The sequence below is a fragment of the Pleurocapsa sp. CCALA 161 genome (assembly GCF_003003995.1).
In the GTDB taxonomy this organism is placed as follows: domain Bacteria; phylum Cyanobacteriota; class Cyanobacteriia; order Cyanobacteriales; family Xenococcaceae; genus Waterburya.
Map to the genome: position 1 here is coordinate 1 of NZ_PVWF01000021.1, position 54333 is coordinate 54333.

Genomic DNA, 54333 nt, shown 5'->3' on the forward strand with positions numbered 1-54333 from the left:
GAAACAGAAACCTAAGTCGTGAGTCTTAGGAATCCCCCACTATATCGGTACTCCGATTAGTGGCGGGAGGATGTCAAATTAAGTAGTATTTAAGCAATTGTATGGCTAGTTGACGTTAGATCGACTGCAGTTGTTTAAGTTATGTTTTTTGTGTGTTTCACGTTTTCCTGGAACTATGCTGTTGAGGAAGGATGATTTTATTAAGTTAAACTTTTAACCTTAACAACTCATTAACAGATTATTTTCCTTTGGCGATCGCTTTGTTTGCTACTATATCAGGCTAATCTAATTATTAAGTTCGATTGAACAGCTAAATGTTTTGAGATGGGGACTTGGGGAGTAATTATTCGCACTTGACTCAGATTGATTTGAGCAATATTCCATCTACAGTGAGATTTATCTCTGGTTATCTATCTGCATAATAGAGGCGTTGCCAAAAAGACTTAGTTAACTTAGTTTTATGAACGACCAAAAACAGCAAAGGCGGTATTCGGGTATTTATGATGCTCCTAGCAAGATCAGTGTAATAGGAGTTTGAGAACTATTTCATGCTTGAATTTATTGTTAATAGTATAAATTCTCTCGGTTACGTAGGAATTGCTGTCTTGATGGCGCTGGAAAATCTAGTACCGCCTATTCCTTCGGAACTGATTATGCCTTTAGCTGGATTTGTTGTAACTCAGGGAAAGCTAAACTTGATTACCGTAATTATTGCAGGAACTATCGGTTCAGTAGCAGGAGCAACTCCCTGGTATTTCTTGGGTAGATATTGGGGGTTAAAACGGACAAAAGCGATCGCCGATAAATATGGCAAATGGTTGGCTGTCTCAGGCGCAGATGTAGAAAAAGCTAAAAAATGGTTCGACAGCAGAGGCTATGTAGCTACGGCTATTGGTCGTCTTGTACCAGGCATCAGAACTTACATATCCATTCCCGCAGGAATTAGCAAGATGGCTTTGTTGCCTTTTTTGGTTTATTCAACGGCAGGATCAATTATTTGGGTTAGCTTGCTGACTTATGCTGGCTACATCCTGGGGGAAAACTATAAATTAGTAGAAACTTATCTGAAGCCCATAAGTATCTTGGTTATCATTGCCGTAATATCTTTAGTTATTTATTGGGTGGTCAACAGAAAAAAGCACCGTATTTATAAATAATTAACTGTGGCGCTATTTAGATGGTTCAATGAGCCTAGCAAACTATGATGACGAATCAATATTTGATCGCCGTTTTACCAGGAGAAGGAATTGGGATAGAAGTAGTACAGGCAACACTGACTATTTTGCATCAGGTAGCGGTCAAACATGATTTCCAACTGCAAGTAGATTATGGCGAAATTGGACAGACAGCCTTTGATCAATACGGCTCATACTTTCCTGAAATAACAGCGCAAATATGCAGCAAAGCCGATGGTATTCTTTTTGGTGCAGTAAGTACAGGCGGGTTATTAGAACTCAGGAAGAAATTTGATTTCTTTGTCAATTTACGTCCAGTCAAAACATTTCCCAGCTTAATTAATAATTCTAGTTTAAAAAAAAATTACTTATCTGGAGTAGATATTTTATTTGTCAGAGAATTAGTTAGCGGGATTTATTTTGGCGCATCGGGTAGAGGAGAAGATGAACAGGGTCACTATGGCTATCACACCATGCAGTATCATGATTGGCAAATTAAACGTATTGCTCAAGTTGCTTTAGATGGAGCCTTGAAACGACGAGGTTTACTTACCGTCGCCCATAAGGAAAATGCCTTACCTCATTTACCTTGGACAAAGTTAGTCCTAGAAGTTGCTCAAGCATATCCTGATGTTACTGTTGAACCAATGTTAGTCGATAATTTGGCGATGCAGTTAGTAATTAACCCGCAGCACTTTGATGTAATTTTAGCGGGTAACTTGTTTGGGGATATCCTCAGCGATCTTGGTGGTGCTTTAGTCGGCTCGATTGGTTTATTAGGCTCTGCTAGTCTAAATGAGGTAGGATTTGGTCTTTATGAGCCAATCCACGGCACTGCACCCGATATTGCTGGCAAAAACCAGGCAAATCCTTTAGGTACTCTAGCTAGCGCAATGATGATGTTAGAGCAATGGGGAGAGGGCGATGCAGTCAAGAGTTTACAACAAGCCTGGGATAATATTCTGGCTCAAGGTTATCGCACCCATGATTTATATTTTCAAAACCAAGAAACTTTGGTTACAACTCAAGAATTAGTAGAATTGTTTCTAAATAATTTAAGATGATTTTTGTCTAAGCTGCACTATCTTAACTTCCACCATCCCAACTGTATACTGTTCTCTCAAATATGCGATCGCTCGATCTGATTCACAATAATTCAATTTCAAAAGCAGTAAAGGTACTCAAGAGTTGAGTTACTTACCAGTTCGAGTTTTGATTATGGCGATCGCCGAGATTATAAGCAACTGCGTAATCGATCCTTATTTGGCTTACTTGTTTGAGAAATACCACTATCACAAAAAAGCGATCGCTTTTTTGATCCTCTACAGTTTTCTTTTGTCTTAAGCATCTTAATTAGAGATAAAGATCTATATTAATCTTGAGTGTCCATACTCATCAAACAGTTTATACTCCCTAACGGTACGCTTAATCTATGTCTCATCCTCTCTACGTAGCTTTTGTCTGGCATCAACATCAACCTTTATATAAGTCGAGAGAAGCAGACTCGGATGCTTGGGGACAGTATCGTTTACCTTGGGTAAGATTACACGGAACAAAAGATTATTTAGATCTAGTTTTGATGTTGGAGCGCTATCCCAAACTACATCAGACAGTTAATCTTGTGCCTTCTTTAATGTTGCAACTGGAAGACTATGCTGAAGGAGAGGCGATCGATCCTTATTTGGCTTTGGCTTTAACTCCCGAAGCGCAATTAAAGGTCAAAGATAAACAATATATTATTCAGCACTTTTTTGATGGTTATTTTCATACTTTAGTTGAACCCCATCCGCGTTATGCTCAACTGTATCACCAGCGCCAGGACAAAGGAGCTGCTTGGTGTTTAGAGAATTGGACAGAGCAAGACTATAGCGATTTGTTAGCTTGGCATAATTTAGCCTGGATCGATCCGCTGTTTTGGGATGATGCAGAGATTGCTAGCTGGCTCAAACAGGGTAAAGATTTCACCTTATGCGATCGCCAAAGAATTTATTCTAAGCAGCGAGAAATTATTAAGCGCATTATTCCTCAGCATAAAAAAATGCAGGATGCTGGGCAGTTAGAGATTATGACCACACCCTACACTCATCCCATCTTGCCTTTATTAGCCGACACCAATGCAGGGCGAGTGGCAGTACCCAATCTGTCTTTGCCTCAGACACGTTTTCAGTGGACAGAAGATATCCCTCGTCATTTGAGTATTGCCTGGGAAATGTATCTCGATCGCTTTGAACAAGAACCCTTTGGTTTATGGCCGTCTGAGCAATCCGTTAGCCCCATAATTTTGCCCTATATCAGCCAGCAGGGTTTTAAATGGATTTGTTCCGATGAAGCAGTCTTAGGTCATAGTATCCAGCGTTTTTTCCATCGTGATGAGGCGGGTAACGTGTTTGAACCTGAATTACTTTATCGTCCCTATCGCTTAGAAACAGAACATGGAGATTTGGCGATCGTCTTCCGCGATCACCGACTATCGGATCTCATTGGCTTTACCTATAGCGGGATGAATCCCCGTCATGCTGCTGCGGATCTGATCGGACATTTAGAAGCGATCGCCCGTTCGCTAAAATCTCATCAGGATCACCCCGATACCGCACTACAGAAACCCTGGCTGGTAACTATTGCCCTAGATGGCGAAAACTGCTGGGAATATTATCCCCGTGACGGTATTCCCTTTTTGGAGGCTTTATATGAAAGATTGAGCCGTGATGAAGATATCAAACTTGTAACAGTTAAAGAATTTATCCAACAGTTTCCAGCTACAGAAACAATTCCTTCCCAGCAGCTACACAGTGGTTCATGGGTAGACGGTAGCTTTACGACTTGGATTGGCGATCCTGTTAAAAACCGTGCTTGGGATCTCTTAACCGCAGCTAGAGAAACCTTAGCTAGACACCCAGAAGCAACAGAAGAAACAAACCCAGAAGCATGGGAAGCATTATATGCTGCTGAAGGTTCAGACTGGTTTTGGTGGTTTGGCGAAGGGCATTCTTCTAATCAAGATGAAATGTTTGACCAGCTATTCCGCGAACATATTGCTGCTATCTATCATGCCCTCAATGAGCCTGTACCCAAAGAAGTTTATCAACCTGTAGACAAACATGAAGTAAAAGGCGATCGCTCTCCCCAAAGCTTTATTCATCCGATGATTAACGGTGTGGGTGATGAACAAGACTGGGATCATGCAGGTAGAATCGAAGTTGGTGGCGCAAGGGGAACAATGCACCGTAGCAGTGTCGTTCAACGGCTATATTATGGCTTGGATCACCGCAATTTTTATCTGCGTCTAGATTTTAAGGCAGGGGTTAAGCCAGGAAAAGATATTCCAGGAGAGTTACATCTACTTTGGTACTATCCAGGAGTCACAAATCATAATAGTCCTGCGCCGATTGCTAGTTTACCTGACGAAGCGCCGTTAAACTATCATTTCCACCATCATCTAGGCATTAACTTAATTACTGAATCAGTGTGGTTACAAGAGTCTCATAGCCATGGTCAATGGCAGATTCGCGCCTGTCGTGCTGAGGCAGTTTTCAATCAATGTCTAGAAATTGCCGTTCCTTGGGCCGATTTGCACATAGAACCCGATTATCCCCTAGAAATACTCGCGATATTTGCCGATCATGGTGAATTTCAGAGTTTTGTTCCCGAAAATAAGTTGATTCACCTTCAAGCACCTTAATTCAATGAGCAACCTCGACAGTTCCTTTAAGCGGGGTTTCTCCGCCAACGGACTATCTCACAATGAGCAATGACTATCTGCTTTGTGGAATTTTGTGTAATTTTCTAGCCTTTGTTGCCATTGAACGGAAAAATTAGAGGGTAAATAGATATAAATCTAAAATTAAATGCCAGAGAGAAAACGGATTGGTATTTTAACCAGTGGTGGTGACTGTGCGGGATTGAATGCGGTGATTCGAGCGGTAACTCATTGTGCTGTAGATAGTTACGGTTGGGAAGTATTAGGAATTTGTAAGGCGACTCATGGCTTGATGTCTCGTCCTCCTGAAGCAATCCCTTTGGATATTACTCAGGTCGATCGCCTCTTGACGATGGGAGGGACAATTTTAGGTACTACCAATAAAGGAGATCCCTTTGCTTTTCCGATGTCTAATGGTGAATTACGCGATCGCTCGCAAGAAATTATTGCCGGATATCAACAGCTAGACTTAGATGCGCTGATTGGGATTGGCGGAGATGGTAGTTTAGCTATCCTGCGCAAGCTGGCACAGCAAGGAGGAATTAACCTAGTGGGTATTCCTAAAACCATTGATAATGACGTGGGTATTACCGAACGCTCGATTGGATTTGATACGGCAGTAAATATTGCTACAGAAGCGATCGATCGCCTCCATTTTACTGCTGCTAGTCATAGCCGAGTAATGATCCTGGAAGTCATGGGTAGAGATGCAGGACATATCGCCCTGAATGCGGGAATTGCAGGGGGAGCAAATATGATTATGATTCCTGAAATTCCCTATAAAATCGAAAACATCTGTGACCATATTAAAAAAAGACAGGCTAGAGGACAGGATTATTCGATCGCCGTTGTCTCTGAAGCTGTTTGCACTGAAGCAGGAGAGGTACTAGAACAGGGTCATTTTGCCGATTGTCGCCTAGGGGGCATTGGTCAGTATTTAGCAGAGCAAATTACCCAAAAAAGCGGTGCAGAAACTAGAGTGACAGTATTAGGTCATACTCAACGGGGGGGGATATCTTCGCCTTTAGATCGCATTCTGGCATCGGCATTTGGCGTAGCGGCAGTAGAATTAATTGCTCAAGAAAAATACGATCACATGGTGGCATGGCATGACCGACAGGTTACAAGCGTACCTATTGCTGATGCCATTAAAGATTATCGAGCGGTAAATCCTGAAGATACTTTAGTCAAAACTGCTAGAGGTTTGGGTATTTGTCTGGGAGATTAATTAATCGGGTTGAAACATTTTTCGCTTGAAAACTTATTAACTGATATTCTCAAGCGATCTCAATGCTTGCACTAAAATTTAAATTAGAGAAGATTTGGTAAGTAAGTAAGTAAGTAAGTAAGCAGGTGGAATTAAATATAAAACCAAAGACAAAATAGATTTTGATGGCAATTAGTTAGCTATCTCTATTCCCCAACTCTCTAACTTCCCAATTCCCCCCCCTTACCATCTTCTAATTGATTTGACCCACCTACTTATGCTGTGCGATCGCTTTCATGAATAATCCGAACAACAAACAAATAGCTACCTTTGGTGCAGGATGTTTCTGGAAAACGGAAAATGAATTTATCAACGTGTCGGGAGTCATCAAAACTTCAGTGGGATACATGGGCGGAGATTTTCCTCATCCTTCTTATCTGGATGTAGTAGCAAGAATTACTGGTCATGCAGAAGTGGCACAAGTTGAATATGATACTACTGTGATTGGGTACGAAGAATTGTTGCAGATCTTTTGGCAAATGCACGATCCCACAAGCCTTAATCGTCAGGGTGCAGACAGAGGAGAACAATATCGCTCAGTAATTTTCTATCATACTTCTGAGCAAGAGCAAATTGCTCGTAGGTCAAAACAACAGCTACAGCAGTCAAAAATTTTTGCTCAAGATATTGTCACGGAGATCAAACCAGCTAAAGAATACTATCTTGCTACAGAGGATCACCAACAATATTTTCAACTCCGCCACAAAAAATAAATTGAATTGCGTAAGTTCTATACCATTATTTGACAGTAGCTCGATGTTGAGTAAATCATAAATATCTAATCTTCCTCTTCGGGCATCGAGAAATCGCCCGATCGCTCTGAGGGAATTGCAGCAATAATGGCATCAATCACCTTGGAAATAGGGATAACTTCCAAACCAAGATCGTCGGGTAAACTTTGACCTTTGGGGACGATCGCTTTTTTGAACCCCAATTTAGCAGCTTCTTTCAGCCGTAATTCCATTTGTGAAACTAGCCGCACCTGTCCTCCCAAGCCGACTTCACCAATTAAAACAGTGCGAGGATCGACGACGCGATCGCGGAAACTAGCGACAATGGCGATCGCCACTCCCAAATCCGCAGCGGGTTCCCCCACGCCTAAACCGCCGACGGAAGCGACATAAGCATCGAGTTTAGAAAGGGGTACACCAACTCTTTTTTCTAAGACTGCCAGAATTTGCTGGAGACGATTGTAGTCAATGCCTGTAGTTGAGCGACGAGGAGAAGTATAGCTAGTGGGACTAACCAAAGCCTGAATTTCGACCACAATGGGACGAGTTCCCTCACAGGCAACCACCACAGAAGTCCCAGGTGAAGCTTCATCGCGATTACCTAAAAACAGCTCAGAAGGGTTATCAACCTCGACTAAACCTCCCTCTGCCATCTCAAAGATACCAATTTCATGAGTTGCCCCAAAGCGATTTTTGACCGAACGTAAAAGACGATGGGAAGCATAGCGATCGCCTTCAAAATAAAGTACTGTATCTACTAAGTGTTCTAAGACTCTCGGCCCAGCGATCGCTCCTTCTTTAGTAACATGACCGACAATTAACAGGGTAATGTTTTCTCTTTTGCCTACCTGCATCAATGCCGAAGTACACTCTCGCACCTGCGCCACCGAACCAGGGGAAGAAGTTAGAGCAGCAAAGTGTAAAGTTTGGATACTATCAATTACTGCCACTTGGGGTTTTAAAGATTCCAGTTCTCGTAAGATCTCTTCCAAATCCGTCTCTGGCATAACATAGAGATTATTATCTTTTTTCTGACTAACTTTGCCATTGTCCTTGCCGTTGGCTGCTGCGGTTTTAGTATCTGCCACATCCAGACGAGAAGCTCTTAACTTAACCTGTTGTCCTGATTCTTCAGCAGAAACATAAAGAATACGCGGGAGCGTATAGGACAGCTTATTTGCCACCTGTAACAGAAGGGTTGATTTCCCAATCCCAGGATCTCCACCAATTAACACTAAAGAACCAGGAACTATACCTCCACCCAAGACGCGATCGAATTCTCCATAACCCGAAGGAAATCTTTCCTGAACGTCGTTGTTAATTTCCGAAAATTTCAAAGATACTCTAGGTTTAGCTGCTCCCGACACTTTATTGTTAGAGCGAGTCCCCGACTGCCATCCTCCACGACTAGTTCCCGCCCCAGAAGATATATCTATGGGTTCTTCAGAAATCGTGCCAAACTCGTTACATTCCTTACATAAGCCAAACCATTGGCTATATTCGGCTGCACAATTATTGCAAATATATATCTGTTTAACTTTAACCATTTCATTAAGAAAAATTGGAGATTTGAAGAAATAAGAAGATAAGTAATACACTTTTATGAAGAATACAAGATCAATCCTAAGAAAGTTTAAAAGCCTCAAAGATAAATTAAATCTGAAAAAACTCCTGAATTGTGAGAATAGTTCGGGAAATCGCCGTAGAATAGAGCATTAGACCCACTATGAATATGCTAATTAAGCAGATTATTCTTTGAGGCAGTAAAAATTAAACTTAAATATCAGTAATCTTACTTAAAAAAGGAGAAGGTTGTAACTTGGAAACTAATAAAGAAAAAATTTTAGTGGTAGATGATGAGGCTAGTATCCGTCGCATTTTAGAAACTCGTCTGTCTATGATTGGCTATGACGTGGTAACGGCTGCTGATGGTGAAGAAGCTTTAGAAACTTTTCGAACTGCCGAACCAAGTTTAGTAGTTTTAGATGTCATGATGCCTAAGTTAGACGGTTATGGTGTATGTCAAGAATTACGCAAAGAATCCGATATTCCTATCATTATGTTAACGGCTTTGGGCGACGTTGCCGATCGCATCACTGGTTTAGAATTAGGTGCTGACGATTACGTAGTTAAGCCCTTTTCGCCCAAGGAATTAGAAGCAAGAATTCGCTCCGTGCTGCGCCGAGTTGAAAAAAATGGCGCGCCTGGGATTCCTAGTTCAGGAGTAATTCACGTTGGTTCCATTAAGATTGATACAAATAAACGCCAAGTATATAAAGGTGATGAGCGTATCCGTCTAACAGGCATGGAATTTAGCCTGTTAGAGTTATTAGTTAGTCGTTCTGGAGAACCATTTTCCCGTTCGGAGATTTTACAAGAAGTTTGGGGCTATACTCCTGAGCGTCATGTCGACACCCGCGTGGTAGATGTCCATATTTCTCGCTTACGTGCCAAGCTGGAAGACGATCCGAGTAATCCTGAATTGATCTTGACTGCTAGAGGTACAGGTTACTTGTTTCAACGTATTCTAGAAGCAGGAGAAGAATAAGCTAAGTCAAGAGAATATTCAGACTCTATCTCTTTGATTTTATTTTAACTAAGAGCTAAGAGCTAACAGCTAACAGCTAACAGCCTTAAAAATGAATAAATACGATGCCAATCGCATATTACGATTGCTACCTTTTTTTGCTGGGGGATTAGGCGGTTTCTTGCTATTAATAAATCGCCTTTTGACAGCACAGATTACTGATTCTCAGGCTCGTTCAGATGCTCTAGGGGTAATTGAAGGAGCGGTACTAATTTTAGTTGGTTTGCTCTGGCAACAGATTCAAGGGCGGACTCCCGATACAGTAGATCTTATTGGTGAAACGGGTTTGGAATTAGATGAATCACTATCTGAATCAGCTCAAACCGAGTTAGCTTGGGCTTCTCATTTATTGCTAACTAATACTGTAACGCGATCGCTCTTGGTCTACTATGATGGCAAGACTATCTTACGTAGGGGTGTCTTTGGTAAAAACTCTCAAGTAAAGCCTGGCGCTATTTTAGAACGAGCTATAGCTAAAGGCAAACCAGTATATCTGGTAAACCTCAGTCTTTATCCTGGTAAATTGGAGTTCGATTATTTACCAGAAAATACCCAAGGTGTTATCTGTCAACCCATTGGTACACAAGGAGCATTAATACTAGGTGCAAATGCTCCCCGTAGCTACACCAAAAAAGATGAACAGTGGATTGCAGGTATTGCTGATAAATTAGCGGTGACTCTAAATATTATTGATTGATACTTAACTTAATATTTTTAGGCAAATAACCAACAAATAATAAAATGTTGTGGGGTAAACTACAAAAATTCGGAGATGATCGAGAATATTACTTTAAGGTTAGATCAATTAGGTTAGCAATTGCTCCACCGAATCAAAGATTACGGTGCGGGGCTTCTGCCAGAGAAGCTAATAGCTAATTTGAGTTTAAAGCTTCGTCTTGGTATAGCTAAAAACCTCAAGCTAGAAGCTTAAAGCTTGTGACTACACTCTAAAGCGATCGCGAATCAGAATTATGAACGATGTTATCTTCCCCAACTCAGAATTAGATTCTTACTTCCATCCTGAGCGAGATATAGAGTTACTAAAACAGTTTGGATTCATTCCTGGCTTAAAAGATTTTTTAGTAATTCGTCAGGTACATGCTCTGGAACACGCAACAGTTTGGATGTTGAGCGATACCGTCAACTCTAAAAGGACAAAATTATCCACTAGCTATCTTTCTGCCGACAATGAGACTATCGGTGGGTTGTCTACAGAAAAAGGATTTTATTTATATGGTGAAATCAACCCGTTTAAATTGAGAAAGGCAGTTAATCTAGCTTTGATTCGTTTACAGCAGGGAGAATGGAATCTGGCGCTCCATCCCCGTTGCGGGACAAATTCATCTGTGGCAGCGATGCTTACAGCAGGAATGGCAGTTACGGCACATTTTGCTTTACCGCGATCGCCTGTTCATCAAATAATGGGGATGGGATTTGCGGCGATCGCGGCAAACTATCTGGCTCCCGATCTTGGGATCTATGTCCAGAAATATATCACCACTGCCATACCTTTTAACCTCAAGCTGCATAAAATTACTCAAATTACCGATAAATCGGGAAAACTGGGCTATTTCGTCAAGTTAAACTGGATTGATCAGAATTAACCTCGATCTACTTTACTTTGGTGAAATTGGAACTTCGTATTTTTGGCAATCTAATCTAAGCGATCGTTAAACGACGGATGCAAAATCTAAATCTCAGCAACTTGAGATATTTGAACTTAAAAATAAAAAAGATCGTTTCCTTTGAACAGATTTTTAATCATTAATAGGGTATGTTCTTTATATGTCTGGTAGATTGTGATGTCGCACTAAATTTACACCGTCATAACTATAATAAAATGAAAAATTTTTTAACCGAGTTGTTTAAGAATATTGTTCAACAATATTGGATAGAAGTTACTACAGCTAAACCGAATTGTGTTTATTATTTTGGCCCTTTTTCTACTTACAAAGAAGCTAAGTTGGCTGAACCAGGTTTTATAGAAGATTTAGAGAGCGAAAACGCTCAAGGTATTAAAGCTGAGGTTAAACGCTGTCAGCCACAGGAATTGACTATTTCTGACCAACTAAACGATAATTCCGATGTTGCCTGCGCATAAACCCCGTCTGCATAATCTTGATTATCTACTATTACCTCTTTATTTATGCCCACGTCCACTAGAGTTGGCTTTGACCAAAACTTTGCTCAAAAAACTCGACAAACAGCTTTCTTTTGGTATTTAAATGCCGATTTAAAGGATAAATAAGGCATAAATTGATCGCTGGTGGTTGATAATCTGGTAAAACAATCGCCAGGGTCTTTAGTGCCAATTCTTGTTCAATAATAAACAGAGGTAGTAAAGCTATACCTAAACCTTGTACCGCTGCATCTTTTAATATTTCACCATTATTTGAACAAAGTACTCCTTTGACTGTTACCTGATGTTTTTCATTACCATAATTTAATTGCCACTGGTTTCCTGTAACTATCTGCCCGTAATGTAAACAAGAACGTTCTGATAATTGATTAGGAGAATCAGGAACACCATATTTTGCCAGATAATCTGGGGAGGCACATAAAACTCTAGAAACAGGCGCGATCGCCTGAAACACTAAACTAGGAGATGTTTCTGGTTGAGCGATTCTAATGGTTAAATCATAACCTTCGGCAATAGGATCAATAAAGCGATCATCTAGGGTTAACTGTACCTGTAATTTGGGATATTGAGCGATAAATTTGGCGATCGCCTTGCCAAGATATAACGTGCCAAAAGACATCGGTGCATTGATTTTAAGCGTTCCTTGGGGTTCAGTCTGTAGTTCTGATACTGCCATTTCCGCTGCTTCCACTTCCGCCAAGATATTTAGACATCGTTCGTAAAAAGCTAATCCTGTGGGTGTTAGGTTAACCTGGCGAGTACTTCTTTGCAGCAACTGTACTTTTAATTCATTTTCTAAATTGATTACTAACTTGTTAACTGTCGATCGCGATACTCCCATCTTTCTCGCAGCAGCAGCAAATCCTCCTGACTGCACTACTTGAGTAAAGGCTTTCATGCTGGCAAACTTATCCATAAATTGTAGAAAATATAGAGACAATATGTCTATATAATATCGCATTGTCTTTATTTTAAATCTAATTCATAATAAATATATCGAAGCAATTAAGGAGGTAAAACCAAATGATTACAATTCGTCCTCAAAATCAAAGAGGTGTTGCTAACTTCAGTTGGCTAGATAGCAGACATACTTTTTCGTTTGGCAATTATTACGATCCACAACATATGGGTTTTGCCAGTTTACGAGTAATCAATGAAGACAAGGTAATTCCAGGAAAAGGTTTTGGTACTCATGGACATCAAGATATGGAAATTATTACCTGTGTTTTATCGGGGGAATTAGAACATCGAGACAGTATGGGAAATGGTTCAGTAATTCGTCCAGGAGATGTTCAAAGGATGTCTGCGGGTACGGGAGTTAGACACAGTGAATTTAATGCTTCTGATACCAATCCCGTTCATTTACTCCAAATTTGGATTATGCCAGAAAAACGGGGATTAGAGCCTAGCTATGAAGAGAAAAACTTTAGCTCACAGATCAAACAGGGTAAATTAACACTGATAGGCTCACAGGATGGTAGAGATAACTCCGTCACTATTCATCAAGACGTAAATCTTTATCTGGGTTTATTAACTAAAAGCGATTGCCCTAAAGGACTCGCTTCGCATCGCGCTCCGCGCACCAGTCGCCTGAGCTATTCAATTAAAAATAATCGAGGAATATGGCTACAGGTGGCTAGAGGAGAAGTAAAGCTCAACGAGCAGTTACTGCAAGCAGGAGATGGTGCGGCCATAACTAACGAAACTGAAATTGCGATCGCTGGTAATAGTTCAGATAGTGAGTTCTTGCTGTTTGATCTGGCAATGAACAATGAACAATGAAATAAACAGTGAGATAATTTAAAAAATTCTCACTAAGAAAAATGGCGTTGCATAATTGAGCTTGGAGCTTAGAACAGCAACGCCAAAAAATCTACTGAGGAATTGGAACACCCTGGTTTTGTGCTGGTAATTGCTCTGGGTTAAATTGCTCGATATTGGCAATAACCCTTTGCATCTGAGGATTATTGAGAAACTGACGAGTATCTTCAATTAGCTGTTCTCCCCAGAGATTTTCTTGGAGAAACTTAATATCAGCATAACGACCATCAAGTTTTAAAGCTGCTTTGCCCAACTTGATTGCCTCATTAACCTTTCCTTCAGAAAACAATGCCACTGCTAAAGCTAATCTGGGTTCTGCCTGTTTTCCGTCTACCTTGATTACCGATTGCCATTTAGCAATTGCTTTGTCGTAATCGCCTTTTTCATATTCTACTAGTCCTACGTTATTCAATGCTGGCCAAAAAGTCGCCTCCATCTGGAAAGCTTCTTCATAAGCAGCGATCGCGTCATCAAACTTAGCTAACTTCAGATAAGTGTTGCCTAAGCTAAACAGAGCATCAGGAGATTCATTTTTAATTTCTAATCCAGCCTCAAACTTTTCTTGTGCTGTTTCATAATCTCCTTTTTGAAAATAGGCTTCCCCCAATCTAAACAAAATTCCTTCTTGTTCAGGAGCTAGACTTTGAGCTTTTTCTAGTGTTTTAATCCCTTGAGCGATTTTTTCTTGCTGGACGTAGAGACTGCCAAGAATAAACCAAACATCAGAATTTGCTGGAGCGAGTTGAGTGGCTAATTCTGCTCTAGGTAAGGCTAAGTCATATTGTTGGAAGCGAATCAACTGCACCGCATCTTGAAGTAGTTGTAATCCTTGTAGTTCAAGTTTTTCCGAATCTAATTTAGGGATATAAGGCAATACAGCTTGCCCTCTTGCAGGCAAAGATAAACTAGATATACTAGCGCAAGCTATCAGAGAAATTAACCAGTTTTTAGACACAACACCGTCTCTACTTTGAATTTTAAATAATTAATACTCACAAGTTACTGCATTGTCTTACTTAACGGCAAATTTTCAGACGGATTTATAGTTTTATTTAGCTGAATTTAGGATGTTACTTCTCAAATCAGGTTCAATTGTCACATTATTAGTATCAACTTCCTTCACCCCATCCACTTGTTTAGCAATATTTTTCATCCGTCTGAGCAGAGCAGCATCAGCAATAGTGCCAAATAAGATAATCGCATCATCTTTTTGGGCAACATAAACTGAAGAAACTCGATTCAAATTAGAATCTTGCTTATAAGCTTTGGCAACTCTTTGAGCAAGTCCATTGAGACTAAACTCTCCATATAAACCGATTCTTGACAGGGGAATAACGGTTGATTGTAAATTTTTTTGCAAATTATTGGTTTTTGCCTGAAGATTATTGGTTTTGCGATCCAGTCTCCAGAGAAAAAATCCTAGTAAGGGAAGGGATATCAACCACAGTAAAAATATTAGCCCAAGATATTTTTTGAAGTTGGCGAGATTTTGCTTAATTTTAGGGAATTCTGCTTGATTACTATTAACATTCTGACGTAGTTTACTAATCTCGTCTTGTTGCTGACGATTGGTAAGTTTTAACTGAGAAAGTAACTTTTGTGGTGTGGCGGTAGATATCGTGGTGCTGTTGTCTGATTGATAGGTAGCAAGAGAATTTTCTAGCTTGCTGATGACGACACCTGAATCGGTACTAATTAATAATTTGTCTAATAGTCCAGGAGAAATTTGAGTATAGCCCTTATTGACACTGCGAATCACCCCCGCTAGATCCTGAGTTTCAACATTTTTCAAGAGATAACCTTTTGCTCCCATTGCTAATGATTTTGTGATGTATTCATCATTGTCAGAGGAAGTGTGCATCAAAACTTTGGTTTGCGCAAATCGAGTGGTTATTTGTTTGGTCGCACTAGCACCATCTAAACCAGGCATTTCCATATTCATAATGACAATATCAGGATGAAGTATCTCCACCTGTTGAATCGCCGCAATACCATTATTGGCCGTACCGACAATTTCAATATCAGTTTCCGTTTCTAGGGAAATTTTCAAAGTTTCCCTAACCATTTTTTGATCGTCAACTAATAAAACACGAATCATATTAAAAAGTAATCTAAAAAGTTACAAATAATCATTACTAGCAGTGCAGACTCTTTTCAGTGTTTTTTCTTACTAGCAACTACACATACATGATTACCTACGGTTCTTTTTGATGTAAGTTTCTTCACTCAATCTTTACGCCAGTGTCAAGCTGCTATGACCAATACAAAATAATTCGCTCTGTCTGAAATTACTTAAGACGTTTAAGATAATCATCATAATGCCAACTTGCTACTGTATGTCTCAGACTGATTGGACGAATCTCCACGCTAAATTACATAAGATCTTACTTCAGCGATCGCTTTTACCTCCCCAAGCCAAGGTTTTAATTGCGGTATCTGGAGGACAGGATTCTCTGTGTCTAGGTAAGCTGCTCGTGGATTTGCGTTCTAAGTGGCATTGGCAGTTAGCGATCGCTCATTGTGATCATCAGTGGTCAACGGATGTTGGCATAGTCGAGAGGGTAAGTCAGGTAGCTATCAACTGGGAATTACCACTGTACCTCAAAACTGCCCAGGATTTGCCAGAAACTGAAGCAGCAGCTAGAAACTGGCGTTATCAAGCTTTGATTGAAATCGCTCAAGCACAAGAGTTTCCATATATAGTTACGGGACATACCAAAAGCGATCGCGCCGAAACTCTGCTCTATAATTTAATTCGTGGTGCGGGGACAGATGGATTAGCTGCTTTAACTTGGCAACGCTCCTTAACTCCAGAAATTTTTCTAATCCGTCCTCTGTTGGAAGTATATCGCCGAGAAACTTTGGCATTTTGCACTCAGTTTAGTTTACCCATTTGGTTTGACGCGGTTAATCACAGCGATCGCTATGCGCGTAATCGAATTCGTGGGGAGTTGATTCCCTATCTTCAGGAGCGTTTTAATCCTCAAGTAGAAAATTCTCTGGCACAAACCGCCGAGATCCTTAGAGCCGATCTAGAATATTTGGAAAATACTGCCACTCAAGTGCTTAAAAACGCCACGAATGGCGATCGTTTAAATCGTGTAGATTTACAGCATCTATCCTTAGCTATTCAACGTCGAGCGATCCGCCAATTTTTACCTACCGTCATGTCTCGACAGCCAAATTTTGAGCAAATTCAAGCAATTGTTAATTTAATTACCGCCCCTAATCATAGCCGTACTTCTACTCTTCCAGGCGGTGCGATCGCTGAAGTATCAGGGGAATGGATTATTTTTAGCCGTCACGGGTAAAGCCCTAGCTATTAACTCTTAGCTATTTAACTAATTTATCTAGATTTCAACTTATGTAGATAGTTAATCTAAATTTTTTTGTTATTTAACCGCGCGTTAGAAACTCTATATTATTTATTTTAATTATGATATGATTTCATGATTTAATAATTAAAAAATATCTTAAAATTTAATTCCTCTGCATGTATAGCGATACGCACTTATATTAGGACAATCATTACTCGTTACTTGTTACTTGCGAGCAAATAACTTGAATACGTCCTAACCTAATCTGGTACGGCTATATATATTTGATTTGCAGTTAAGCTTGTTATGCAATAACTCAAAAACAGAGAATTTATTACCTTGAATAACAATTTATATCAAGTATTTTTTAACGAGACATACAACAAAGTTCTGTATTCAAATATAACTTTCAATTTATTTATTCTCATCTATTTATAAATTTAAATATGAATAATTTATCTCAGGCAACTTTTGTCATTTCTCTTGATGTAGAGCTTTATTGGGGGATGAGAGATGTTATTTCTCTTAATGATTATCAGAAACAACTAGCAGGAGTTCGTCAAGCGATACCTGCTCTTTTAGAGCTATTTGCAAAATATGAAATTCACGCTACTTGGGCTACTGTTGGGTTTCTTTATTATGCTGATATTAATCAATTACAAGAGAATATCCCGCAACAACTACCAAGCTACGCTCAACCAACATTAGATCCTTATCAATACATCACTACTCTAAAGCAAGAAGACAATCAACAATTACATTTTTGTCCAGATTTAATTGAGTTAGTCAAGCAATATGCAGGACAAGAAATTGGCACTCACACTTTTTCCCATTATTATTGTTTAGAAACAGGACAAACTCAAGCACAATTTAAAGCAGATCTTAATGCAGCGATCGCGATCGCAAAAAAAGCTAATATTAGCACAACCAGTTTAGTATTTCCGCGCAACCAATATAATGCAGACTATTTAACAACAATTGCCGAATGCGGTATTGACTGTTATCGAGGCAACGAAACTAGCTCTATTTATAATGACTATAAGACAGGAGATGGGGATCAACCTCTTAAACGTATATTACGGCTATTAGATACCTATTTCAATGTGACTGGTCAAAATTGCTATTCTTGGTCAGACTTATACTCTAACTATCCCATTAATATTCCTGCTAGCCGTTTTCTGCGTCCCTATTCCGCCAAGCTTAAATATTTAGACGGTTTACGCCTGCATCGCATCACTTCAGGACTAGAGTACGCTGCTAATCATGGACTTATATATCATTTATGGTGGCATCCCCATAACTTTGGCGTGAATCTAACAGAAAACCTTAGCTTTCTTGAAAAAATTCTTCAGTCATACCATAAGCTTAATACTCAAAATAAAATGCAATCTCGAAACATGGGAGAGATTGCTCAACTTTGTCTGAACTCCCAACAAAAGCAAGTATCTAAAAGTATGAACTCACTAAGTTAGTAATGGCTTCAATAGCTCTTAGCTATACGCTTAAGTTCTTCGTTGTTATTATAAGTTGACAATTAATGGGGGATTGAACCCAATTGGCTAAAAACTAAAAACTAAAAACTAAAAACTAAAAACTAAATTACTCATTGCTCTAATCGTCCATTTGCCATGGCTGAGTAATGTTACTCTCGTCCAAAATCTTTTTCGGGCGCAAAATTAACACGAGTTGTCCAATAACTACTTCTTCTGGAGCAGTTTCAGACCAGCGTAGCTCTAATTTGCCTTCTATTTCGACGACAAAATAGCTGTTTACATCCCAAGTGCGATTTGCTCGATCTAAGATCACTAAAACCTCTTCTACTTTCCCACCCAGATATTTAGGCAAAAGATTACTAGGACAGAGATAAGCTACAGGATCTTCTGCTTTTAGCACTACCTGCCAACCAGGAATTGGTACATAAGATCCACCTTTTGCTTTTATATAGCTAAATGACTGTTGAGTTTCGACCTGCTCGACCCTTAAAATTTCTTGGTTACCCAGAGGATAAGAACCAGCCAAGGGAACTATGCGAGGTAATTCTTCTTCTTGCTCTAGTCGATATAAAGGCAAAAGTGGCTCAGAGACGCTATTAGTTACGGTAAAATCGCTCAATAACTTTTCGATCGCCGATCTTGCAGTAGCAGAATGAGCAAATCTTAATCCTTGAGCAATTAAACGCGATCGCTGTTGCAGATCTTTTTGACCTTTGGCTCGTTTCCAAGCTATATATGCCACCCAATCCCCAGGATGATTAGTAAAAGCTTCTGGTAGTTGAGACATACGGGAAACATCTTTGATTGCCTTAGATATTAACGATGCTCCATCTATGTCGATCCGTTTATCGTATGCCAGTAAGCTGGCATCCACCCGCTGCTGTTGATTGAGTACGCGAAATTCATAGAGAACATCACTGCGAGGCCCTTTGAAGTAGTCTAAAATTTCAGGTGCAACATCAGCCTTGACTAAATTGTCAAATACCTGAGCAGCAACAATAACTAGATTCTGCTGGCTGTTTTGAAACCCAGTGTCTTCAAAAATCCTTTGAGGACTGTAGCCTGCTTTTTGTAATTGCTGACATCCCTGTCCCCACTCGACCCAACTTCCTTCTTTATGCAGCAGCGATCGTATTAACTCCTGAGCTTCTGCGTCTGACATCTTCATCTGATCTTGTGACATCTTGATTCCCTACTTTTGATAAGATCGCCTCTATGATATTTTCATACATTACGTTCACTTAAAACCTTAGGGTAATTCCTTAAGTGATTGTACGTATCAGGTGAGTGTTCAAAGCTTTGGTCGCAAAAAAATAAGCTTTATAGATTTTTACTCTATCTTTCGTCATAATAATTTGTGATTGCGCTTTACAATCCTTATAAAGGGCATTAAATGAAATTATGGTCAGGAAAATAGCTTTTGCTAATTAACTTTTTGAGAGCAGTTTGTTAATCCTCAAAATTGATCCGTGTTATTTTTTGTTAAATTGCTTACAATGCCAAAGGAACTGGATTTACAAGAATACTTTGTAACCTCTTTAAAAATTTTAGGGGAATATGCTCAAATTTCTGACCAATCTTCACCAAATTCATCTCAATCGAAGCTAAAATCGAAAAGCAATTGCCAATTTGTAGTTGATAATACTCAATAGGCAATTAATTTAATTTGAGGTTTAATGGATTAATACCAATCTGTTAAATAGAAGGTAATCTTCCTAAATCTCAAGATCAGTAGAAGTGTAATTAGACACATAGTTGAGCCTAGCTTAACTAAACTTAACTAAAACAATATACATTATTTTTTCACTGAAGGAGCAAGAGGAAAACGGCATGACCCAAGCTAATCAAGTCCTAGCAACGATCGCCAATCCTGTAAACGATTGGGAGAGCCTAATCGATGAAGATAGCAGCAAGAATCAAGACAGTATAGATCTAAAACCAGCAGCAAAAGAGAAAAAGAAAGCTAGTACTGCTAAGCGTGCTGAACGAGGTAGAAAGAAGCCTTACACTGAAGATTCGATTCGTATTTATCTCCAAGAAATTGGTCGCATCCGACTGCTAAGAGCAGAAGAAGAGATTGAGTTAGCGCGTCAAATTGCTGACCTGTTAGAACTAGAAAGACTTAAAGATAGCCTAGAAGACGGTCTGGGTAGAGAGGCTACTGATGAAGAATGGGCAAGAGAAGTCGACATGGAATACCGTAAATTCCGCCGTCGCTTGTTTATTGGTCGTCGAGCTAAAGACAAAATGGTACAGTCTAACCTCCGTTTAGTGGTATCGATCGCCAAGAAATATATGAACCGAGGCTTATCTTTTCAAGATTTGATTCAAGAAGGTTCTCTTGGTTTAATCAGAGCCGCTGAAAAATTCGATCATGAAAAAGGTTATAAATTCTCTACTTATGCTACCTGGTGGATTAGACAGGCAATTACTCGGGCGATCGCCGATCAGTCTCGCACAATTCGCCTTCCTGTTCACCTTTATGAAACTATTTCTCGCATTAAAAAAACTACTAAATTACTTTCCCAAGAAAGAGGTCGCAAACCTACGGAAGAGGAAATTGCTACTCGCATGGAAATGACGATTGAGAAGCTTAGATTTATCGCTAAATCGGCTCAATTACCAATATCCTTAGAAACACCCATTGGTAAAGAAGAGGACTCCCGTTTGGGCGATTTTATTGAGGCTGATGGGGAAACTCCGGAAGATCAGGTTTCAAAAAGTCTATTGAGAGAAGACCTAGAAAGCGTCTTAGATACCCTAAGTCCTCGTGAACGCGATGTTCTGCGTCTTCGTTATGGTTTAGATGATGGTCGCATGAAAACATTAGAGGAAATCGGTCAAATATTTAATGTTACCCGTGAGCGTATTCGTCAAATTGAGGCTAAAGCATTACGCAAATTACGTCATCCTAACCGCAACAGCATATTAAAAGAATACATTCGTTAAACCAATAAAATAATCTAACTTTAGATAGAAAGTAAAAACAGTAAGCAAAAAGGGAACGGCATTTATTGTCAGACCCTTTTTGACAATAGCTCTATTGTCGCTACGCTGAAGTCTATTAGTTAATTACGTAGCGACTATTTGAGTGGTTACTCCAGCGATCGCCTTATGCTGAGTTGTCCCTAGAATATAGGCTACAATTTCTATCTCTCCCAGCAAATATACTTTGATGTTTGTGAGGTTTTCTGTCATTAAATTGACTAAAGCTTGATATTTTTTTACTTGAGCTTGTTCGGCTTCGTTATGCCAAGTTTCTTGTTTGGTGGCAGCAGTAAAGAAAGCAGCAAATTCTTTGGTAGTTATTTTTGTGTCAGGGGAATAGTTATGCTGTTGTAATAAGGTTTCTTGAGTAAAATTATTTTCGTCCTGCCAATAGACAACCTGCATTGGATATTCTGTTTCACTAAGCCAAAGTAGATCTTTGGTGGCTAGTTCCAGTTGTTCAATTAATTTTTGATCAGGATTGTTCATGAGCAATGAGCAACTATCAGTAAGTTGGTTTGGTCGGTTAAGCTACTGTGCTACTAACTTGTAAGAATTTTTTGATTGTTTTTAAGTAGGCTAGCTTGTCTTCTAGCATGGGAAAGTGAGCGGTTTTTGGTAGTTCTACATATTCAATCTTGTCGTTTAATGCTGCTGCTTGTTTACCCATGATGGCGGGAATGATAATATCTTTTTCTCCCGACACCATGAGGGTAGGTACTGTTAGTTTGGCAAATTCTTGAGGCATGATTTCTACTGCTTCTTTGCTAACGGAAGTATAGATTGTCCCTACGGCAGCTGCGTAATCAGCCAAAAGGAAATCTGCTAAAAATGCCAGGCGATCGCTTTTATCAATAGGACGATGTAAAAACCGCGCCATAAACATTCTGTCGGCAAAGGGAAATTTCAAAAACCAATTGTAGCGAAACTTGACTACATAACCACCAAATTTATGGAAGGCGGCAAAAGCTAAAGCATCGTATTCAAATATACCGTTACAGGTAAGAATTGCCTGCTGTACTTTTTCGGGATAGCGGTTGAGGAAAAATGTGGCAATTGAGGCTCCCATGGAATGAGCATTTAGATAGACTCGATTGAGGTTTAAGACATCCAACAGCATAGCTAAGTCATCGGCATAATCTTCCATCTTATAGCCCAAATTGGGGGCATCCTGAGGTAAAACAGAACGACCAAAGCCACGGAGATCATAGAGTAGACAATCAAAGCCATCGGCGATCGCTTCTGCGGTGCTACGCCAATATTTTCCCGATCCTCCCCAACCATGTACAAACACCATGACTGGTTTATGAGCATTCTCTGAACGACGAATCCACTCGTAATAGTGATCTACCCCACGAACATTAACTGTAGGCATACTGATTGCAAATAAATTTGATTCCTACTATTAAGTTTATGCTGTAGAGAAATCTAGATCTTTAGTTGTTTCAATTGTTTTAAGATCTTTGTTAAATAATGCAACATGTCGTTATGCAATAGTGTTGGCAATTATTTGGCTAAATTTATCTAAAATTAAAAGTTTGGATGAACTATGATAAAGGGCGTAAATTAATTGATTGAGATAGGCAATGGATTACAAAAGTAAAATCATGACAGAAGTTGAGGCACTACCTGAATCTTTATTGCCTGAATTATTTACCTATGTCAAAACTCTTCAACCCAAAGTAGCAGCACCTACTAAATCAAAGCTAACGATTAAACCAAAATCTCAATCTTCTGTTGCTGAAAACACCATTATTATCTATACAGATGGTGCTTGTACGGGGAATCCTGGCAAAGGCGGATATGGTGCAGTAATTATTGATGGAGATCGCCGAGAAGAGCTTTCTGCTGGCTATAAATTGACTACTAACAACCGTATGGAAATGATGGGAGCGATCGCTGCTTTGGAATCGCTCAAATCTAATTCTAAAGTTAAGCTGCACAGTGATTCTAAATATATAGTTGATGCGATGGTCAAAGGTTGGGCAAAAAAGTGGCAGGCGAATGGCTGGCGGAGAAATAGTAAGGAAATGGCAAAAAACCCCGATCTTTGGCAAGAATTACTCGATCATTGCAAGATACATGATGTCGAGTTTGTCTGGGTTAAAGCTCACGCAGGTATCCCCGAAAATGAAAGATGCGACCGCCTAGCGGTAGCAGCAGCCCATGGTAGTAACTTAATTACAGATCGAGGATATGCTGGTTAAGATGGTTAACTTAATTTTTCTTTTAATTTAGCCAACTCTTCGCGATCGCGTTTTAATTCTTGTTCTAATTCTTGTAATTGCTCTCGACGGGTTTCAATTTCTAAGGCACGACGGTTTAATTCCAGATTTTGCGCCGTAATTTCTTGTCGCCACTTTTCTACTTTGTTTTGTTCGGTTTCAATAAACTGGGGATTGATGGCATTTTTGGTTAAATGCTGCTGTAAAATGCTTAAAATCCACTCCTTTGCATCTTGAATGCTAATTATTTGCTGCTCTTGTCCTATTTCTACTAAGACTAATACTCCCCCACAAAGAGAACTTTCTTTGGTTAAGAACAAAGTCTGGGAATTATCTACTGACCAAACATATTCTGATTCTTGACGAGCGAGTACTTGAAGCTGTATTTCTGCTGATTCTGGGTTAATCTCAACTTGAGCTAGGTATAACATTCCTTATCTTCACCGATCACTTATTAGTCAGACTCACACCAAGTAGCTTTACCAAACAGAATAATTTCTATCAGAACATTTCTATCAAAACAATGATAGACATAAAAAATTAATCTAGCCAACTACATTAATTTATCCAGCTAGATACATCAATAATACTTTCACTTGAGCCGATCTAAACGCTCTTGTAATATTTCTGCCTGTTTTTTAGCTTCGGCTAAATCATTCTGTGCGCCCTGAATTACGTCGGCTGGGGCTTTGTTGACAAAACCTGGATTATTCAAACGTCCAGTCAGAGATTTAATATCTTGTAGCACTTTATCTAGTTTTTTCTGCAACTTAGCCGCTAGTGCCGCCACATCAACTAAACCAGTCAAAGGAATTAATATTTGTACTGTCCCTGTGACCCCTGCAATTACCTGTCCTGGATCTTCCGTCAAACTTGAAATAATAATTAATTCCCCTACTTTAGCTATATCTTGAATATAGCTTTGGGTTGATTTAAGAATCTCAGCTTCGCGATCGCTTTCGGTTTGTAGAATTACTTTAATTTTTTCTCCTGGCTTAATTACCGACTCGGCGCGTAAATTGCGAATTGTACTGATAGTGTTAAACAACAAATCAAAGCTAGTTTCTAAGTCGAGATTAATTAAATCGCCCATAACTTCAGGATAAAGCTGGATTGCTAGAGTTTGCTGACCACCTGCACAAGTTAAAGTCTGCCAAATTTCTTCGGTAATATGAGGCATAAAAGGATGCAGCAGCTTGAGTATTCCATCGAGGACATAACCTAATGTTTGTTGGGCTACTTGACGAGATTGAGAGGTTTCATCCTGCCATAAACGAGTTTTAACAAGCTCAATATACCAATCGCAAAAATCATTCCAAATAAATTCATATAAACCTTTGGCTGCTTCACCCAAACTGTAAGATTCAATATTAGCTTTGGTTTGTTTAACAGTTTGATAGAAACGTGATAGCAACCATCTATCTACTAACTCCAAAGATTCAATGTCTGGCTGTCCTAATTCTTGAGGAGTTTTTTCCTTCAAATTCATCATCACAAACCGCGACGCATTCCACAGTTTGTTAGCAAAGTTGCGAGAAGTCTCTACCGAAGATGATTCTTGTTTCTTTCTATCGTAATCAAAGCTGATGTTTTGTCCTGCACCAACAACTTTAGTAATTAGAGTATAGCGCAAGGCATCCGCACCATATTTATCGATCATTAGAAGAGGATCGATACCGTTATTTTTCGACTTGGACATCTTTTGTCCATTTTCATCCAAGACCAAGCCGTGAATATAAACGTCTGCAAAGGGCATCTTGTCAGTGAAATGACCTGCCATCATGGTCATACGGGCGACCCAGAAAAAGATAATATCAAAACCTGTAACTAGAGTAGAAGTCGGATAATATTTCTCTAAGTCAGCCGTATTTTCAGGCCAACCCATAGTGGAAAAAGGCCACAGCCCAGAAGAAAACCAAGTATCTAGTACATCAGGATCTTGTTCTAGCTGAATGTTATCCCCGTATTGTTCTTTAGCTTTACTTTCCGCCTCTGCTTGATCGTAGGCAACAACAAAAGGCGTATTATCTTTGATTTCTCCCTCCGTTTCTGATATTACATACCAAGCAGGAATTTGATGCCCCCACCATAACTGACGGGAAATACACCAGTCTTTAAGTTTAACTAACCAGTCTCGATATACCTTTTTCCATCTATCGGGAACATAGTTAGGAGAATTCTCGTTATCCAAGCAACCTAAAGCTTTTTGCGCCAAGGGTTCAATTTTGACAAACCACTGGGTTGATAATAAAGGTTCTATGGGTACTTTACCGCGATCGCTAAAGGGAATGCTATGGCGATAGTCCTCAATCTTAACTAAATTACCTAACTCTTCTAGTTTCTTAACTACATTCTTACGGGCAACAAAGCGATCCTGTCCCTGAAACTCCCCTGCATTTTCATTGAGACTACCATCTTTATTCATGATGTTAATCATGGGCAGGTTATGGCGCTTACCCATCTCAAAATCATTCAGATCGTGGGCTGGAGTAACCTTGACGCATCCTGTCCCAAAATCCATCTCCACAAATTCATCCCCAACAATAGGAATCTCCCGCCCAACTATTGGTAGAGTAACAGTCTTACCAATATAAGCTTGATACCTTTGATCATTAGGATTAACCGCCACTCCCGTATCCCCTAACATTGTCTCAGGACGAGTTGTTGCTACCTCTAGATAACCACTACCATCAGTCAAAGGATAACGCAAGTGCCACAAATGCCCATCTACCTCTTGATTCTCCGCTTCCAAATCCGATACTGCCGAAAGGGACTCAGGACACCAGTTAACTAAATAATTCCCACGATAAATCAACCCTTCCTCGTAGAGTTTGACAAAAGCTGTCTTCACCGCCTGAGACAACCCCTCGTCCATGGTAAATCTTTCCCTTGTCCAGTCTGCCGATACCCCCAGACTCTTCAACTGATTGATAATCGTCGTGCCAGACTCTTCTTTCCAAGCCCAAGCCCGTTTTAAATACTCTTCCCGTCCCAAATCCTCACGGCTTTTACCTTCGGCTTTAATCTGCTTATCGACAATCGTACTCACCGCAATACTGGCGTGATCCGTCCCAGGCAACCATAGGGTATTCCGCCCAATCATGCGATGGTAGCGAATCAAAGTATCGATCAACGCACTCTCAAAAGCGTGTCCCATATGCAGACTCCCCGTAACATTCGGTGGGGGAATGACAATGCAATAGGGTTCACCAGGATGATTAGGATCGGCTTTAAATACTTCCTTTGACCCCCAGTATTGCTGCCACTTGGCTTCGGTTTGCTTAGGGTCGTATTGAGTCGAAAGATTGGTGTCAGTTGCGGTCATATGACTAGCAGAGAAGTAGGGTTTTCAGCAATTATTCATTGTATATTCATTGCCGTTACTCTTGCTAATTGATTATTTATTGCTATTAAGTGTCTGAATATTATGGGATTTAGTGAAATGCTTTGCTTGCACCGTAGACAGCTAGACCTCCTATTGTTCCTAAAGCAGTTAAACCCAAAGATCCAATTCCTAAAGCACTTCCAGAAGCAGCTATCCCCACACCGCCAATGGTACTATAGGTTAATGCGCCAGCCATTGCACCACCAGCAACAGGAATAAATACAAATTTATCAAAACTCTGTTTATTAGGTTGGGAATTATATGAATTTGCCCAAGTAGATAGAGCCTTGTTGTACATTTCTCGGTCATGATCTGTAATTTTCATCCATTCGTTGTTGGAAATTATCCGTTTAAATTCTTGCTCTATATAATTTTCTTTGATTTTTTCAATTTCAGGATTAAAACATTGAACTTTCTTCCATATTTCTTCTGCATTAATTATTAATTCATAGTATTTATACTGAAATAACATCATCAAAGAGTCACGAGCAGCTTCTTGTAAAAAACCAATCTTTACTTCTTTTGATTCATTTGTTAAAGAGTTGATAACTAATACTTGATCAACGGATTTTAATTGCAACTTTATGCTTAAACACATAGCTAATAATAAATAAACATACTTATAATAGTAGTTTTAAAAGTTACTGGACGTGGTGATCGAAATTACAATGTAATTTTAGATGATCGAGAAAATAAAAAGAGCGATCGCACTACAAATAAATAGGCGATTGCTAATTAAATTAAGTGCTAATTATGACGATAATCACTGATCCTAATTAGTCAATAGATTATGTTTGTGTTAGTTGCAAATTAATTTTTATATATTGCATTATGACTAACCATGAACAAATCTGAGGCTATTAATTTATTAAATAATGAAGGATGGACCAAAGAAGATGCTAAAAGAGCTTTGTTAGAAGTTGATTTTAGTAATGATCCAGATGAGCTTACTATTCGTAAACTTGTTTCATTTTTTGCAGGAAAAGAATTGCTAAATCGTCAACGTCTTCAAGCAGCACAAAAAGCTTTAGTAACCAAAAAGGATAAAGAAATTGAGAAGTACAAGAGAGAAATTCGAGGAGAATCCGAAATAAGTGATGAAGCAAAACTAAAAAAACTTTTAGCAGACAATGATCGGCTGCAAAAAATAAATGCAGAGCTTAAAAAAGACAATAAAAGATTAAAAAATATTGTCGACTTAATAAAACTTAGGATAGCTCAACAAACCAAGGAAATTTTACAATACGAAGATAGTGAAATACGAAAAGCAGTAATTAAATTTTTTCATTCAACTCTTGGATAAAGAACATAACATGACTAAAATAAGATTTCAGGGAATGAATTATCGTCAGATACAACATTCTAATTCAGAAAATAAAAGCAAACTAGATCAAGAAAATCAAATATGGTTAAAAGTAAACAAATATAAAAATGTCGGCTGGACTAAGGTTATTGAACTTTTTCGAAAATTAGAAGAATTGCAAGATCGAGAAAAAATCAAAGATTGGTCTTTAGAAGAACTGTTTTTAGAATCAGATAGAGTTGGCAATAAATATCTTACTAATCAAGAAATCAATGATTTTAACTATAGATTAGCCAGAGAAGTCAATCAAATATCAGAAATTATAGATTTGCAATTTCCCGATTCAACAATAGAAATAATTAACTACAACAAGTAACCTTTATTTTAAATAATATAAAAATCATGAATTTAGAGAATAAAGAATTAAAAGAATTATTTAAGTTAGCAAATAAAATTGGTAAAAAAAGATACCATAAGTTAACTGAAGAAGATTTTGAAAATTATCGTGCCTATGATTATTGGCGTTATATAAATGGAGACGGTGAATGTGGAACTACTCAAGAAAGCAAAGATTGGGTAAAAAATAATTCTGATTGGTTTTGCTCAATATGTGGTGATAATTATTTTGATAGGGGAGGTAGGACAATCGATCATAAATTACCCAGATCTCAATATCCTTGGCTGTCTATTAATTTTGAAAATTTATGGGTTATTTGCCAATATTGCAATCAAGAAAAAGGTGAAAAACACTGGTACGAATATGAGCATCATATATTCATGAATTATCCAGACCTTTATCTCGGAGTTAAACTAGCTCGTCCTACTAAATTACTTCAATCTTTGTGTAAAGAAATTAGTTATTAGACATATTCTCCACCCTCTAGACTATAAAGATCAGGTTCATTATGATGGGTTTAGTATAAGTGCGATCGCCTATCTATTCGTAGGACGATCGTTTTGAGTCTATGAGTAATGATCCATCTGGGAAAGTGACATAAGAGAGATAATTATTTTTGTTATTCCAGCGATCGCCAATATTAACAATTGAGAACCTATATCATGTTGTATACCAATCAGTGCTGAGAGAGTTAATTGCTGAGACGATCAAACAGGACTTACTTTTGCTTTATGGAGTAATTTATCTCCTTGTTTGTACCCTACATAACGTACTTTGACCAATTCTCCTGGTTGAGCAATACCCTTCATCAACTGGTGATTTTGCGGATCGTAGGCTAATTCTTCCCCGACAGTGGCAATAGTTGATACGTTCCAGTGCTTAATTAATTGTTCTATTGGTTCTACCAAAGAAAGTAGTCTAGTGGCTGGCAATTGAGGATTTTGACGTACGGCAGTAGCAGCGGTGGGCCATTGCAACAGCCAAGATTCAATGGTTTCTAAGCTGTCTTGTTGAAACTCTACCTGCAACGCTTGCTGTAGCTGAGTCATTTCTTGCTGTAATTTTTGATATTCTTGCCGACAGGCAGTCAAAGCATCACGATCTTGAGAAGATGTTGCAGACTGATTGCCAACTGGGTGTTGTTCAACAAAGGTTTTGAGTAAACTATCTACTGATACATTTAAGGCTTGAGCAATCTGAGCGATCGCGCCAACAGAAATATTAAGAATTAGACCCTGCTGAATTCTCATTAACTGTAGTCGAGCTACCTTTGCCACCTGACTAAGCTCATTAATGTCGGTGATGCCTGCTTGATGCATCAAATTCTGTAGTCGCTCTTTATTAGTTTGAGATGGATCTTGATTCATTTTCTTTTAAAACATTGACAAAGCAAGTAATGATTTTATCGTTGTCGATTTGAGCGCACAATTTAGCTGTAATACAGCAATAAATATTGATCGAACTGATAGTATTATCTAATTTTCGGGAACTATTAAAAGGAATACCGATCAAAATGATCATAAATCGCAATACTGAGTTTTGATTATTTATTAGCTAAAGCACTGATAAAAATGTCTATAGTTTACTCTTTCTTACTTGGGTCACAGCTCACTCTCAAATTACGCTCAGTTTTATTAACAAGAGGTTGGTAATGACGACTGCCAAAAATGAAATTAGTCAGGCTCGGACTCATATTCAACACTTTACAGCCACTCAACAAATTAAATTCTTTGAATCTCTTAAAGAAAATCGATTTAGCGGTCAGCTAATTATCTGCGATCAGCAAGACCATACTTGGATAATCTATCTTTATTTGGGTCGTATTGTCTATGCTAGCGGAGGAGTTCATCCTGTTAGACGATGGCGTAGACATTTTACTGCCTATTGTCCCGAAAGACTAAATAAAATTGAAGAATTACAGTCATCTTTAACTAACATTTCTCAAGAAGAATTACGCATTTCTTGGGAATATCAATTGTTGTCGACTTGGATCGATCAAAACAAAATTACTCGTGAACAGGCTACTAAAATTATTCGCGCTACGGTAATTGAGGTGCTGTTTGATGTCACCCAAGCGATCGAAGTGTATTGTGAATTAGTCCCAGATAATTTATTAACCACCAGGCTAATCTTAATTGATGCGGAACAGATGATTATTGAGTCGAACAAGCTCTATTCTGCCTGGCGAAATGCTAAAGTTGCCGATCGCTCTCCCGATTTAGCTCCCATTATCCATCATCCTCAAGCCCTTAAAACTAAAACTTCCCCGCAAGTTTATCAAAACCTCAGTCAACTTTTAGACGGCAAACAAACTTTAAGAGATTTGAGCGTACGCCTGAGGCGAGATCTGATCACCGTGACGCGCTCTCTTTTGCCCTATGTGCAGATGGGTTTGGTACAGCTTGTGGCAGTAAACGATCTTGACCCTCCTGTGTCAACTCCTTTTGCCCAAAAACTGTTTCAAAACAAAGCTTATCGGCGATTGACGATCGCCTGTATTGACGATAGCCCGATTATCTGTCAAACGATGGAAAGCATTATTCAGACTACGGGATATAACTTTGTCAGTGAAACTGACGGTTTGAGAGCGATCGCTGTTTTACTCAATCGTAAACCAGACCTGATTTTTTTAGATTTGGTGATGCCTAATACCAACGGGTACGAAATCTGTTCTCAATTGCGTAGGCTTTCTTTCTTTAAACAAACGCCGATTGTGATTCTCACAGGCAACGACGGCATTGTCGATCGAGTTCGCGCCAAAATAGTTGGCGCAACTGATTTTTTGGGTAAACCAGCCAAACCTGAACAGGTATTAAGCACAATTGATAAGTACGTAGTACACCCAAAATAAACTTGATCGACTTTTCAATTGATTTAATTATTTAGAAAAAATTTACAGGTTATGTTAACTGTTTTAAACAAACTTTCAAACTGATGGTTCTTTTATTGTTTGAGAGGGGAACTATAAATCTTGTCAGTCTGATCAAAAAGCATTTTCCCAAAACCATGGCTAAAAAATTACGTCGCGTTTTTCGTACTGAAGTTTCGTACCAAAAAGCCGATTTGTGTACAGCTAAGAACAATCACAAATTGAGGTGACTTTTGTTATGGGGTACACTCTGGTTGTTGATGATTCTGCTACCGAAAGAGCGATTATTACAGGTTGTTTGCAGGGAGTTGGCATTAATGTCTCTGTTGCTGTAAGTGGAGAAGAAGCACTGGCGAAAATTCAGCAAGATTTTCCCGATCTAATTATCTTAGATGTGGTTTTGCCAGGACGCAGTGGTTTTGAAATCTGTCGTGAGTTAAAGGGTTCAGATCATACTAATAAAATTCCGATTATTCTTTGTTCAACTAAGGCAACAGAAATAGATAAATTTTGGGGGATGAAGCAAGGAGCAGATGCCTATATTCTTAAGCCGATCAATCAGCAGGAATTCGTCGGTAAAGTCAAGGAATTGATTGCTTAAAGTAATTAAACAATGTTTCAGGTGTACTCTAATGTCTAATCTACGCACCCAACCCAGCTCATCTAATGCAAATATGCCAAACATTAGCGGCAAAACATTACAGTATCTCAAGTTTCAACTCGATCCTGATACCAAAGCCATGCTGCCGATTCAGCAGGTAACGGAGGTTCTCAAAATACAGTTAGCGCAAATTATGCCAATTCCCCAAATGCCTGCCTGGGTTATGGGAGTTTATAACTGGCGAGGAGATATTTTGTGGATGCTTGATTTAAGACAATTACTGGGCCTAGGTTGTTGGTATCAGCAGCAACAAGATCGCGTCTTATCTACAGCAATTGTTCTTTCTCCTGAGAGAGAAAATAACGGCCAGAAGATTGACTTAGGCTTAGTCGTAGCAGGGGTAGATGATTTAGAAACCTGCGATCCTGCTTCAATTCAAGCTGTCTTCGATCCGCAGATGAATCCGCGATTACATAGCTTTTTACAAGGATATTGGCTGCAATCTTCAGACGAAATGGTTTTAGCTCTTGATGGACAGGCGATCGCCTCTGCCATGCCCACTCCTAATTAACTAATTAACTTACTATCTATCTTAAGTTTCTATGAATAATCTACCCCAGTTACCCCAAACAAAAAAACCAGCACAGATTATGGATTCTTCTCTCTCCCCATCATCTTGGCAACGGCGAATATACGATCTTCCCCTCAATCGTAAGATCAATTTAATTCCTTGGTTGAGTTGTGGCGGACTAGCTTTGGTTTTAGGGGTGGGAGGATTAATTCTGCAAGGAACTCTCCAGCATCGCTTAATTAAGCAAACTGAATCTCGACTCGATCTTAAGAGTAAGGTAATTCTTTTATCTCCAACCCCACTTGGCACTAATTTATCAGCTTTAGCAAAAACCATAACTGCCGTCACCGAAGAACAAGATTACAGTGCTGTTTACTTACTTCAAGCCGATGGTACAGTGACTCTGGCCTCATCTTCAGCCCAAATTGGCGGAACAACCAGCACCAACCTGGCTTTACCAGATCAGCAGATTCTAGAGCAGGCAATCAACAGCCAGGGAAAAGTTCACCAGACGACGACTATAAAAGGACATAAGTACGTCCTAGCAGCTCAAGTTATTAATGACAGCAAGGGTAATCCTGTAGGAGTTTTGGTACACGGGACTTTGGTGCAGTCTCTTAATCATATTCTCCAAAGTAGTTTGCTAGCTCAGTCCCTGCTATCTTTGATTATGTTGATTTTTATTATCTATCTAAATCACCTGTTAAAACAGGCGATCGCTAAACCAATTCAAAGTCTACAAACAGTTGCTCAGGATTTTTCTCGGGGTAATTTGCGGGTGAGAGCGAAGATTTATGCTCAAGATGAAGTCGGTATGTTGAGCAGCACTTTTAATGCCCTGGCAGATTCGATTGAACTCAATGAAGCTCGTCTTAAACAAGATGCCGAAAGTTCTCGTCTTTTGCAGGGAATTATCTACAGTCTTACCCAGGCAAGCAACGCTCCAGAAGCCTGGCAAACGGCAGTCGCCAGCAGTCGCCAAGTGCTGCAAGCCGATCGCGTGATTTATCAAGGTTTTGATCTACATGGGCGGGGTAAGGTTGTTGCCGAAGCAGTTAAAGAGGGCTTTCCTCAAATTTTAGGAACAGAAATTAATGATCCTGTTGCCGAAAAAGATGCCAAAACATATCAACAGGGACAGGTGAAAGCGATCGCCAATATTTACCAGGAAAAATTAGATGATTACCATCTCAAAATGCTAGAACCATTAGCGGTAGTGGCTTGTCTCATTACCCCTGTAGTTACAGCCAATAGATTAGCGGGTTTATTAATTGCCCATCATTGTAGTGCTAGAACTTGGGACTCAGGTGAAATTAGCTTATTGACTCGGATTGCGGAACAGGTTGGCAGAACAGTTGAGAAAATAGAACTCCTTGAACAGCAGCAGCAGGCACAGCAGCAGGAAAGAGCTGCTAAGGAAAATCTCCAGCGACGAGCCTTGGAGTTATTGATGGAGGTAGATCCTGTCAGTCAGGGGGATTTAACTGTACAGGTAAAGGTGCAGTCAGATGAAATTGGCACTATTGGCGATTCCTACAACGCGACGATTGAAAGTTTACGTCAGCTAGTATCTCAGGTGAAAACTGCTGCGCTGCAAGTTTCTATTACTACCAGTGATAAAGATCGTTCGATTCAGGAATTATCTATTGGCGCATCGGCACAGACTACGGAAATTAATGCTGCTTTAAAGCGAATTCAGGGGATTACCAACTCAATTCAGGCGGTAGCTCATAATGCCAAGACAGCGGAAGCAGCCATGCTTAAAGCGACCCAAACCGTCAAGGCAGGGGATGAGGCGATGAATCAAACCGTAGCAGGTTTCCAAGAAATACGCGATACTGTAGCCGCCACAGCCAAAAAAGTTAAACGTCTAGGAGAATCATCTCAAAAGATTTCTAAAGTAGTCAACGTCATTAGTAACTTTGCCGATCAGACAAATCTGCTCGCTCTTAATGCTTCGATTGAGGCTGCTCATGCAGGGGAAGAGGGCAGAGGGTTTGCGGTAGTTGCCGAGGAAGTACGATCGCTAGCTCGTCAATCGGCGGAGGCAACGGCAGAAATTGAGGCTTTAGTGGCAGAAATTCAGTTAGAAACTAAGGAAGTAGTGGCAGCCATGGAGGCGGGGACAGAGCAGGTAGTGGCGGGAACAAAACTGGTAGATAAAACTCGTGTTTCCCTAATTCAAATTGCGGATGTGAGTCAAGAGATTAATCAGCTAGTGGCAGAAATTGCCGCAGCTACCGTAGAACAGTCTCAGGATTCGGCAGTAGTGACTAAGACTATGTTAGACGTTGCTGAAATTTCCAATCAGACGGCTACAGAAGCGATCGCTGTCTCAGCATCGTTCCAAGATCTGTTGATTGTGGCTCAGCAGCTAGAAAATAGTGTAGCTAAATTCAAAGTCAGCTAACTAAATTATTGAAACCTAATTTATTCATAATTTGATTGAGATTACTATGAATTTTGCTCATAATCGTGACCAAGAACAAACTCCTGACTATCTGATTCAAGATGATGCTGATGTAACTCCAGGATCGTGGTGGCAGCAAAGTCTACGCTTGAAAATGACGGTATTAGCGATCGCCATAAGTACCATACCTACCTTTGTAGTTGGTTCAGCGGCATATTATTTTGCTGTCGATTCCGTTGCCCAACAGATAATTAACTTGAAAAAAATTGCTCCAGCCCAAGGCGGAGAATTGCCTAAGCTTAACTCGCAGGGGATTTTAGCTACAGACGCAGACGCAGACACGACTAATCTTGATGCTCCTCAAAGAAAATTTAGGTTACTGTTGGCGCTAGGTTCAGCACTGGTGGCAGTGGGCATAGGGGCGATCGCCTCTGCTCTGGCAAATCGATGGTTGCGCCCAATTCTCCAAGCGACTCAAGCCGTAGAACAAATGGCTCAGGGCAAGTATACGACTCGATTAGCCATTGCGGGAACTGATGAAATTGCTCACTTTAGTCGCCAGCTCAATCGTCTGGCGGTTTATTTAACAAATTTTGTGGAGTTTCAAAGCAGACTGACTCAACAATCAGTAAGTATCAAAGATATCACTCTGAAATTAACTCGTGCTAAAGATTGGGTAGAAATTTTAACGGCGGTGGTGCAGGGAAGTTATCAAACTTTTAAAGCAGAACGAGTTGTTTACTATCAATTTGATGCCCAAGCGGCGATTAGACCCCATCCAGGCTCTACCATGCCTTCAGCGATCGCTGTAGCCGAATGTGTGGCTCAGGGTAGTCGAGCAATTCAAAATAGTAATTTGAGTGCTGAACTAGTAGAGGAATATTTAGCTCAAGCATATTTGCCCCAGATCGAAGTAATCAACGATCTGGGTCAAGCCAGTTTAAACCCAGCTAAACAAGAGTATCTAGAATCTTTAGGCGTAAAATCTTGTTTAATTGCCCCTGTCATGATTGAGAATCAATTAAATGGATTATTAATGGTTCATCAATCAGCTCATCTTGTTCCCTGGATGAATGAAGAAATAGAGTTTCTCATCCAAATTGCCAGCCAAATCGGTTTTGCTATTACTCGGTTAGAACTTTTAGAACAGCAAAAGCTAGCTGAGATTCGTGAGAAGTCGGCAAAAGAAGCAATTCAGGCTAGAGCTTTAAGTCTGCTACAGGAAGTCGAGGAGGTTTCTCAAGGTGATTTAACTATTCGCGCCAGGGTAACAGAAGATGAAATTGGCACGATCGCCGATTCTTATAATTCGACCATCGAAAGTTTACAAAGGTTAGTCAATCAGACTAAAGCAGCAGCAACAGAAGTACAGCTCAATACTTCTGCTAATGATCTGGCAGTTCAATCTTTAGCTCAGGAAACGATCGCCCAAGCTACTTCAATTTCCCAAATACTAGAGCAGGTAAGAGAGATGGAAACATCAATTGGTCTGGTAGCAAATCAGGCGGATCGGGCAGAAACCTTTGCTCAGCAGGCAGCTATCACCATTGCTCGTGAAGACCAGGCTATGAGTCTTACTGTTGCCGAAATCAAAGCGGTGCAGCAGACTGTTACGCAAACTGCGACCAAAGCAGAAAAACTAGGGGAATCTTCCCAGGAAATTTCCCAGGCGGTTAATCTAATTGGTCGTTTTGCAGCTCAAACCCATCTTTTGGCACTTAAAGCTGCTATTGAAGCAGCACGAGCAGGAGAAGAGGGGAAGGGTTTTGCCGTAATTGCCGATGAGGTTAGATCTCTGGCTACTCAGTCGGCAGAAGCAACCGCCGAAATTGAAACCTTAGTCAGCAAGATTCAACTAGAAACTGCCGAAGTAGTTAAAGCGATGCATAAGGGAGCAGCACAAATTGCTTCGGGGAATGAACTGGTAGAGCAAACTCGTCAGAGCTTAAATCAGGTAAATCAAGTAAGTAGCGAAATTAGCAAGTTGGTCAGCTCAATCACCCAGGCTACCCAGCAACAGTCCAGTACTTCTACTCAGGTAAGTCAAACGATTGTTGAGGTAGCAGCGATCGCCGAACATAATTCCCACTCGGCAACTCAAGTATTTAATTCAGTTCGAGAACTATCGGCGATCGCCGAAAAACTTCAGTCTCATATTGCGAAATTCAAAACCTAGTCTTGTCTACTTAATATAATTGTCAATCTAGATCTAAACCATGTCACTCAACCCCGATATTCGCGATCGAGCGTATCAATTTTTTGTCGAAGAAGCCCAAGAACTTTTACAGATTTTGGAAACAGGCTTGCTTGAACTACGCCAAGACCACAGTATACCGAAGGTACACGAATTGATGAGGGCTGCTCACTCCATCAAAGGTGGTGCTGCTAGCGTCGAATTGGGGGCAATTGAATTGTTGGCGCATCGGTTAGAAGATTTTTTCAAGGCTCTTTATAGCGATCAGGTTGATTTTGATCTGGAGTTAGAAAGTTTATTGCTTCAAGGTTACGACTGTTTATCTCACCCTCTACTCGAACAAATTAAGGTAGGCTCTTTTGACGAGGAAGCTGCTCTACTCAAAGCCGAACCAGTATTTGCTGCTCTAGAAGTTCGTTTAGCTGAAGCTCTCAAAAATGCTGATAACTATCTTCCTAGCTCTAATGATTTGGGAGTGGATATTGTTGCTTCCATTTTTGAAGTGGACATAGTTCAAGCTTTAGATCATTTGCAGTCAGTTCTGCTCGCTCCTAGTAATTATGAACCAGCAGTAGAATTAAAGAATACCCTCGAAATGTTGGCGGGTTTTGCCGAGTTGTTTAACCTTTCAGGCTTTGGCGATATTGTCCAAACTGCTCAAGCAGCCTTACAGCTAAATCCCCAAGCAGCATTAGCTATTATCCAAGTCACCCTGACCGACTGTACCCTTGCTACCGAACAGGTATTAGCAGGCGATCGCCAACGAGGTGGCACAGTTTCTCTGGCTTTGATTGAATTAGCTCAAAACAAAGTTACTAAAGTTGCTGAAGCTGATTTTAGGGATCAGCAAACAGTATTGGCTCAAGACCATTTTGAGTCCACTGTACCTGTAACTGATGAAATTTTAGACCCTGAGCGCTGGTCAGATCTTGCCGACAATGAAGCTTTAGCCGAGGATATTTTTGGTACTATTACTGATGCTGATGAGTTACCGCTGGAAACGGATACCGCACCTGAAGCAGCAGGTGATGCTCTAAGTCAGATTTTTGACCTGGCAGCTAATCAAATAGCTACTGAGACCAATAATGTTGGTGAAGCCGAAGAAAATTCTGCCGACTTCCACAGCATATGGTCAAGGGTGGACGAGCAACCCAGTGTCGATGATAATTTTAGTCAAATTTTTGACCCAGCAACCGAACAAATACCCACTGAGACCAATAATGTTCTGACCAACCAGGAATTATCATCTGATCTTGCTGCAAATCAAGCTTTAGCTGAAATTTTTGGTACTACTGCTGATGAATTTGATGAATTTAGTGAGATGGCGATCGCGAAATCTGAATCAGTCGTCGATCCTCAGCAAATTTCCGACCGTCAAGCCGAATCTGAAATAAGCGCAGCTATCGAATCAATTGCCAATATTTTTGACCATCTTCCCCGTGCCGAGGCTGATTCGTTAATTCCAGCAGAATCAGCACCTACATTTGCAGCTCAAGACTCAACTGGAGGCAAAAAAACTGCTCAAAACGCCGCTGCTAAACTTTCAGTACGGGTCGATCTCGATCGCCTAGAACGCATGAATAATTTAGTGGGAGAATTAACCATCAATCGTAATAGTCTGGCTTTGCAAAACGAACAGCTACAGGAAAATGTCTCTGAACTAGAGCAAAAGTGTTGGCGTTTTCGAGAAGTTACCAAACAGCTACGATCGATATCAGACCAAATGTTGTTAGAAGCACGCTCTCGTATCCCTAGCACTCTCCAAGATCATCCCACTTTAGATCACGATGCTGATACTGAGTTTGATGTCTTGGAACTCGATAGCTATAATCTGCTCAACTCCGCTTTACAAGAAGTGTTAGAAGAAATGGTGCAGCTTGAGGAAAGCGTAGAAGATATTACAATTTTTGCCCAGCAGTCGGATCGGACGATCAATAGTCAACGTCAAATGTTGGGACAGATGCGGGATGAGTTGATGTGGGTGAGAATGTTACCCCTAGAGCAAATTTTGCAGCGTTTTCCGCGTATCCTCCGAGATTTATCTAGCAAATATCATAAAGCTGTTGACCTGAAGTTGAAAGGGACTGGAGTATTAGTTGATAAAGCAGTTTTGGAAAAGCTGTCCGATCCTCTACTCCATCTGGTGCGCAATGCTTTCGACCACGGCATTGAAGATCCCCAGATTAGAACCCATCAAGGAAAGTCTGCCACTGGAACAATAGAAATACAGGCATATTATCAGGGTAATCAAACCGTGATTGAGGTGAAAGATGATGGTCAGGGTTTGGATTTAGCCAAAATTACCCAAAAAGGAATTGAACGGAGTTTGATTTCGCCTCAAGAAGCTGCCTCTGCAACCCAAGAAAGACTATTTGAGCTAATTTTTGAACCAGGATTTTCAACTGCAAGTCAGGTTAGTGAACTTTCTGGTCGAGGAGTGGGGATGAATATTGTGCGATCGCAAGTTGAAACTCTCAAGGGGAAGATTGGCGTAACTTCTCTTCCTGGCAGTGGATCTACTTTTACTCTCCGTCTTCCCTTAACTCTAACTATTGCCAAACTATTAATTTGCTCCCTGGGCTTGACAGCCTTTGCTATTCCTGCAGACAGTATTGAAGAGATTATCATTCCCACCGCCGAACAAATCAAACTAGCTAACGGACAGCAGTTTCTCTTCCTTAAGGGTAAGCTGATTCCAATTTATGCTCTGCCAGAAATTTTATCTTACAACTGTCCCATCCCCGATACTGATTCTAATAGTAAAACGTTTAAAACGATCGCTCCTCCTGAAGATTGGGCTGCACCCTTGCTTTTGCTGCGACGAGGACAACAATTATTTGCCTTAGAAGTTGTTAGCCTCTTGAGTGAACAAGAATTAGTGATTAAACCCTACGGCAAGGCGATCGCTCCTCCCAGCTATAGTTATGGCTGTACAATCCTCAGCGATGGCAGTCTCATTCCCGCCTTTGACGGTTCTGCCTTAATTGGGATGATTTTGGGCGAAGAACAACACCCGATTATCACTTCAAGCTATACTCCAGCAGTAATAGCAGCTCAATCAGTTCAGATTGATCCTGCTGCTCCTAGTATGATCGCCACAGCAGCTACAGATCAGCTGACCACTGTTAAAACCATCATGATTGTGGATGACTCTACTGCCTTAAGACGTACCATGGCTTTGACTTTAGAAAAAGAAGGCTATCGGGTAGTGCAGAAAAAAGATGGTAAGGAAGCGCTCAACGGTTTCAAACAGCATCCTGAGATTGATTTAATTATCTGTGATGTAGAAATGCCTGTGATGAATGGTTTTGAGTTTTTGGGGATGCGTCGTCGAGATTCGACTCTGGCACAAGTTCCCACTTTTATGTTGACTTCTCGTAGTGGAGCAAAACATCGCAATTTAGCCAAACAATTAGGGGCTGACGGTTACTTTACCAAGCCCTATGTAGAACAAGACTTTATTCAAGAAGTAAAAAAAATCTTAGAGGGGAAGAAACATTCGGAGAATAAACAGAATAAGACCCAAGCGATCGCTATTAAAACTAAAACTATCTTGATTGTTGATGATTCTTCTGCTTTGCGTAGCACCCTAGCTTCAAGTCTAGAGCAAAAAGGTTACCGAGTATTACAGGGTCGAGATGGTGCGGAAGGATTAAACCAACTCCGCAGTAATTTGCAAACTGATTTGGTGATTTGTGATCTTGAAATGCCTAACGTCAACGGCTTTGAGTTTCTGACCCTACGCCGTCAAGAATCCCAGTTATGTCAAGTACCTGTAGTGATGCTGACTTCGCGCGGAACTGAAAAACATCGAAATTTAGCAGCAAGTTTAGGGGCATCAGGATTCTTTACCAAGCCCTATATTGAGGACAAGTTTATCTCAGAAATTGAACAATACCTGCGCTCATAGTTTAAGTAGTTGTACAAAATAAATTTTTTAGTAGTCAAATTCAAATTATGAGTAATTTAATCGTTGATTCGAGTTTGAACACCGCTGTTCAAAGCAACAGGTCAATTAAGCTGTTAGTATTTGAGATAGGTAAACTAACCCTAGCTTTACCAATACTGCAAGTGCAGAAAGTAGTTAAGCAAATTGAGGTTTATGGTAGTGGCTTGAGCCATGTTAATCTAGCTCATTTTCCTGAACAAGAAATTGCTATAGTCGATCTGCATCAAAAGTTGTTTGGCATTAGCCTAACTCAGTCTGAATCCTCAGGCTATGTGATTATTAGTAAAAATATTGCCGATGAACCCCTGGGAATTGCTGTGTCCCAAGCACCAACTCTGATGGATGTCTCTTTAGAGCAGATTCGTTTACTACCTGATACTTATCGTCGCGCGGATACCTTAGAAATTGCTAGCCACGTTACAGTAATTTCTCAAAAAGATGCTGTCAAAACAATTTTTATTTTAGATTTGACTCGTCTTGTATAGTTAAGAATAGATAGAGAATGCAGATTATTGATGATAAAAATTAGCTATGGTATTAGTCAGCCAGAAGCTCGAACACGCATTAAAAGAATGGGCGATCGCCGTTGAGGCTTTGAGTAAGGGAGAGACAATTGTGCTGTTGCGTAAAGGTGGCATTCGTGAGGCAGGTTTTCAAGTTCAGCAACCTTTGGTCTGGCTCTATCCAACTTATGAACACCAACACCCCCATCTACTTAAGGCAGAATATGCTGCTAAAGTAACTCCAGTAGAGTCTGGGTGGCATCCACAGACAGTGAGCATTCAAAGCTGCGCCGAAATTACCGATGTGGTGCCAATAACCAATCAAGAGCAGATTACAGCATTGCAACCATATCATATTTGGCATCAACAGATGATTGGCGATCGCCTTAAATGGCAGCCTCAAAGACCATTACTGGTGCTGTTATTAAAAGTCTATCGTTTGCCGACACCCACAAGTATTCCTTATAACGATGCCTATAGTGGGTGCAAATCGTGGATTGACTTAATTGAGCCTATTGCTACAGATCTCCTGAATCCTGTCATGAGTGATGATCGATATACAACCCAGGTAAAAACAATCAAAACTTTAATTTCGGCTAATTCTGATGATAAATAGTCAACTTTTAGATTAACCTTGAAAATAAATCGGGTTATTGAGCCTGATTTGAGATTAAGAAAACTTTATTGATTTTTGTCTGTAATAATTGTGATTAGGGAATCAACCCCGCATCAATAAATAATATGAAATTCTTTTCTCACAGGCTAGGTATTTATATAGGTATATTTGGTATTGGCACTAGCTTAGGCTTTTGGGGCAATTACCATGCCCAACGCTCAACACCAGTACAGCAGGCTAAAGTATCCACCGCAGCAAGTCCGCTTCCCTCTAGTACTTCTATAAATAGCGATCGCAATGTTAACTTTATTGCGACTGCGGTACAAAAAGTGAGTCCTGCCGTAGTGAGAATTGATGCCTCTCGTCATATTTCTACTGCTTTACCTGGAAATCTAAACAATCCGTTGCGACGTTTTTTCGACAATCAAGAGGGGCAAAACTCGCAGAATCAGCCAGATCGAATTGAACGGGGAACTGGTTCAGGCTTTATTATTGCCTCAGATGGTCGTCTAATTACTAATGCTCACGTAGTCAATGGTGCCGAAAGAGTTCAGGTCACCCTCAAAGATGGTACTAGTTATCAAGGCAAAGTTTTAGGAACAGATTCTTTTACCGATTTAGCGGCGATTAAAATTGAAGCAAAAGATCTTCCCATTGTTAACTTCGGCAATGCTGAAAATTTGACTCCTGGAGAATGGGCGATCGCGATCGGTAATCCTTTAGGGTTGGACAATACCGTCACAGTAGGTATTATTAGCGCCCTAGATCGCTCTAGTTCTCAAGTTGGAGTTCCTGATAAGCGGGTCAGATTTATTCAAACGGATGCAGCGATCAATCCTGGTAATTCAGGCGGACCATTGCTTAACTCTCAAGGAGAGGTCATTGGCATCAACACAGCGATCCGTGCTGATGCGGAGGGGTTAGGCTTTGCCATCCCTATTGAGACAGCCCAAAGAATTGCTAACCAGCTATTTACTAAAGGACAGGCAGACCATCCCTACTTGGGAGTGCAGATGATTAATCTCAACCAAGAAACTAAAGCGGAAATTAATTCTACCCAGGAATTTGACTTTAAAATTGCTCAGTCTGAGGGAGTTTTGGTGGTCAAAGTGATTCCTGGTTCTCCTGCTGCTAAAAGTGGCTTTCAGCCAGGAGATGTCATTAGTCAGATCGGCAATTTAGGCGTGACAACTTCTCTTCAAGTACAGGAACAGGTGGATGCAAGTGAAATTGGGGCAGAATTGCAAGTAAAAATTATTAGAGATGGTCAAGCTAAAACTCTTAAAGTGAAGCCTGGTACTTTTCCTCAAGCTCAAAAGGATGGGTAAATTAAGCGTCAAAATATAGCCAAGAGCATAAAAGTAATTGGAACTAGTGCGACGGTTGTTTATGATTAGCAAAGGAAACCTATTTCATCGATTGGCAATCAGCTAATTTACAAAAACACCGTGGTTCTTTTTCAGCAGACAAGATTAACGTGATCGAAGCAGATGTTCATTCTTCCCTGCGCGATTTTTTGCGCCAGCATGGGAATCGAAATTTTCCTCATCATCTGACGATGGCGCGCCTTATTTCCCGCGCTTTACGTTTGGGTCGTCCTGCCTTAATGCAGACAGGCAGTAGTGTTAGTAAATACTGTTTGAGCTATCTTACGCCCATCTTATTAGGAGACTGGTCAGTAATTGTCATTGCGCCAAAAGCTACTCAACAATATCTGCTAGAGACGGAAATTCCTAAACTACAGCAATGGCTGGGGAACAATAAAAAAGTACGTAGTGGCGATCGCTGGCAATTGGGCGATCAACTGTTACTTACTTCCCCTCAAAGCTGGTTGAGCGATCGCTTAGGATCTCAAGATAAGTTTCCCGCGAATATTCCTACCATTATCGATCGCGCTGATAATTTGGAAGAATGGACTCGACAGTTGTTAACCATCAGCATTACTGTAGGAGATTGGGATACCTTACTACAGTCTACGCCCCAGGCTCAAGAGTTGATTCGTAATACGAGAATCAAGCTCACCAAATCAATTTTTGCTCGTCCTGAAAATCCCTATCGTAACTATGTCTTGCTCGCCTCAGAATTAGAGTTAATCAACCGCCTCTGCGAAACCTTAAATCAGCAACAGATATTAACAGGTAAATTTGGTCAGTTCTGGCAACAGCAGGCTGATAAGTCCAATGTATCTTGGATTGCTCGGGATCGCGATCGGGGTTCGCTAACGATTAATCTTGCCCCAGCCAGAGTCAGTAAACAACTTAGCTCCATTTGGCAACAGCAGCCTGTAGTAGTCATTGGCAGCTTTTTGGATGCCGAAGCAGAGGCAACGACGTATCGTCAAAGAGTTGGCTTAAATTTCGAGATTCTGACCCTTAAATTTACTCCTAATCGACAAAACAATCATATTCAACTTTATTTGCCCGATCGCTTTCCTATGCCCAATTCTCGCGATTTTCGGCAATCATTTTTAGCTGAGAGTTTGCTGCTAGTAGGACTCAGCAGCAGCATCGGAGGTCTAATCGTCGTCATTGCTGATGATGTACCTCTTCAAGGACAAGTTGGTTCAGTCTTGGCAGGGGAATTTGGCTCTAGGGTTAAGGTAGAAAAAACTAAGGTGCAAAAAGATAATATTTTGATCTGTGGTTGGTCATTTTGGAATCAACATCAAGAATTTTTACCAATTCCCAGGCTGCTGATTATTGCCACTTTACCAATTCCCTCTCTAGAGAATCCACTCGTAGCTAATTTAGTTAAGTATTACAAAGATCAGCGTCAAGACTGGTTTAGGCTATATTTGTTGCCTGCTGCCTTAAAAACTCTAGAACAGACTACTGTTCCCCTCAGAGAATCGCAAAGTATTGTTGCTCTTTTAGATAATCGGGTTAATTTCCGCAGCTACGGCAAAACTATCTTATCTGCTCTCGAACCCTGCGCTCGGATTAATTATATCGACCCCACCTGGTTTGGTTATCCTGATTCTTAAGAGAAGCGCTACTAGTTTGTTAAATATTAATTGATGGGTTGGGATTAGGTAGTAGGTAGTCCTAAAGGACAAAGGCTTGCCCTAAAGGGTACCGCTGCGCATAAGCCGTATGTAGCTTCGCAAATAGGTAGTAGGTAAAAAACTCATTACTCATTACTCCAAGCTTGCTCACCCATCATTGATAAATTGGCAAAGCACTACTAGCCTCTACGAGTTTTCCTGCGGGAAAACAGAATCGGGATTAATGCGCCTAAAATAATGCCGAGCGCACTACAAAGAGCTAATAACACGCCAACGGGAAAAGTAATTGACTCGAAGGTGAGAAACTTAAGGGACACATCCTGAATATTTTGGATTGAGAAAATGGCGATCGCCACTACCAAAATCGCGAGAATTAGTGAGCTTAATAAACTGGTAAAAGATTTCATAATTAAAATAATAGCAATTGCTTTAGAGCAATCTCCAAATTGGGAAAAGCCAAAGGCGAAATTGCCCCTTTGGTATATTCTGTGATTTTTGTATAGTTATTGTTTTGAGGAGAGGTATGAACAATTAGTTTTTTATTGACTAAATCGATCACCCAATACTCCACGATGCCGTTACGGGCGTAGATAGTAACTTTTTCGGTTAAATCCTTGCTCAGAGTTTTATTTGATATTTCGATCAGCCAGTAGATATCTTGGGGATAAGGATGATGTTGTGCGTAGATAGTTTTGGGTAATCTGACTATTGCTATATCTGGTTCAGGCTCAGAATTATCGAGGGTAATAGGATGAGATTCGCGGATTTTTGCTAATCCTTGCAATTTTTCTCTTAGCAATTGTGCTACATCGTCGTTAGTGTAGCTGTGTTCTTCTCTTTCAGGACTCATCTCAACTATCTCACCATTTAATAATTCAACAGATTTACCTGCTAACAGTCCAGATTCAATTATTAAATGATATTCTTCAACCGACCATTTATAAGGGGTTATTGTCATAGCTCAAACGTCACTTACTTGCTATCACTATTTTGTTTCATACTATTGTACGCCGATTGATTTTCCGCCTGGAAGCTCTGAACCAATAATCGTCCTGATTTTAATTGGCGCATCTTGGTCAATAGGTTCCCAGCCAACTTCATACCCCGCTTCCCAAGCTTTTTTTCTAGCGTTACGAAACGCCTCAAAACTATCTGGTCTGACAATAAATACTAAATAGTCTTTTTGGGGATTAAACTTTGATAAGACCTGCTGATAAGTAGAGTTTGCTGCGCCTAATTGAGTAGTAGTCTCGCCAATATTTGCGGATAAAGGTTCAAACAGCAATGAGACTCCCTGGTCTACTGTTCTTACTCGATAGTTAGCGGTATCGACTCTAAAGTTACTTTGACGACCCAGAATACTCAATAAGCAAGATTGATAATTGCCCAGACTAAGAGAGTCGCCACTAGTCGGCTTGTTACAGTTAGGTAAACTACCTGATAAATCTAGCTCTTTAGCTCTCACTTGACGTAAATCTAGATTACTCACTTTTTTATTGCGGATTTCAAACCACAATGCTTCTTTATTTGTCGGGGAAGAAAGCGGAGTTTGAATGGTAACACGACTTTTGGGTCCATCTCCTCCTGTGGCAATTAAACTGGCAAATATACTGACAAATATTAATACGCCTACGGTATTAGTCAAAACATCTAAAAAAGAGTCTAAATTTTGACCAGCATGAGGCATTCTGCGTCTGGCTCTGGTTCTCATGAGTTACATATATCTAATTAAATATATTTTAAAATTTGCTTATGTTTAACTTTCAATCTTCAGCTCTAAACCATATTCTAAAGGTTCATAGCCAATATCTATTCCCTCTCCCTGTACCAACTGGCGAGCTTTGTCAAACATTTCTAGCCCGTCGGGACGGAGAATTAAGATTAGGTATTGTTTGTTTTTATTCGCCTTAAGATTAGCAATAGTCTTTCTCAAAGCCGATTTTTCATCATATAAATCTGTTCTTGGGGCAAACTTTTTACTAGGGTGCAAGATAAAACCATCTTCACGAGCCTCGATATAGACAGGAGTTTTATTCTTGTTAGCTCCTTTGCTATTTTTATCAGTTTTAGCCTCGGTTTTGGCAACGACCACGGCTTCTTGGGGCTTGAGAGCTTGGGTAGTTAAGACAACAATCAGTAGAACTAGCGTCCCAATAGTACAGGCGAGGACAGAAAGAAAAGGAAACAGTTCGACCTCTGTTTTCTGTTTGCGAGATATAAAACGTCTGGACATGGTTAAGTCAGGCTAGGTAAAAATTCTATTCTGATTGTCTATTGTGATCGTTGTCATTCTCGACTAAGGTGATACGGCGAGGTTTATTAAGCTGTTGCAGCAGAGGTTGCATCAAGGAAAGGTTATCTTTGACTCCTGATAAGACATGTTCTAGTTGAGCCGTTTTTTCCAAAGAAGCAAAACTCCGTTCTAAACCCTGCTGTATACTTTGAAAATCCAGCATTTTTTGAGCAGTAGTTTCCAAAGAACCGATTCGCGTTTCTAAAATTTGGGCTGCTTTTTCTAACTGTTGGCTAATACCTTGAGTTTGAGCATTCAGATCTTCGGCAGCAGCCAAGTTTTTACTGCGGATTTCTGCCGCAATCGATCTGATTTGCTGGACTAATTCTTGATTAGTTTTTTGCTGTTGAGCAAAGAAAGTAAGAAACTCTTGGCGATCGCGACTTGCCTGTTCTCTGATATCTCCTATCTGAGTAACCACCTGAGAACTAATTCCGTATACTTTGCTAACTTCACTCAAAAACCCTTTAGACAGTTTTTCTGAAGCTTTTTCGGCATAGCTATGGGCTGGATCGATCAGATCTTCGGGATCGGGAAAATATTCTTTAATTGCTCCTGCTACTGCTTGATTGATGCCGATCGAGTCTAGCTGATCATTTTTCTTGGTTAGTCTGGGGAGCAATTTATCGTTGATAAAGACATCAATACCCAACAGAAGATTAGCCTCATAGCGTTCTACTAAGACTAAAGGAATCATCACTAAAACACTGAGAAATAGAGCTAGAAGAGTAGTGTCAAAAGCTACCCCTAAACTATTGGTAACTGTACCAATACCTTTTTTGATTACTTCTATGTCTCCTGAATTTTCGAGAAATCCTGAAAACCCACTAACCGCACCACTAATACCAATTACTGTCCCAATAAATCCTAATAAAGGAATTGCCCAAACCAAAATACGAGGAAAGGAATAGGAAGATTCTGAGTTGGTAGCATAAAAGGCCGAGTCATCTAGAGCGAATTCGCTAGCAGCAGTGCGATCGCCACTTTGAATATAAGCCCTAAGCACTCTGCCACAGCGTAGAGCGACTAAACATCCGTCTTTAAGCAATCGTTCCTGAAAGTATTCTACTTCGTGAGCATCAGGGCGATCTAAAGGTATATGATCAGCGATCCAGATTTTTCTCAGGGCTTCATGTTCTTTTCTCAACAGCACAAACTTCATAACGGCAGTAGCAATCACTATGGCAGCTAACGCTATCGAAAGGTACTGAACAAATCCTCTCTCAAATAATAAAACACCAATATAGGATGCTCTCAAAGGCGGGATTAGACCAACTATTAAATAACTAACCAGAAAAATAACTGCTGCTGCTAGCAACATTATCAGGGGATTAATTTCTAATTCCTGGCGTTGGAGATGAGAGATGCGGGATTTTTTAGGTTTAAGGTTAAGTTTATTCATACTAGTTGTTAATTGTGTTTAATTGCTGCTCTTTTGCTGCAAGCTTACCCTTTGTCCGTCTTATTTAAATCAACGTCATAATGCCTTGGCTAGGTTGTTTTTTGACGGTCGATCTATTGCTTTTTAAATCATTCAGGTAAAAAGTGAATTGTTTTGAGGTAGAAGACCAGGAAAAATATCTCTCAGTTGATTGAGAGAAAGTATAGGTTTTGCTGAATATATATTGTTTGACTTTAGATATTAGAATAATTTAACTGAGTTTAAATAGCTTGTGGTTAGTTTACGGCAGAATACTGCAACTCTATTTTTATTATCATATTGAGGTTAAAAAGCTGAATATAATTGCTAATCTTACTCGCTAGAACAAAAATAATAAATGCTTCGTCTAAGCAAATAGCCAAAAAATATTGATCGTTCATCAAAATTTTATAATAAACCTGTTCTTATCCAAATAAACTGTCATGCATTTAATACGTGATGGCATTATGGCCTTGCGACAAACGCAAATTACCTTTAGTATCTGCTGCGAGTAACATCAATTAAAATGCTGTTATGCAGCAATCGCCATACTATATTGAGCGCAGTAAAGGCACAACAGAATTTGATAACCGTAATTAAGATTGATAAAAATCCAATTGTTAAATTATTGAATTAATCGGGGAAGTATATAAATAAATAGGTCGTAAGCGAGTTAACTTCTTGAGCATACTATCAACTTTCCAGGGATTCAAAAAAAACCAACAAGTTCCCCTGCGTACAGTTCTTGTCCTTCCTTGACATTCTCGATATTTCTAAAATTGAGGCACAAAAAATGGAACTCTATAATCAAAAATTCCATTTTGCTAGCTTCTTACAAGGAGTGGCAGAAATTTGCCGTATTCGTGCCGAACAAAAAAACATTGCCTTTATCTTTCAAGCTGATTCTCAACATGCCTGGTATAGACGGCTTTGAAGCTTGTCGGCGACTGAAAGCTAATCTTCTTACCAGTAGTATCCCCATCATCTTTATGACTGCCCTTGCCGATACCGAAAATAAAATCAAAGGACTATCCCTGGGGGCAGTGGATTATATTACTAAACCATTTCAGGAAGAGGAAGTACTAGCGAGGATTAAAGTTCATTTAAAGCTGCATTTTTTGACCCTCAAAGTGATGGAACAATCCGCTGCTTTACAACAGGCCAATCAACAACTAATGTTACTAGCTAATCTAGATGGCTTGACTGAAGTTGCCAATCGTCGTCGCTTTGATGAGTATCTCGAACAACAATGGCAGTTACAGGCACAAAAACAAGCACCAATTACCCTAATTCTTGGTGATCTTGACTATTTCAAAAATTACAACGATTTTTACGGTCATCAAGCAGGAGATGATTGTCTTAAACAAGTAGCCTCTGCTCTTAGTTTAGCTGCCAAGCGCAACTCAGATTTAGTCTGTCGCTATGGTGGGGAAGAATTCGCCTTGATTTTACCTCATACTGATTGCCCAGGTGCAATTAAAGTTGCTGAAGCGACAATCGCCGAAGTACAAAAGCTCCAAATTCCTCATGCTCAATCTTTAGTTAGCCAATACGTTACCATCAGTTTGGGCATCAGTTGTCAAATTCCTAGTTCAGAATTGTCATCAAAGTCGGCGATCGCTGCTGCTGATGCTGCTTTGTATCAAGCGAAACAACAAGGACGCAATCGTTTTTATTTTGAGCGACTTTGCTCACAAGTAAAAATTTCTGAAAGATAGTGTTTGTCTAGGATAAGCTTTTAATTCGATAAACACAACGTCTTTCTCCGGCCACCAAATGTTCAGTTCTCTCTATAGTTGTATTTTTTCCTAAAACAGTTTGAAAGATTTCTTGTTCTCTTTCACATAATCCCGTACAAGCGATCGCAGCAGCACAAATTGGACAATGATTTTCAATCAACAGAAATGAATCATCATCGAGAGATTGAATTTCAGCCATATATCCTTCATTAGTTCGTATAGTAGCCAAAGTTGACAGCTTTTCTGGCAGTATATCTTTAATGTTTATTTTTGCTTGATATTCAGCAATTTGGTGACTAGTTCTTACATCTAATAGTTTGGCTAATCCATCTTCTCCAAAAGCCTCAATCATCGAGTTGAGCAAGTCAATTGATAATTCCGCATAACTATCGGGAAAGAGACGATTAGCTGAAGAAGTTAACTGCCATAATTTAGCAGGACGACCCATCGGACGGGATTGTTCTTGATAAGCAACTAATTTTTCTTGCTCCAGTGCATAGAGATGTTGACGCACAGCCATTGCAGAGATGTTTAGGCGAGAAGCTAATTCTTGTGAATCCATCGTCCCTTCTTGCTTGAGTAAGTTAATAATTGCCCGTCGAGTTTTAACTTTTGCTGTTTTGTTGGGGGATTTTTTAGTCATATATACAAACTAAAGAAAAATCTTTACAAAGTCAATCAAATAGATTATCTTACTTATTAAAGAAAAAACTTTAGAAAGTAAAATTACTGCTATGCAATTCCATCGCTTTGAACACGTTAACCAAATTTGCCAGGACTTAGAAGGAACTCGTCAGTTTTACCAGACACTCTTCCCAAACTGGAAGGTAAGAGCAGAAGGAGAAGAAGATGGCTGGCATTGGATGCATTTTGGCGATCGCGAAGCGTACCCGAAGGGTAATCGCCAGTTTTATTTAGCACTTAATCAACCACCAGATCCGTCTCAATTCACGAAATCGACAGGACATTTAGACCATATTGGCTTTGTTATCGACGATAGCGAAGCAATGACAGGTTTATTGGATGCTAAAGGGATTAAATATTACACCTACAAATCGCCTGAAACGAAGTGCCGTATCTATGTCAGCGATCCAGATGGGACTGAATTAGAGTTAGTTGAATACAAAGATGATTACGCTTTAAAGTAAGGAATTAAAATTATGTCAGAGCATTTACCTCAATTGATCAATCCCAATGGGTTATACGATCCAACCTCAAATGGCTACAGTCATATTGCGATCGCACCACCAGAGACAAGAATGATTTATATTGCAGGACAAGGTGGCGAGGATGAAAATGGTAATCTCTCGGCTGATTTTGCCGTTCAACTCAAGCAAGCATTTACTAATCTTTGCATCGCTTTAGATGCTATTGGGGTGCATCCAAAACAAGTTGTTAAGCTGACTACACTGGTTGTCGAACATAACGAGTCTAAACTGCAAAAGTTGGGTGCTGAAGTTAAGGCAATCTGGGGAGAACAAACGCCAACACAGACGTTAATTCCCGTACCGAGACTGGCACTAGATGGCATGTTGTTTGAAGTTGATGCAGTTGTAGCCATTCCCAATTCTTGAAACTAGGAGAATTTGTATGTCATTACCACTTATTTTGCAACCAGGAGAGGGGCAATCGGTTCAAATTGGTACAAGTACCTGCACGTTTAAAGCGACTGGCAAAGATACTCATGGTAATTTTGGCTTATTTGAGTTTGTTATGGAACCAAAAAGCAAAGGTGCAAGTCCTCATCTCCACAAGCAATTGACGGAAATGTTTTATGTAGTAGAAGGTGAAGTCGAACTGAGTTTGGACGATCGCAAAGTCCTTGCTACACCAGGAAGTTTTATGCTTGTCCCCGAAAATACTCCTCATGGGTTTTCCAATCCAGGACAAACGCGATCAAAACTTTTAATTATGTTTTGTCCTGCTGACGAACGAGAAAAATACTTTGAAGGGTTAGCAGCACTAACTAAAAATGGAAGACAACCCAGTCAAGAAGAATTACTGGAATTGATGGAAAAATTCGACCAATATCCAGTTACTTAACTACTGTTTTGTCACACTAAAGAAAGTATTGACTGAGTTTTAATCTATGAGTTTAATTGAAATTATTCCTCTACAAGCCAAGCATACAGAAGATTTTATTCAGATAATTTCTGCTGCTTTCAGTGGCTATCCATTAATGGACTTCTTTTTTGGTAATGCTTACCAGCAATCAATAGAGGTAATCGGACAGTATATTTGCGATCGCGCGGCGATTGATGATTCCATACTTTTGGGTGCTTTGGTTCGAGACGAATTGCAAGGAATTATCTTAGCTACTCCACCAGAGGCAAACAAAAACAAAGATCAAAGTGCTATTTCTGATTTAGAGAAAGATTGGCGCGATCGCTCTCCAATGAAGCATTAGAACGTCTGAATATTTACAACAATCTTAAAAATGCCAACAAACCCCCACAACTTCATTTTTATGTAAATGTGGTGGGAGTATATCCAGGCAGTCAGGGGATGGGTATTGGTAGCCAACTTTTAGAACATATACATATTTTGTCGGATCGACATGCAAAATCTTGTGGTGTTGCTCTCGATACACAAACAGAGGCTAATGTGGATTTTTACCAACATCTTGGTTATCAAGTTTCGGCAACAAAAAATCTTGATCGCCTTAAATGTTGGTTTCTGTTGCGAGGAAAAGCTTAATTACAAAGGAAATTTGCAATGAATACAAACAAAGTAGCGATCGTCACTGCTGCCAGTCGTGGTATTGGTGCAGGATGCGCCAGAGAATTAGCAGCACAAGGCTATACAGTTTCTCTAATGGCGAGAAGTGAAAGCATTTTTGACTTAGCAAAGGAGTTAGATGGTATTGCAACTCAGGGTTCTATATCCAATCCTGAAGATTTAGAGCGATTAGTTGATACAACACTAACCAAATTTGGTCGTATAGACTCTGTAGTCAATAGTTTTGGCGATCCACCTCGACCAGATTTACTTTCCATTGACGATGCTATGTGGATGGAAAATTTTGAAATGCTATTTATGAGTGTGGTTCGGATCGCTAGATTAGTAACAGAACCGATGATTCAACAAAGAGGAGGCGCGATCATCAATATTTCCGCAAGTGACTCTCAAGAACCAAATTTAGGTACACCTTTTAGTGGTACACTGCGCGCTGCAATGGAAGGATTTACCAAACTCTATGCTAAACGTTATCGCAGCGATCGCATTAGAATGGTTTCTCTTGCACCTTTTTTTGTAGCAGATTCAATGGAAGAGTTAGCAGGATGGAATGTACCACAAGATTTGATGTTTGGTCGTCCTGCAACTTATGCTGAGTTGGCTAAAATAGTTATTTTTCTGCTTGGTGAGGATGCCAAGTTTATTACGGGTACGACTATTAAACTGGATGAAGCCTATTCTGCTGCTATTTAATTGCTATTGCTATTGCTAATAAGATGACAAAAATCCAAATTACATACAATATACTTGATGTTTCTAACTTATTTTAAGTATTCTACAACGAAGAAACAAAGTGCGATCGCTCTCCAATGATGCATTAATCAAGTTCGGATAATCAATTGAAATAAAATAGATGATTAGCAATCAATTCTTTTCCCTTTTTCCCTGACCTCATTTGAACA

General features: G+C 39.9%; 53 protein-coding genes. 36 read left to right on the top strand and 17 right to left on the bottom strand.

Annotated features, from left to right (window positions below):
* The first annotated feature begins 548 nt into the window (after nt 1–548).
* The 6 genes from C7B62_RS07065 (at nt 549) to msrA (ending at nt 6852) form a co-directional block, all read left to right on the top strand.
* Nucleotides 549–1157: a DedA family protein gene (locus C7B62_RS07065; protein WP_106234042.1), complete on the top strand. Its 609-nt coding sequence runs from the start codon at nt 549–551 to the stop codon at nt 1155–1157.
* A 47-nt stretch (nt 1158–1204) separates the two neighbouring features.
* Nucleotides 1205–2239, top strand: coding sequence for an isocitrate/isopropylmalate dehydrogenase family protein (locus C7B62_RS07070; protein WP_106234044.1), 1035 nt, complete (start codon nt 1205–1207; stop codon nt 2237–2239).
* A 124-nt stretch (nt 2240–2363) separates the two neighbouring features.
* Nucleotides 2364–2519, top strand: a complete 156-nt coding sequence (locus C7B62_RS25620; RefSeq protein WP_158260640.1) for a hypothetical protein — start codon at nt 2364–2366, stop codon at nt 2517–2519.
* A gap of 88 nt (nt 2520–2607) precedes the next feature.
* Nucleotides 2608–4854 (top strand): glycoside hydrolase, encoded by a 2247-nt coding sequence (locus C7B62_RS07075; protein WP_106234047.1) that lies wholly within the window; start codon nt 2608–2610, stop codon nt 4852–4854.
* A 166-nt stretch (nt 4855–5020) separates the two neighbouring features.
* Entirely contained in the window at nt 5021–6100 is a 1080-nt protein-coding gene (locus C7B62_RS07080; protein WP_106234049.1) for an ATP-dependent 6-phosphofructokinase, read from the top strand.
* A gap of 275 nt (nt 6101–6375) precedes the next feature.
* Nucleotides 6376–6852 carry a peptide-methionine (S)-S-oxide reductase MsrA gene (gene msrA, locus C7B62_RS07085; protein WP_106234051.1) on the top strand — a complete coding sequence of 159 codons (477 nt, stop codon included), beginning with the start codon at nt 6376–6378 and terminating at the stop codon, nt 6850–6852.
* 65 nt (nt 6853–6917) lie between these two features.
* Here the strand turns inward: msrA and radA are convergent, their stop codons facing one another.
* Entirely contained in the window at nt 6918–8417 is a 1500-nt protein-coding gene (gene radA, locus C7B62_RS07090; protein ID WP_106234054.1) for a DNA repair protein RadA, read from the bottom strand.
* A gap of 272 nt (nt 8418–8689) precedes the next feature.
* On the opposite strand from radA, the gene rpaB reads away from it, so the two are divergent.
* From rpaB to C7B62_RS07110, 4 genes are all read left to right on the top strand, one after another.
* Nucleotides 8690–9418 carry a response regulator transcription factor RpaB gene (gene rpaB / locus C7B62_RS07095; protein ID WP_106234056.1) on the top strand — a complete coding sequence of 243 codons (729 nt, stop codon included), beginning with the start codon at nt 8690–8692 and terminating at the stop codon, nt 9416–9418.
* 91 nt (nt 9419–9509) lie between these two features.
* Nucleotides 9510–10154 carry a cofactor assembly of complex C subunit B gene (locus C7B62_RS07100; protein WP_106234059.1) on the top strand — a complete coding sequence of 215 codons (645 nt, stop codon included), beginning with the start codon at nt 9510–9512 and terminating at the stop codon, nt 10152–10154.
* Nucleotides 10155–10428: 274 nt separating this feature from the next.
* The gene (locus C7B62_RS07105) at nt 10429–11061 is read left to right on the top strand and encodes a DUF6391 domain-containing protein (RefSeq protein WP_106234061.1); all 633 of its coding nucleotides are present in this window, start codon (nt 10429–10431) and stop codon (nt 11059–11061) included.
* 236 nt (nt 11062–11297) lie between these two features.
* A complete protein-coding gene (locus C7B62_RS07110; protein WP_106234064.1) occupies nt 11298–11558 on the top strand; it encodes a DUF1816 domain-containing protein in 261 nt (86 codons plus the stop codon).
* Nucleotides 11559–11616: 58 nt separating this feature from the next.
* On the opposite strand, the gene C7B62_RS07115 is transcribed toward C7B62_RS07110, so the two are convergent.
* Nucleotides 11617–12513: a LysR family transcriptional regulator gene (locus C7B62_RS07115; RefSeq protein ID WP_106234067.1), complete on the bottom strand. Its 897-nt coding sequence runs from the start codon at nt 12511–12513 to the stop codon at nt 11617–11619.
* A 107-nt stretch (nt 12514–12620) separates the two neighbouring features.
* On the opposite strand from C7B62_RS07115, the gene C7B62_RS07120 reads away from it, so the two are divergent.
* Nucleotides 12621–13379, top strand: coding sequence for a pirin family protein (locus tag C7B62_RS07120; RefSeq protein WP_106234070.1), 759 nt, complete (start codon nt 12621–12623; stop codon nt 13377–13379).
* Between the two features lie 91 nt (nt 13380–13470).
* Here C7B62_RS07120 and C7B62_RS07125 read toward each other — a convergent pair whose 3' ends face one another.
* Both C7B62_RS07125 and C7B62_RS07130 read right to left on the bottom strand, forming a co-directional pair.
* Entirely contained in the window at nt 13471–14373 is a 903-nt protein-coding gene (locus tag C7B62_RS07125; protein WP_233219852.1) for a lipopolysaccharide assembly protein LapB, read from the bottom strand.
* Nucleotides 14374–14466: 93 nt separating this feature from the next.
* Complete coding sequence (locus C7B62_RS07130) at nt 14467–15516, bottom strand: response regulator (RefSeq protein WP_106234075.1); 1050 nt, start codon at nt 15514–15516, stop codon at nt 14467–14469.
* A 238-nt stretch (nt 15517–15754) separates the two neighbouring features.
* On the opposite strand from C7B62_RS07130, the gene tilS reads away from it, so the two are divergent.
* On the top strand, nt 15755–16729 hold the full coding sequence (tilS, locus tag C7B62_RS07135) for a tRNA lysidine(34) synthetase TilS (RefSeq protein WP_106234078.1): 975 nt from the start codon (nt 15755–15757) through the stop codon (nt 16727–16729).
* Nucleotides 16730–17181: 452 nt separating this feature from the next.
* Nucleotides 17182–18207, top strand: a complete 1026-nt coding sequence (locus tag C7B62_RS07140; protein ID WP_106234080.1) for a polysaccharide deacetylase family protein — start codon at nt 17182–17184, stop codon at nt 18205–18207.
* 139 nt (nt 18208–18346) lie between these two features.
* On the opposite strand, the gene C7B62_RS07145 is transcribed toward C7B62_RS07140, so the two are convergent.
* Complete coding sequence (locus tag C7B62_RS07145) at nt 18347–19411, bottom strand: RuBisCO accumulation factor 1 (protein WP_106234083.1); 1065 nt, start codon at nt 19409–19411, stop codon at nt 18347–18349.
* Between the two features lie 647 nt (nt 19412–20058).
* Between C7B62_RS07145 and rpoD the strand changes: the two genes are divergently transcribed.
* Nucleotides 20059–21177 carry an RNA polymerase sigma factor RpoD gene (gene rpoD / locus C7B62_RS07150; protein WP_106234086.1) on the top strand — a complete coding sequence of 373 codons (1119 nt, stop codon included), beginning with the start codon at nt 20059–20061 and terminating at the stop codon, nt 21175–21177.
* A 123-nt stretch (nt 21178–21300) separates the two neighbouring features.
* Here the strand turns inward: rpoD and C7B62_RS07155 are convergent, their stop codons facing one another.
* Both C7B62_RS07155 and C7B62_RS07160 read right to left on the bottom strand, forming a co-directional pair.
* On the bottom strand, nt 21301–21705 hold the full coding sequence (locus C7B62_RS07155) for a nuclease A inhibitor family protein (RefSeq protein WP_106234089.1): 405 nt from the start codon (nt 21703–21705) through the stop codon (nt 21301–21303).
* Between the two features lie 37 nt (nt 21706–21742).
* The gene (locus C7B62_RS07160; RefSeq protein ID WP_106234092.1) at nt 21743–22591 is read right to left on the bottom strand and encodes an alpha/beta fold hydrolase; all 849 of its coding nucleotides are present in this window, start codon (nt 22589–22591) and stop codon (nt 21743–21745) included.
* Nucleotides 22592–22928: 337 nt separating this feature from the next.
* Here C7B62_RS07160 and rnhA point away from each other — a divergent pair, with 337 nt between their 5' ends.
* Nucleotides 22929–23423: a ribonuclease HI gene (rnhA, locus tag C7B62_RS07165; RefSeq protein WP_370303831.1), complete on the top strand. Its 495-nt coding sequence runs from the start codon at nt 22929–22931 to the stop codon at nt 23421–23423.
* A 5-nt stretch (nt 23424–23428) separates the two neighbouring features.
* On the opposite strand, the gene C7B62_RS07170 is transcribed toward rnhA, so the two are convergent.
* The 3 genes from C7B62_RS07170 to C7B62_RS07180 form a co-directional block, all read right to left on the bottom strand.
* Nucleotides 23429–23872 (bottom strand): hypothetical protein, encoded by a 444-nt coding sequence (locus tag C7B62_RS07170; protein WP_106234096.1) that lies wholly within the window; start codon nt 23870–23872, stop codon nt 23429–23431.
* Nucleotides 23873–24033: 161 nt separating this feature from the next.
* Nucleotides 24034–26766, bottom strand: coding sequence for a valine--tRNA ligase (locus tag C7B62_RS07175; RefSeq protein ID WP_106234099.1), 2733 nt, complete (start codon nt 26764–26766; stop codon nt 24034–24036).
* A 109-nt stretch (nt 26767–26875) separates the two neighbouring features.
* Nucleotides 26876–27406 (bottom strand): hypothetical protein, encoded by a 531-nt coding sequence (locus tag C7B62_RS07180; RefSeq protein WP_146132061.1) that lies wholly within the window; start codon nt 27404–27406, stop codon nt 26876–26878.
* Nucleotides 27407–27667: 261 nt separating this feature from the next.
* On the opposite strand from C7B62_RS07180, the gene C7B62_RS07185 reads away from it, so the two are divergent.
* The 3 genes from C7B62_RS07185 to C7B62_RS07195 are packed head-to-tail and all read left to right on the top strand — an operon-like array spanning nt 27668 to nt 28993.
* Complete coding sequence (locus tag C7B62_RS07185) at nt 27668–28129, top strand: hypothetical protein (protein ID WP_106234104.1); 462 nt, start codon at nt 27668–27670, stop codon at nt 28127–28129.
* A complete protein-coding gene (locus C7B62_RS07190; RefSeq protein WP_199194091.1) occupies nt 28122–28505 on the top strand; it encodes a hypothetical protein in 384 nt (127 codons plus the stop codon). Before C7B62_RS07185 ends, C7B62_RS07190 begins: the two co-directional genes overlap by 8 nt.
* A 26-nt stretch (nt 28506–28531) precedes the next feature.
* Nucleotides 28532–28993: an HNH endonuclease gene (locus C7B62_RS07195; protein ID WP_106234109.1), complete on the top strand. Its 462-nt coding sequence runs from the start codon at nt 28532–28534 to the stop codon at nt 28991–28993.
* Between the two features lie 240 nt (nt 28994–29233).
* On the opposite strand, the gene C7B62_RS07200 is transcribed toward C7B62_RS07195, so the two are convergent.
* A complete protein-coding gene (locus C7B62_RS07200) occupies nt 29234–29893 on the bottom strand; it encodes a helix-turn-helix transcriptional regulator (protein WP_106234112.1) in 660 nt (219 codons plus the stop codon).
* 284 nt (nt 29894–30177) lie between these two features.
* On the opposite strand from C7B62_RS07200, the gene C7B62_RS07210 reads away from it, so the two are divergent.
* The 10 genes from C7B62_RS07210 (at nt 30178) to C7B62_RS07255 (ending at nt 45222) form a co-directional block, all read left to right on the top strand.
* Nucleotides 30178–31377: a response regulator gene (locus tag C7B62_RS07210; protein ID WP_106234117.1), complete on the top strand. Its 1200-nt coding sequence runs from the start codon at nt 30178–30180 to the stop codon at nt 31375–31377.
* 256 nt (nt 31378–31633) lie between these two features.
* A complete protein-coding gene (locus tag C7B62_RS07215) occupies nt 31634–31996 on the top strand; it encodes a response regulator transcription factor (RefSeq protein ID WP_106234119.1) in 363 nt (120 codons plus the stop codon).
* Between the two features lie 31 nt (nt 31997–32027).
* The gene (locus tag C7B62_RS07220; protein WP_199194092.1) at nt 32028–32567 is read left to right on the top strand and encodes a chemotaxis protein CheW; all 540 of its coding nucleotides are present in this window, start codon (nt 32028–32030) and stop codon (nt 32565–32567) included.
* A gap of 31 nt (nt 32568–32598) precedes the next feature.
* Nucleotides 32599–34977: a methyl-accepting chemotaxis protein gene (locus C7B62_RS07225; protein WP_106234122.1), complete on the top strand. Its 2379-nt coding sequence runs from the start codon at nt 32599–32601 to the stop codon at nt 34975–34977.
* Between the two features lie 46 nt (nt 34978–35023).
* On the top strand, nt 35024–37153 hold the full coding sequence (locus C7B62_RS07230) for a methyl-accepting chemotaxis protein (protein ID WP_106234124.1): 2130 nt from the start codon (nt 35024–35026) through the stop codon (nt 37151–37153).
* 40 nt (nt 37154–37193) lie between these two features.
* Nucleotides 37194–41081 (top strand): hybrid sensor histidine kinase/response regulator, encoded by a 3888-nt coding sequence (locus C7B62_RS07235; protein ID WP_106234127.1) that lies wholly within the window; start codon nt 37194–37196, stop codon nt 41079–41081.
* A gap of 47 nt (nt 41082–41128) precedes the next feature.
* Complete coding sequence (locus C7B62_RS07240; protein ID WP_106234129.1) at nt 41129–41605, top strand: chemotaxis protein CheW; 477 nt, start codon at nt 41129–41131, stop codon at nt 41603–41605.
* Between the two features lie 46 nt (nt 41606–41651).
* On the top strand, nt 41652–42239 hold the full coding sequence (locus tag C7B62_RS07245; protein ID WP_106234132.1) for a DUF1802 family protein: 588 nt from the start codon (nt 41652–41654) through the stop codon (nt 42237–42239).
* Nucleotides 42240–42364: 125 nt separating this feature from the next.
* Nucleotides 42365–43567, top strand: a complete 1203-nt coding sequence (locus C7B62_RS07250) for an HhoA/HhoB/HtrA family serine endopeptidase (protein WP_106234134.1) — start codon at nt 42365–42367, stop codon at nt 43565–43567.
* Between the two features lie 149 nt (nt 43568–43716).
* Nucleotides 43717–45222 (top strand): helicase C-terminal domain-containing protein, encoded by a 1506-nt coding sequence (locus C7B62_RS07255; RefSeq protein WP_199194093.1) that lies wholly within the window; start codon nt 43717–43719, stop codon nt 45220–45222.
* A 200-nt stretch (nt 45223–45422) separates the two neighbouring features.
* Here the strand turns inward: C7B62_RS07255 and C7B62_RS07260 are convergent, their stop codons facing one another.
* The 5 genes from C7B62_RS07260 to C7B62_RS07280 are packed head-to-tail and all read right to left on the bottom strand — an operon-like array spanning nt 45423 to nt 48938.
* Nucleotides 45423–45650: a lipopolysaccharide assembly protein LapA domain-containing protein gene (locus tag C7B62_RS07260; protein ID WP_106234139.1), complete on the bottom strand. Its 228-nt coding sequence runs from the start codon at nt 45648–45650 to the stop codon at nt 45423–45425.
* 2 nt (nt 45651–45652) lie between these two features.
* Nucleotides 45653–46201 (bottom strand): Uma2 family endonuclease, encoded by a 549-nt coding sequence (locus C7B62_RS07265; RefSeq protein WP_106234141.1) that lies wholly within the window; start codon nt 46199–46201, stop codon nt 45653–45655.
* Between the two features lie 42 nt (nt 46202–46243).
* Nucleotides 46244–46954, bottom strand: a complete 711-nt coding sequence (locus tag C7B62_RS07270; RefSeq protein ID WP_106234143.1) for a hypothetical protein — start codon at nt 46952–46954, stop codon at nt 46244–46246.
* A gap of 45 nt (nt 46955–46999) precedes the next feature.
* The gene (locus C7B62_RS07275) at nt 47000–47476 is read right to left on the bottom strand and encodes a hypothetical protein (protein ID WP_106234145.1); all 477 of its coding nucleotides are present in this window, start codon (nt 47474–47476) and stop codon (nt 47000–47002) included.
* 25 nt (nt 47477–47501) lie between these two features.
* Entirely contained in the window at nt 47502–48938 is a 1437-nt protein-coding gene (locus tag C7B62_RS07280; protein ID WP_106234148.1) for a MotA/TolQ/ExbB proton channel family protein, read from the bottom strand.
* Nucleotides 48939–49749: 811 nt separating this feature from the next.
* Here C7B62_RS07280 and C7B62_RS26075 point away from each other — a divergent pair.
* Together C7B62_RS26075 and C7B62_RS07285 are read left to right on the top strand one after the other, a co-directional pair.
* Complete coding sequence (locus C7B62_RS26075) at nt 49750–49890, top strand: hypothetical protein (RefSeq protein WP_199194094.1); 141 nt, start codon at nt 49750–49752, stop codon at nt 49888–49890.
* Nucleotides 49868–50674, top strand: coding sequence for a diguanylate cyclase domain-containing protein (locus tag C7B62_RS07285; RefSeq protein ID WP_199194095.1), 807 nt, complete (start codon nt 49868–49870; stop codon nt 50672–50674). Before C7B62_RS26075 ends, C7B62_RS07285 begins: the two co-directional genes overlap by 23 nt.
* Nucleotides 50675–50681: 7 nt before the next feature.
* Here the strand turns inward: C7B62_RS07285 and C7B62_RS07290 are convergent, their stop codons facing one another.
* A complete protein-coding gene (locus C7B62_RS07290) occupies nt 50682–51338 on the bottom strand; it encodes a metalloregulator ArsR/SmtB family transcription factor (RefSeq protein WP_106234150.1) in 657 nt (218 codons plus the stop codon).
* Between the two features lie 91 nt (nt 51339–51429).
* Between C7B62_RS07290 and C7B62_RS07295 the strand changes: the two genes are divergently transcribed.
* From C7B62_RS07295 to C7B62_RS07320, 6 genes are read left to right on the top strand one after another with little or no spacing between them, the layout of a single operon-like run.
* The gene (locus tag C7B62_RS07295) at nt 51430–51843 is read left to right on the top strand and encodes a VOC family protein (RefSeq protein ID WP_106234153.1); all 414 of its coding nucleotides are present in this window, start codon (nt 51430–51432) and stop codon (nt 51841–51843) included.
* A gap of 12 nt (nt 51844–51855) precedes the next feature.
* Nucleotides 51856–52269: a RidA family protein gene (locus C7B62_RS07300; protein ID WP_106234155.1), complete on the top strand. Its 414-nt coding sequence runs from the start codon at nt 51856–51858 to the stop codon at nt 52267–52269.
* A 16-nt stretch (nt 52270–52285) separates the two neighbouring features.
* Nucleotides 52286–52738 (top strand): cupin domain-containing protein, encoded by a 453-nt coding sequence (locus tag C7B62_RS07305; protein WP_106234157.1) that lies wholly within the window; start codon nt 52286–52288, stop codon nt 52736–52738.
* Nucleotides 52739–52784: 46 nt separating this feature from the next.
* Entirely contained in the window at nt 52785–53102 is a 318-nt protein-coding gene (locus tag C7B62_RS07310) for a hypothetical protein (RefSeq protein ID WP_106234160.1), read from the top strand.
* Nucleotides 53072–53392 (top strand): N-acetyltransferase, encoded by a 321-nt coding sequence (locus tag C7B62_RS07315; RefSeq protein ID WP_106234162.1) that lies wholly within the window; start codon nt 53072–53074, stop codon nt 53390–53392. Before C7B62_RS07310 ends, C7B62_RS07315 begins: the two co-directional genes overlap by 31 nt.
* Nucleotides 53393–53410: 18 nt before the next feature.
* Nucleotides 53411–54124, top strand: a complete 714-nt coding sequence (locus C7B62_RS07320; RefSeq protein ID WP_106234164.1) for an SDR family oxidoreductase — start codon at nt 53411–53413, stop codon at nt 54122–54124.
* Nucleotides 54125–54333 lie beyond the last annotated feature (209 nt).

Bases quoted from the DNA above. Each gene is read 5' to 3' on its own strand.
- C7B62_RS07065 (WP_106234042.1), top strand. From the start codon at position 549: ATGCTTGAATTTATTGTTAATAGTATAAATTCTCTCGGTTACGTAGGA.
- C7B62_RS07070 (WP_106234044.1), top strand. From the start codon at position 1,205: ATGACGAATCAATATTTGATCGCCGTTTTACCAGGAGAAGGAATTGGG.
- C7B62_RS07075 (WP_106234047.1), top strand. From the start codon at position 2,608: ATGTCTCATCCTCTCTACGTAGCTTTTGTCTGGCATCAACATCAACCT.
- C7B62_RS07080 (WP_106234049.1), top strand. From the start codon at position 5,021: ATGCCAGAGAGAAAACGGATTGGTATTTTAACCAGTGGTGGTGACTGT.
- msrA (WP_106234051.1), top strand. From the start codon at position 6,376: ATGAATAATCCGAACAACAAACAAATAGCTACCTTTGGTGCAGGATGT.
- radA (WP_106234054.1), bottom strand. From the start codon at position 8,417: ATGGTTAAAGTTAAACAGATATATATTTGCAATAATTGTGCAGCCGAA.
- C7B62_RS07100 (WP_106234059.1), top strand. From the start codon at position 9,510: ATGAATAAATACGATGCCAATCGCATATTACGATTGCTACCTTTTTTT.
- C7B62_RS07105 (WP_106234061.1), top strand. From the start codon at position 10,429: ATGAACGATGTTATCTTCCCCAACTCAGAATTAGATTCTTACTTCCAT.
- C7B62_RS07110 (WP_106234064.1), top strand. From the start codon at position 11,298: ATGAAAAATTTTTTAACCGAGTTGTTTAAGAATATTGTTCAACAATAT.
- C7B62_RS07115 (WP_106234067.1), bottom strand. From the start codon at position 12,513: ATGGATAAGTTTGCCAGCATGAAAGCCTTTACTCAAGTAGTGCAGTCA.
- C7B62_RS07120 (WP_106234070.1), top strand. From the start codon at position 12,621: ATGATTACAATTCGTCCTCAAAATCAAAGAGGTGTTGCTAACTTCAGT.
- C7B62_RS07130 (WP_106234075.1), bottom strand. From the start codon at position 15,516: ATGATTCGTGTTTTATTAGTTGACGATCAAAAAATGGTTAGGGAAACT.
- tilS (WP_106234078.1), top strand. From the start codon at position 15,755: ATGTCTCAGACTGATTGGACGAATCTCCACGCTAAATTACATAAGATC.
- C7B62_RS07140 (WP_106234080.1), top strand. From the start codon at position 17,182: ATGAATAATTTATCTCAGGCAACTTTTGTCATTTCTCTTGATGTAGAG.
- C7B62_RS07145 (WP_106234083.1), bottom strand. From the start codon at position 19,411: ATGTCACAAGATCAGATGAAGATGTCAGACGCAGAAGCTCAGGAGTTA.
- rpoD (WP_106234086.1), top strand. From the start codon at position 20,059: ATGACCCAAGCTAATCAAGTCCTAGCAACGATCGCCAATCCTGTAAAC.
- C7B62_RS07155 (WP_106234089.1), bottom strand. From the start codon at position 21,705: ATGAACAATCCTGATCAAAAATTAATTGAACAACTGGAACTAGCCACC.
- C7B62_RS07160 (WP_106234092.1), bottom strand. From the start codon at position 22,591: ATGCCTACAGTTAATGTTCGTGGGGTAGATCACTATTACGAGTGGATT.
- C7B62_RS07170 (WP_106234096.1), bottom strand. From the start codon at position 23,872: ATGTTATACCTAGCTCAAGTTGAGATTAACCCAGAATCAGCAGAAATA.
- C7B62_RS07175 (WP_106234099.1), bottom strand. From the start codon at position 26,766: ATGACCGCAACTGACACCAATCTTTCGACTCAATACGACCCTAAGCAA.
- C7B62_RS07185 (WP_106234104.1), top strand. From the start codon at position 27,668: ATGAACAAATCTGAGGCTATTAATTTATTAAATAATGAAGGATGGACC.
- C7B62_RS07195 (WP_106234109.1), top strand. From the start codon at position 28,532: ATGAATTTAGAGAATAAAGAATTAAAAGAATTATTTAAGTTAGCAAAT.
- C7B62_RS07200 (WP_106234112.1), bottom strand. From the start codon at position 29,893: ATGAATCAAGATCCATCTCAAACTAATAAAGAGCGACTACAGAATTTG.
- C7B62_RS07210 (WP_106234117.1), top strand. From the start codon at position 30,178: ATGACGACTGCCAAAAATGAAATTAGTCAGGCTCGGACTCATATTCAA.
- C7B62_RS07215 (WP_106234119.1), top strand. From the start codon at position 31,634: ATGGGGTACACTCTGGTTGTTGATGATTCTGCTACCGAAAGAGCGATT.
- C7B62_RS07220 (WP_199194092.1), top strand. From the start codon at position 32,028: ATGTCTAATCTACGCACCCAACCCAGCTCATCTAATGCAAATATGCCA.
- C7B62_RS07225 (WP_106234122.1), top strand. From the start codon at position 32,599: ATGAATAATCTACCCCAGTTACCCCAAACAAAAAAACCAGCACAGATT.
- C7B62_RS07230 (WP_106234124.1), top strand. From the start codon at position 35,024: ATGAATTTTGCTCATAATCGTGACCAAGAACAAACTCCTGACTATCTG.
- C7B62_RS07235 (WP_106234127.1), top strand. From the start codon at position 37,194: ATGTCACTCAACCCCGATATTCGCGATCGAGCGTATCAATTTTTTGTC.
- C7B62_RS07240 (WP_106234129.1), top strand. From the start codon at position 41,129: ATGAGTAATTTAATCGTTGATTCGAGTTTGAACACCGCTGTTCAAAGC.
- C7B62_RS07245 (WP_106234132.1), top strand. From the start codon at position 41,652: ATGGTATTAGTCAGCCAGAAGCTCGAACACGCATTAAAAGAATGGGCG.
- C7B62_RS07250 (WP_106234134.1), top strand. From the start codon at position 42,365: ATGAAATTCTTTTCTCACAGGCTAGGTATTTATATAGGTATATTTGGT.
- C7B62_RS07260 (WP_106234139.1), bottom strand. From the start codon at position 45,650: ATGAAATCTTTTACCAGTTTATTAAGCTCACTAATTCTCGCGATTTTG.
- C7B62_RS07265 (WP_106234141.1), bottom strand. From the start codon at position 46,201: ATGACAATAACCCCTTATAAATGGTCGGTTGAAGAATATCATTTAATA.
- C7B62_RS07270 (WP_106234143.1), bottom strand. From the start codon at position 46,954: ATGAGAACCAGAGCCAGACGCAGAATGCCTCATGCTGGTCAAAATTTA.
- C7B62_RS07275 (WP_106234145.1), bottom strand. From the start codon at position 47,476: ATGTCCAGACGTTTTATATCTCGCAAACAGAAAACAGAGGTCGAACTG.
- C7B62_RS07280 (WP_106234148.1), bottom strand. From the start codon at position 48,938: ATGAATAAACTTAACCTTAAACCTAAAAAATCCCGCATCTCTCATCTC.
- C7B62_RS26075 (WP_199194094.1), top strand. From the start codon at position 49,750: ATGGAACTCTATAATCAAAAATTCCATTTTGCTAGCTTCTTACAAGGA.
- C7B62_RS07285 (WP_199194095.1), top strand. From the start codon at position 49,868: ATGCCTGGTATAGACGGCTTTGAAGCTTGTCGGCGACTGAAAGCTAAT.
- C7B62_RS07290 (WP_106234150.1), bottom strand. From the start codon at position 51,338: ATGACTAAAAAATCCCCCAACAAAACAGCAAAAGTTAAAACTCGACGG.
- C7B62_RS07295 (WP_106234153.1), top strand. From the start codon at position 51,430: ATGCAATTCCATCGCTTTGAACACGTTAACCAAATTTGCCAGGACTTA.
- C7B62_RS07300 (WP_106234155.1), top strand. From the start codon at position 51,856: ATGTCAGAGCATTTACCTCAATTGATCAATCCCAATGGGTTATACGAT.
- C7B62_RS07305 (WP_106234157.1), top strand. From the start codon at position 52,286: ATGTCATTACCACTTATTTTGCAACCAGGAGAGGGGCAATCGGTTCAA.
- C7B62_RS07310 (WP_106234160.1), top strand. From the start codon at position 52,785: ATGAGTTTAATTGAAATTATTCCTCTACAAGCCAAGCATACAGAAGAT.
- C7B62_RS07320 (WP_106234164.1), top strand. From the start codon at position 53,411: ATGAATACAAACAAAGTAGCGATCGTCACTGCTGCCAGTCGTGGTATT.